Raw genomic sequence first — 57,671 nt, forward strand, 5'->3', positions numbered from 1 at the left:
GTTCGCGTTTGAGCCGCAAACGGCTCACACACCATGACGCGGGGTGGAGCAGCCCGGTAGCTCGTCAGGCTCATAACCTGAAGGTCACAGGTTCAAATCCTGTCCCCGCAACCAACACAAAAAAGCCCTCCAGCGCGACCCGCGCGGAGGGCTTTTGGCATTTGGAGCACGCCCCAACAAAACTCCACACGCCGTCCCTGCCCTGCGCCCGCAAGAATCAATCCCGCCACGCAAGAGAAAAACCGAGGCCGCAAGACGCAGATCAGGACGCCAAAGACAAAGGCCGCATCGGACACGGGAGCAGGAAGCCCCGGCGGAACGGGCCACTGGCCTCAAGAGGTTGGCTGATGCATGAGCGCTCCGGTCAGTCGCGTCGACCGGCGCTGCGAAATCGGCTGAGAGATATCACTGGACGATCGACGCCAAACCTTGGAAGCGCTGATTGGATGCGCGAACCGGGGGCGGAACCGTCCGATCATCTCCTGATCAGTAAGGGGATGATCGCTCAGATGCGGTGTCTAGCGGCGTCCTCCTCCGCGGCCTCCGAACCCGCCGCCACGAGATCCTCCTCCCCCTCCAAAGCCTGCCGGCGGCCTGACGCTGCGCTGCGCTGAGAACGATGACTGGTGGCGCGAGAACTGCGGTGACGTGGGTCCAGCCAACTGTCGACTTGCGATCTGCCGTTGGTTTCCAAGGTTCCGTGCCTCGACGTCCCGCATCAGGTTCGAGGGCAGCGGCTGGCCGCCGGCCGGGCGCGATGCCGTCGGGCGCGGCTGCGCCACCTGACGCTCCTTCGTCGCCGGGCGTTGTTGAGCTGGTCGCTGTTGGGCTATGGCCCGTTCCTGCCCCGGCGACCGGGATGGAACCGAAGGGCGCTGTTGCGTGGGCGTGGGTCGTTGCGCCTGACGATCTCCGGGCGGGCGTTGCGCCGTCCGCTCCCGCCCTGCGCCGCCACCGGTGAGGTCCCGGCGGGTCTGCCCGCCCTCGCCTGCCAGCCGCTGACCGAGAGCCGCACCCGCCGCACCGGCGGCGCCCGCTCCCGCGATTTCACCAAGCCGTCCCGCACTCCGCTCTTGCAGTCGCTCACGGCCTTCCGGCGAGAGGCCCTCTCGTCCTTCGCCGCGGCCGAGAAGCGCGCCGCTTTTCGGCTGTGCCACATCCTGCCAGCCGCCGTCAAAGCGCTGCCAGCCTTCACCTGTGTTGCGGTAGACGTTGCCGTCGCGGCCCGCGTAAATGTCGCCGCGCCGGCCCTCGCGGATGAAGCCCTGACCATTCGAGGTATTCCAGCGCAGCGCCGAGCCGCCCGTGGTGGTATCCCGCGCCGTCACCCGCGCCCATTCGGCCCCTCGCTTGACCCCGGCGGACTTCCACGCCCCGTATACGTTGCGCCCACCCGCAAAGTAGCCGCCTGCATCCGTGCGCGGATTGTAGGCACCGACGAAACCGGCGGATCCCCGCGGCCCCCAAGCAGCACCCGCGCGGCCATAAGCGCCTGTCGCCGGATTCCAAGTCCGTGCTCCGGCAATGCCGCGATACGGCCCGTACGCGTAGCCATAGCGGCCGTACATCCCGCGAATCGGATTGTAGTAAGCGCCGATCCCCCACGTAGCCGGTCGCGGGTAGTAGATCGGGTAAGCATAGCCGGGCCAGCTGTACCAGTACGGCGGATACGCCCAGCCCGTGCCGTAGACATAGGTGCCCCAGGCCAGGAAGCCGGAGAGATAACCCATGGTGTAGCCGTACCAGACTGCATCGGGCTCCGTCCCATACACGCGAACGTAGGTAGCGTTGTAGACCGGTGAGGATGGCGGAATCGCGTAGATGGCGTCTGGAACCTCGCGGGCGAGTTGCCAGGGGCCATTCGGATTGTCAGACGCGAACCAAACTCCGTCCTGAAGCAGAAAGTATCGCTGCCCGACCTGGATCACTGTGTCGGTGGTGTTGGTCGCGTGGGACAGATCCGTTGTCTCGATGGGCGCGAACTGGGCGTCGCCCGCATAAGCCACCGTCGGCGTGATCGAGCCTGCCTCGACACGGGCGGTCGTGGGAATGCTGGCTTTCAAACGTGCCTCGGCGGCTTCCGACGTTCCGGGCACCGACGCCCGCACTGCGTAGTACGGTGCATCCTCGGGAAGGTTGCGGAAGTCGGCCGGAAGGTCGAGGGTCGCGAACGCCCATGGCCCGTCCAGGGTCGCGGCCCGGAACCAGCGGCCCGACAGGAGCACGTACCACTGCTTCCCGCTCTTATCGAAGAAGACGTCCGACTCGGTATTGGAGGCCCATTGCAGCGAGGTCTTCGGCACATTCTCGAGCTTGGGCGCACCATTGAACAGGATCATCTCGGCCGGTGTATCGGTGGTGACCACTTTAGGTACGTTGCCGTCTTGATACGGCTCCGGCGGAATGGCACCACGCGCATCGGCCCAGTTGCTGTCATCGGGCAGGTCGGTCAGCAGCGCAGGGAGTTCGCTGACAGGAGCCCATGGACCATTGATTGAGGCGGCGGTCAGCCAGTGGGTGTCATCGCGCAGGTAGAGAGCGCCACCCTCGTCAATCCGGAACAGATCCCAGTTCGTGTTGACCACGAAGGACAGACCCGTCTTGCCCTTCACGGGTGCGAAGGCGGCCTCACCGTCGCTCTGAACCAGGATCGACGGTGTATTCGACGTGAGGATCCGCGGCGGATCCGCCTTGAGGCCCGTCACGTCCGTCATGCGCTTCTGCTCGGCAAGACTCGCCGTCACCCGTGTCTCCGAGACCGTAATGGGGCCCGTCGGCAGGATCTTGCCGACTTCGACCGAGAGCGCCGTCAGGTCGGCGCGATCAAGTCCGGAGAAGTTGAGTTGAGTGACGGTCAGATCGCTGATGACGATCTCGCCGGCATCCTCGTCGTGAGAGGTCGCTCCTTTAAGCCCGATGACGCCGAAGACCGGATTGGCGTTGGGTGCCTTCACATACTCGGCCGCCACCAGAGCCTCAATGGTCGTGAAGTCGGTCCACTCGGTGACTTGCGGCTGGAAGAGCACCATCCGCCCCTGGCCGACCTCATAGCTACGAGGCCATCCCTCCGGATCCTTGCTTTCCTCCAGATAACGTCCGCTGACGAAACCACGCTGCCCTTTCAAGGTGACGGCGCACCAACTGCCGGATTCCTGACAATCGCCAATGTCGACAGCTGTGTTGGCCGGGAGCGTCCGAATCGAGGAGAAGTTTGTTCCGGGCCCTGAGCGGAAATTGACGCTGACGGTCGTCACGCCCGGAGCAGCGAGTGCCGGCATTGTTGCGATGACCGGGACGAATGCGAGTGTGATGATCTTGTGCATCAGAACTCACCCTCACTCGGACCCGCTGCCGATCCCAGTCCCATATCTTGGTCCGTTAGGCCGGGCGATAATCCCAATCGAGCGTCGATGTCGTCAGGAACAAGAGCACTCATCGTTGGAGCGTAAGGTGCCAAGAAAAGCTTGCTCATCATGATCCGCCCTCTTCGATGGGTGCACGATATGGGTCGGCACAGGCTAGACTTTTGATCCTTTTCAGTGGGTGTGCTTGATCGTCTGGGACAATCGCTTGGCATTTTGCGACGGACGACCAAGCGATATCCTTCATATCGCTAAGGCCCTCGTCGGAGAAAGCTGAGTCTTGGAGTTTCAGCGCGGACCAGGTAGGTGGCGTCGAAGATGGCTCATAAGCCATTCAAGCCTTTGAGCCATTTTGGCCCTTTCGATAGCGTGGGCTCACGAACCGCCTATTGGTCGCTCTGAACGCGGGTAGGATATGACGGTATGTCCTACAACACTGAGACAGGCTGAACGGGCTCGGGACGTCAGAGAGAAACACGTCTGGGTGTTCAGCAGGACTTCTAATAGAGACGCCCTTATACTCTACGCATAGAGCTTGGCTGACCTTGCTGCAGAATGATACGCAGGACCGCGCATATGTTTCAAAGTTAACTCGTACATCAAGCGTAACTATTTGGGACTATTCCCTTTATAAGCCGCATCCTTTGTCCCAAAAAGTCAAGCTAATGTCCTAACCGATCAAGCGCCAAAACTCTCGCTGCGTAGCATTGCACAGAACATCCTGCCCCCGTATCCGGGTCAGGATGGGGAGGTTGGCGATGTCAAAAACAGCCCACGAGCGCATTGACGCATTCTTCATTCTCCATGCTGGGAGGGCGGATAGCTGGAGGAACGTGGAGAACATTGCGTCTCGTTGGCAGGCCGGCAAAAGCTGTCCTGAGGAGTTGAAGGCGGCTCTCGCTGACCTTGCGGTTTTGGAAGAATTTCATGCAAGCCCTGGCCCTAAGATCATGAGGCTGTTGCATGAGCATATGAAGAACGATGATGTGAAAGGAACGCATGGGCTCATACGGCGCATATCCGAAGCGGTGTTGATGAATCGTGACCTTACGGAATCAACAGATGAATCCGGTGCCGGTGAAACAGATTTTGCGGAATTATTGCCGAACGCCTTTGGCTTTGGCGAGCACAAACGTCCCTCCTTCGAAACATTGTTCGTCACGGCACAACCACAAGAACGTTGGCCCGCTCTTTGTGATGAGATCCGACATATGCGACGCCGCGAAGACGAGTTCATCTATGAACCCGTCTTCGTCAGCTCTTTTGAGGATGCCTTCTGCGCCGCCATCGTAAATCCAAGAATCGCCGCTGTCGTCACCACTGACGACATGACATATCGATCTCGCCATGACGCGCCGGTCTTGCGCGAACTCCTCGATCCAATCCTCCATTATCGGAGCGACGAAGGATCGGGCATTGATCTCGCAAGGATTCTGAAAACCATCAGGCCGGAACTCGATATCTATCTGCTATCGGATCGTAATGTCGAAGCTATCGCGGGTGATCCGAAGGCTGATTGCATTCGCCGCATCTTCTACGCAGTCGAAGAGCCGTTGGAACTGCACCTCTCCATTCTGGAGGGGATTGCAGCGCGCTACGAGACCCCGTTCTTCGACAATCTAAAGAAATATGCTCAGCGTCCTATCGGAACTTTCCATGCTTTGCCTATCGCTCGCGGCAAGTCCGTCTTCAAGTCGGAATGGATCCGCGACATGGGCGAATTCTACGGAATCAATCTCTTCCTAGCGGAGAGCAGCGCCACGACCGGCGGCCTCGACAGCCTCCTGGAACCGACAGGGAATATCAAGAAGGCGCAGGAATATGCCGCCCGCGCTTTTGGAGCGCAGCGCGTCTTCTTCGTCACAAATGGTACTTCCACCAGCAACAAGATGGTTGTGCAGGCGCTGATGAAACCTGGCGACATCGCTATCGTCGACCGCAACTGCCATAAATCGCATCATTACGGCATGGTGCTCAGCGGCGGGCAGCCTCTCTATGTGGAGGCATTTCCGTTGACCCGGTACTCGATGTACGGCGCGGTCCCGCTTCAAGCGATCAAGAAGGCCATGCTCGACCTCAAGGCGGAAGGGAGGCTCGATAAGCTCCGTCTGCTCGATCTGACGAACTGCACCTTCGATGGTCACATGTACAACACCCGCCGGGTCATGGAGGAATGCCTCGCCATCAAGCCTGACCTGATCTTTCTGTGGGACGAGGCCTGGTCTGGTTTCGCGCACTGGTCACCCTTCTTGCGTCCGCGCACGGCCATGGGCGCGGCTCACGTCCTCGAAGAATGGATGCGAAGCCCCGAAGCCATCCATTCCTACGAGCGGCAGCAGGCAGAGATCGGCAAGAGCCCTTCAGAAGATGTTCTGCTCAAGACCCGTCTTGTCCCTGATCCACGGAAGATACGATTGCGGGTCTATCAGACGAACTCTACGCATAAGTCGATGTCGGCTATCAGGCAGGGCTCGATGGTCCTCGTCCACGACGTGGACTTCGCCCATGTGGAGAGCCAGTTCCATGAAGCGGTCTTCACGCATGCATCGACGAGCCCCAATCAGCAACTGATCGCAAGCCTCGATGTGGCGCGTCGCCAGATGGAGCTGGAGGGATACGGACTGGTGATGAATGCAATCTCCATCGCCCTCAAGATCCGCGAAGCCGTCAATAAGCACCCCCTCATCTCGAAGTACTTCCGGATCCTCGGTGCCGACGAGATGATCCCGGATGAATATCGGTCATCCGGATTCGTTGATTTTCTCAAGCCCGGAACGAACTGGGGCGATATCGTCAAGGCCATGCGCCAGGACGAATTCTACCTCGACCCGACGCGCATGACACTGGTGTGCGGCACGGCAGGTTTCGACGGCACCCAGTTCAAGGGGCTCCTGGCGAGCAAGTTCAACATTCAATTGAACAAGACTTCGCGCAACTCGGTTCTGCTGCAGTCCAATATCAACAATACGCGCAGCGACGTCGCTCATCTCGTTCGCGTTCTCGTTGAGATCTCCCGCGAAATCGAGGATCGGCTTCAAGCCGGCGGCGAGACCGTTCAGACGAGTTTCAATGCTCGCGTCAAGTCGCTGATGGAGGATGTGCCCGACCTTCCAAACTTCAGCTGCTTCCACGAAGCCTTCCGCAACGACGCCGGCAAGAGGACCGTCGAGGGGGACATCCGGACTGCCTTCTTCGGGGCCTATGTGGAAGAGGACTGCGAATACCTTCCGCTGTCCAGCCCAGAGGTCGACAAGCGTCTGAAAGAAGGGCCTGAGCTTGTCTCAGCCAATTTCGTGATCCCCTACCCGCCGGGTTTTCCGATCATGGTGCCTGGACAGGTCATCACCTTTGAGACAATCGACTTCATGCGCAAGCTCGATGTGAAGGAAATCCACGGCTACGAATCTGCGAAGGGGCTCAAGCTTCTGCGCGCCGACAAGCTCCGCGGCAAGGCAAGCTAGGCATTAGGCAAGCGGGCAGCGAAAAGTAGGATGATGCGTCATGTCGAGCTTCTTTCATTTTCTTGCATCCAACCCTTACATCTTGCTCTTTCTCACCGTCGGGCTCGCCGTCTGGATCGGTCGGCAGAGCATCGGCGGATATGGTCTTGGCATGGTGGCTGCGGCGATCATCGTTGGATGTGGCCTCTCCGTATGGGCCTCGTCCTATGGCGTGACGCTCGCACTCGATAACTTCACCAAGTCCATGTTCTACTACCTGTTCATGTACGGCGTGGGCCTGCGCGTCGGGCCATCCTTCATGAACAGTCTTGGACGCGATGGATTGAAGTTCACCCTGCTCGCCTTCGTCAGTTGCATCCTCGGTCTTGGGCTTGTGGTCGCAGGGGCCAGGCTGTTCGACCTGCCGCCCGGGGCGGCCGGCGGCATGCTGGCTGGCTCCCAGACCATGTCGGCTGCCATCGGCTCTGCGGAAGAGGCAATCAATGCCGGTGTGGTAACCTTGCCCGCAGGCACGACACCCGAACAGGCCACCTCGATGATTGCGCTTGCCTATGGCATCACCTATATCTGGGGCACGGTCGGCATCATCCTGATTACGAAATACCTGCCGGCCTGGTGGGGTGTGGATGCGAAAGCAGCGGCCCGCCAGTATGAGGTCGAGCATGGCGTCGCCAGTGGTGACACGCCTCCTCTCACAGGATGGACCCCCGGTGCGATCCGCGCCTATCGGCTCGATAACAAAGTTTGGGATGGCGCGACGGTCGGAACGCTTCTGTCCCAGAACCCGGAATACCGCGTTGTCAACGTCGTGCGAGACGGTACGCCGCAGCACGTGACCGACGCCCTCGCCCTCAAACTCGGCGATGTGATTGCCCTTGGCGGACGGCGCGAAGTCATGACCGAGAAGATGGGGCTTATCGGCCCAGAGGTCTCGGACCGTACGGCTTTGGACATTCCGCTCGATACTGCCGACATTCTCGTCACAAACGCGAAAATTCTGAAGCTGACCCATAAGGAATTGCGGGAACTTCCGGATGCCAATCAGGTGCAGGTGACAAAACTCGAACGGTCCGGCGTGCCCATTCCCATCGGCAAGGACACCAAGCTGCAACGAATGGACGTGGTGACGGTCGTCGGCCTGAAGGATGCCGTATCCCGTGTCGGAGCGATGTTCGGACGCGTCGTCAGGCCGAGCACGGCAACCGATCTCCTGACCCTGGCCATCGGCATGATCCTTGGGTTCCTGATCGGCGCGATCCAGTTTCCGGCCTTCGGCGCTTCCGTCGGCCTCGGCAATGCGGGCGGATTGCTGGTGTCGGGTGTGATCGTGTCCTCCATCGCCTCCCGCCTGCGGTTCTTCGGCAACACGCCGAACGCGGCGCGCAACATTCTGGAAGACCTCGGACTTGTGGTCTTCGTCGCTATCGTCGGCATCAATGCGGGCAACTCACTGCTGACGCAGCTGACCGGCACAATCGCCCTCAAGATTTTCATCGTCGGCTTCGTCGCCTGTTCGATCCCACCCGTTATCGTGTGGATGATCGGGTACTATATCTTCAAGATGAATCCCGCCGTACTCATGGGCGGCGTCGCAGGCGCTCGCAGCCACTCGGGACCATGCCGCGAGGCCGCGGTGGAAATCCAGAGCAACGTGCCCTGGATCGGCTTCCCTGTGGCCTATGCCGTCTCGGGCGTGCTGCTGACCGTCTTCGGGTACTTCGCCATGGTGCTCGCGCAGTAGTGAAGCCATCGCACTCGAAAGGAAGACAAAGGCCAAGGACCGCGAGAAACATCGGGTATCCGGGAGGAGAACATGGAATATATCGTTTCAGCTCTTCGCAACAATCCGGAACTCGCGATCTTCCTGACGATTGCCGTGGGCTTTCTGATCGGCCGATTGAAGTTCGGCAGCTTCAGCCTCGGGATTGTTGTCGGTTGTCTCCTGGCCGGCGTTCTCATTGGCCAGCTCGACATCAAGGTTTCCCCGCTCGTGAAGACGATCTTCTTCGATCTCTTTCTCTTCACGACAGGCTACAAGGTCGGGCCGCAATTCTTTCGCGGACTGAAGAGCGACGCGATCCCACAGATGGCGTTGACTGTCGTCGTGTGCGTTTCCTGCCTGCTGACAGCCTTCCTGCTGTCGAGGCTCCTGGGCTATGACGTCGGCACCGCAGCGGGATTGCTGGCCGGTGCCTTCTCGGAATCGACTGTCATCGGCACTGCCGGCGAAGCCATCCAGCGTCTTTCGTTGCCGGAAGCAGAGCGGACCGCTCTCGTCAACAACATCCCCGTTGCCTATGCCGTGACCTACCTTGTCGGAACGGCTGCGCTCGTCTGGTACATCCCGACCATCGGCCCCAAGCTCATGGGGATCAGCCTCAAGAAGGAAGCAGAGCGGATGCGAGCCGAATCCGGCACAGTCAGCGAAACTGCGGAAGGCGTTATGTCAGCGGCCCGCTCTTACGACATTCGCGCCTATCGGGTGGCCAACCCGCAACTCTTCGACAAGACGATTTCCGAAATCGAAAAGCTTCCTAAAGAGGCTCGCGTCTTTATCCTTCGCGTTCGTCGCGGCGATGAGATCCTAGAATCCGCTCCGGATCTCGTCATCTGCGAAGGCGATGTGATTGCCATCATCGGCAGACAGGAAATTCATGCCCTACGTGGAGATGTCATCGGCCCCGAGGTCAGCGACATGGCTTTGCTCGACATTCCCGTCGAGGCCCTGGACGTAGTCGTTACCAATCGCAATCTGGATGGCAAGACGCTGGGTGACCTGGCGCGCCGCGAATATTCGCGCGGTGTCTATCTCTCCAAGTTCACACGATCCGGTGTCGAGATGCCGATTTCACCAGACAGCCTGATCGACCGGGGCGACGTGATGCGCCTGATCGGCCCCCTGCCCGAGGTCGAACGTGCAGCGAAGGAGCTGGGCTATCCCGACAGGCATACCTCGGCAACCGATATGATCTTCGTCGGAATCGGCATCTTCCTCGGCGGCCTGATCGGCATTTACTCGGTTGTCGTCTGGGGCGTCCCTCTTACGCTCACCGCTAGCGGCGGCGCCTTGATCATGGGCCTCGTGTTCGGCTGGCTCCGCTCGGTCTATCCAATCTTCGGCCGCATTCCCGAGCCTGCCATCTGGATCTTCGACACGGTCGGGCTTTGCATGTTTATTGGTATCGTGGGTTTGAGCGCAGGCCCCAGCTTCATTTCAGGTTTGCAGAGAACAGGGTTGAGCCTCGCCCTCGTCGGCCTCGTATCGGCCCTGCTGCCCCACACCCTCGGCATCCTTTTTGGTCGTTATATCCTGAAGATGAACCCACTCATCGTTCTCGGCGCATGTGCCGGTGCCGGCACCATTACGGCAGCTCTGCGCACCGTTCAGGACGAGGCGCAAAGCAGCATCCCGGCGCTCGGCTACACGGTCCCCTACGCTATCGGAAACATACTCCTGACGGCGTGGGGGCCTGTCATCGTCGCCATGATGGCTCTCTGAGAGGGAAAAGACCCGGTGCCGGAGGGATTCCGGATGCCCCTGGATGCAACGATCGGTGTTCCTGTTGCGATCGCCTTGAGCGAGCTGATGTTCGCGACCGGGAACGGCGCAAAGCTCGCCGATATTACTCCGCAATTCGCGATTTGCGGTTGATCGAAAAGGCCTGTCTTGTCAATTATGTTGCAGTCCCGGCCGCCGCTATCGCTCTCGTTCTGCTCTATTAATCCCGGGCCGATGCTGGCAGCAGTCTTTCTGTTCCTAGCCGTTTGTCCCTGGACGCCCTACAGGCCGCCTCTGACGGCTCTTGTTGGCGTCCGCCGTGACCCAGATCCGCTTCCAGTCCCAAGTAATCGGGTATGAGCTATATGAACGGGCATCCTACACCTGACGCGGATAGAATCCGTCCTGAAGGCGATAGGGTCTAAAAGCGATCATTCCTTGAGGCCGGCTCCGCCATTCAAGGACTTCGTGCAGATGGTCATCAGTTTGCCCATCTCAGCATTGTAGTCGCGCAGGGTTTCCTCCATCCAGCGTGACTGGATTGCCGCGATGTCCGCGATGTTCTTGCAACCCATGATCTCGCGGGTTGTCGCGGCGTCCTTCTAAAGGCGCATTGAGACGAAGCCGATCATCTCGCGTTGACATTCGGCGGTTGCCGTAAACCAGGTTTCAGTGGCCTTTGCCTGCGCCTGATTGTTACCACTCAACAGGGCAATTTCCTGTGCGCTGCGCAATGTGTCAGACATTGTTCTTTTCGCTGCCGTGGCCATGTTTCATCCTCGCTGGTTTAGATCATTTCTCAGAATGAGAGGGTTGTTCTCACTTGCTCCAGGCGACTGAGGGCAAAATCCGCCTCCCTGCGGGCTTTGTCGTCGCGCATGCCCTCGCGCATGGTTTCCAGGCGGAGGATCTCCTCGTTGAGGCTCTCGCGGGTGAGCTCTTCAGGAGGCAGAGCTCGCTCGACCAAAAGTGTGACGCTGTCGCCAGTGATCTGGGCGAACCCGCCACGGACAAAAGCGCGGTGCCCGTGTCCCTGAACGTCAGTGATCGCAACGATGCCTGGGTTAAGCATCACCATGGTCGGCACATGCCCGGGCATGACCGTCATGTCGCCCTCGGTTGCAGGGAGCATCACCGCCCGCACCTCACCGGAGAACAAGATCCGCTCCGGCGAAATCAGCTCGAATAGGATAGCGGCCATAGCATTCCTCCCTGCTGTTGATGTCAGTGTCCGCCACCGAGCACGAGCGTCTGGATCGGGTATAGCAGCGCCTGGATGCGCAGGATCATGGCATGCACGAGACCAACACCGTCCACCACATGGAGAACGACCCGCCGCATCGTGCTGGTCTCGGGGGCAATGATTTCTTCGTGATTGCTGGTATAGGCATTGACGATGCAGCTGCTGCCAGGGGTGACGCCTTCGAACCCGCCCTCGTAGAGGGGTTCAAGGAAAACAAAGATGGTTCCCGGCCGCGTCACCTGCTGCGGGTCGACCAACTGTTCGCCGCTGCGGAACTGGCCCGCTGCGATAAAATCCTGCACACCGGTGACAACCATCGGGATCACCGTCCAGGGCTTCGACGCGCAGGCGGCCTCGGCCACCATGCCGACTTTCATGACCTGGGCTTCGACTTGCCCGAAACCGGCCTGCAGGCGGCCCTGCCCGGCACCCTCCGGAATCAGGACCCCCGCCGGACGCATGAGCGGGTTGACGATGTCGCCCACTCGCAGCGTGAACTGCTCAACCCGACCGCTCACACCGGCACGGATGACGGTCTTCGACAGATCCACCTCGGCCTGAGACAGCTCGGCCTCGGCGCTGGCCTTCTGAGCAGGGAGAAACGTGGAGAGTTGCGCCTCGGCCTGCTGTTTAGCGGCGGTGGCCGCGTCGATGCTGCCTTGGCGGCCCTGCACGGCAACCTGCAGCCGTTCGATATCCCGCGTGGCCACGGCGCCCGGGTTGCGCCGATAGATCTCCTGCTTGGTCTCAAGCTCATCGACAGCCTGCTGATAGGCGCTCCTGGCTTCCTGGAGCTTTCCCTCGGCCGCCTGGATGTCAGCCTGAGCGACCACCATGGCGGCGTCGGTCTCGGCAATCTTGCGACGGGCCGTCTCAGCAGCCGCCTCCTGTTTCGAGCTGTCCAGACGGAAGATCGGTGCACCCTGTTTGACCGGGCCGCTCACGCCGTCGACGTAGATTTCAGCCACACGCCCGTTGGTCTCGGGCAGGATCGGGATGGTGCGGAAGAACGCCGTGGCGTTCGTTGTCGCCGGGTGGTTGTAGAAGACGGTCGTGATCAGCCCGATGGTGAGCATCAGGCATAAGACGATTCCCCACCTCAATTCGAACCACACTGAGTAGAGCGTAATCTCCTTGCCAAGCCGCTTGCCCTGGCCATAACGGCGGTAGAGATAGTCCGGCAGGATCGTCAGCATCGAGCAGAGTAAAAGCTCAAGCATGGGACTGCTCCTTCGCTGTGCGGGGCAAGGCGATGGTCTTGGGCACTTCGACGGTGCCCTCGCCCCGCGAGACGGAGGCAATGCTGTCGTCCGGGGCCTCGTCTGCACCCTTGCCTGGCGGGACGCCGGCGATCCTCTCAAGAGATCCGGCCATCCTGTTGAGCGTGCCTCCAAAGTCAGGGATATCGATCAGCGCGAGCAGCAGCCCGATCACCCAGAAGATATGCATGTGGGTGAACAGAGCCAGAAGGCCCAGCACAGCGACGATTTCGAACTGGAGCTTGTGGCCCCTATGGGCGATCCGCTCGGGCAGCGTATGCAACCGCAGGAATAGCAACCCGACCGCCAGCACGGAGAGCACCAGAAACACCGCCATGATCACCATAAGAACATCGGTCCCGCCAGGTGCGGGGATAAAGATCGGCAGATTGTGGGGTGCGGCAGCGTTGAGCGATGCGGTCATATGGCCTCTCCCGTGGACGGTGTTTCGACGGCTCCGGACGCAGCCATCGAGGTTATTGACTTGGACAGTTCAGGGGATATCGTGAGTTCGGCCTCCGTCGCGGCGACGACCTCCTCGACCGTGACGCCATTCTGTGTCTCCAGAAGTGTGGCCCTGCCATCCGGGAAGCCGATCACCGCGAGTTCCGTGACGACAAGATCCACCGGCCGGTCCGACGTGAGCGGCAACGAGCATTCTCGGACGATCTTCGAACGGCCCTTCGCAGTGTGGTGCATGGCCACGATAACGCGCTTTGCCCCGGCTACAAGGTCCATGGCGCCGCCCATGCCAGGCACCATCTTGCCTGGCACCATCCAATTGGCGAGGCGTCCGTGCTGGTCGACCTGCAGACCGCCGAGCACCGTCAGGTCGAGATGTCCGCCCCGGATCAGGCCGAAGGACATCGCGCTGTCGAAGGTGGACGCGCCAGGCAGAGCGGTGACAGGTTTTCCGCCGGCGTCGGTCAACCACGGGAGTGCCATGCCGGGCTCAGGCACGGGGCCTGTGCCGATGAGGCCGTTCTCCGACTGGAAGAAGACGTGAGTGTTCTTGGGAACGAAATTGGCAACGAGCGTCGGAACGCCGATGCCGAGATTGACCAGCATTCCGTTCCGCAGCTCCTGCGCGATCCGTTTGGCAATGAGGGATTGCGCATCCATGGCGTCAGCCTTTCGCAATGAGGTAATCGACGACTGGAGCCGGAGTCATGACATGGTCCGGCGAGACCACCCCGATAGGCACGATGTTCTCCGCCTGAACAATGACGATGTCCGCAGCCATAGCCATCAGCGGATTGAAGTTACGCGCCGTGAGGACGTAAGAAAGATTGCCCAGGTAATCGGCGATAAAGGCATGGACGAGCGCGAAGTCGGCCCGCAGCGCGGGCTCCAACAGATAGTCGCGGCCATCGACCGCAATCTTCTGCTTGCCCTCCTCAGCGACCGTGCCGATGCCGGTCGCAGTCAGAATGCCACCAAGGCCGAAGCCTCCAGCGCGAATGCGCTCGGCGAGCGTGCCTTGTGGAACGAGATCCACCTGTAAACTGCCCGCGAGCATCTGCTGCTGCGTCTCGGGATTGAGACCGATGTGGCTCACGATCACCCGTCGCAGGAGTTTGGCCGTGATCAGCTTGCCAATGCCGGTGCCCGGTGCTGCGGTGTCGTTGGCGATGACCGTCAAATCACCTTTCTGCTGCCGCACGAGCTCGTCGACCAGCGGCTCCGGCGTCCCGACGCCCATGAATCCGCCGACCATCAGGGTGGCTCCGGCCGGGATCATCGAAACAGCATCCTGCAGGTCGATCGTTCTCATCGCGCGCTCCTCATCGTGCGGTATCGCCGGCGCGACCCCAGTCCTGGAACAGGGTGTAGGCGACCGCGAGCAGGACTGGGCCAAGGAAGACGCCAATGATTCCGAAGGTCAGGAGGCCGCCGAGCACGCCGAGCAAGATCAGGACCATCGGCATTCGAATGCCGCGGCTGATCAGGTACGGTCGCAGGACGTTGTCGAGGTTCCCAACGAAAAGCCCGTTCCACACCATCACGAACACGGCCCAGCCCGTATGACCGCCGGACATCAGCCACAGGCCCGCCGGCAGCCAGAGCAATAGGAGCCCCATGGGCACGAGGGTCAGGATCACACCCAGGGCGCCAAGCACGATGGCGCCGGGAACGCCTGCCAGCCAGAAGCTGAAACCGAGCAGGATGCCCTGGACCAGCGCGGTGCCGAGGACCCCGTTGACCACGCTCTTGATCGTGGCTCCCGCCGCCTTGAGCACGTGCCGGGCCCGCCAGCCGCCCAGACGTGCCATCGCCCATTCGAGCCGCCGCTCCACGTAGGCGCCGTCGCGGTAAAGGAAAAAGGCCAACATGATGGCGAAGGCGACCTGAAGCGTCCCGGAAAGGAGCGTCCCGCCCTGGCGGAGAGCCCATTCCCGTACCGGCCCCACGTAGGGTGCCAGTGCCGGCCCGAGCCCATGGCCCTGTTGCGACGCCTCGAGCCAGACCCGTTGCGCCTCTTGGCCGACCAAGGGCACGCGTCCCAGCCAAGCGGGCGGCGGCAGCCCCTGATCGACGGTGGATCGGATGACCGCGGCGAGCCGGGCGACATCATCCGCCAGATTTGCGCCCAAGGCCAGCAGCGGGAGCACGAGCAGACCAGCGGTCATCAATGTCATGAGCAGAGCCGCGGCGGTCGGTCGCCGGCCCAGCCGCTTATCGGCCTTCTGAAACAGGGACCACGTGGACACGCACAGAGTGACGGCGAGAAAGATGGCGTTGAGGAACGGCGTCAAGACATAGATGCAGCCGACGGCCAGCATCAGAAGAAGCACGAGCCCGAGCGCCTTCTCCACGTACGATGCCTCGGGAGAATCCGTCCGTTGCCGACTTTTTATTGCGTCGCGTGAATCCACTGAACGCACGGCTCTTTCCTCTCCGTAGATGCTCCCGTATGAAGGCTTCTCAAGCCATGATGCTGAGCCCGCCGTCGACATAGGTAGTCGTCCCGGTGAGCCGGCGGGCGAACGGCGTCGTCAGATAAGCGGCCGTGAGACCCACATCGTCGATGTCGACCAGCTCGCCGATGGGGGCCCGTTCGATGGCCTCGGTAAGAAGGACGTCAAAGTCCGTAAGACCGGAGGCCGCCCGGGTCTTCAAAGGGCCCGGCGAAACGGCGTGCACCCGGATATGTTTGTCGCCTAATTCGTAAGCGAGGTAGCGGACGGCGCTTTCCAATGCCGCCTTCACGGGGCCCATAAGGTTGTAGTTCGGAACCACCTTGTTGGCACCGTGATAGCTCATCGCCAGGAGCGTCCCGCCTTCGGGCATCAGAGGTTCGGCGAGCCGCGCCATGCGGATGAACGAGTGGCACGAGATGTCCATCGCCACCTTGAACCCTTCAGAGGAGCTGTCGATGAGACGCCCTTGCAGGTCCTGCTTCGGCGCGAACGCGATGGAATGGAGCGCGATGTCGAGGCTGCCCCAGCTCTCGCGGATCTGCGAGAAGACCGCTTCGAGCTCGCCGTCCAGCCCCACGTCGCATGGTGCGAAGATCGAGGCTCCAAGCTCATTGGCGAGTGGCTCGACATAGGGCCGGGCCTTTTCGTTGAGGTAAGTAACGACAAGGTCTGCTCCGAGCTGGCGGAAGACCCTGGCGCACCCATAGGCAATCGAATGCTCGTTGGCGATGCCAAGGATGAGAGCCCGTTTTCCTCTTAGGATCTTCGATTGGATGGCTGCTTTGAGGAATTCCGTCGGTTGATCGCTCATGATCTTGCCCTCGTGCGCCGGTTGTCGCGTGCGTGACGTGCAGATCCATGCTTGGCCACCCTTCCGGGACGGTTTTCCACCTCACGCTCCACGAGCGTCACCGTAATCGGATCGACATTCGTTTTGTCTGCAGTCTCGTCTTCGGCGAGAAGACGCCTAATCTCGTCCATCACGGCAAGCTGCTTGGGATTGGCCTCGATCCGGCCCTCCAAGTGGTCGAGCATATCAAGCAGCCTGCGCCGGTCGGCGGAGGTTCGCAGGAGCTTGGGAAGAGCTACAAGCGCCTTCACCGGCTCGAAATCGACGATGAACGACTGATCGCGGATGATCTCGCGAGCGGCCTCTGCCGGCATGTCGAGAATGCCGAGGTCCCGACTGACGAGTTCGCGGGCCCGTTTCATGGTCGAGAGCCGCCGCCGGCCAGTGCCTGCCTTCATCAGCAGCAACGCCGTGCGAACCATGGCCTTCGTTCCGTCACCCTCCTTGATATGCCTCAGCGCCTCCTTGACGAGGGGAGAATTCCGCACGTCGGCGGGTTCATCTGTAGCGCCTTCCTTGTCCTCCACAGCCATGCCGAGGCTGACCGGACTGTAGGTGCGGAAGAACGCATTCTCGACAGAGGCATCGCGCAGGTCGCGATACAGATCCAACGAAGCGGAGGTCATGGCCGCCGTCCAGCGTTCCATCATGGCCGTTGCGCCGTCGTTGTCGCGGGGAGCCCGATTCGCCCTCGCCATGTCGGCCATCCCCTTGAGCGGCCACAGGAAGGGATTGAGGTCCGAGATGGCCCAGCGTTGCGCGCGCTGGGGATTCAAAGCTCTTGCAGCTTTTGCGGCAGCGGGCGAGACCATTGCCGCTATGAACGGATGCGCGAGGGTCTCGTAAGCGGATGCAAGCGTCTCGGAGACTGTCTCAACGGCTTGAAACGGGATCTCATCCTTGCGCCCGTATTTCTGGAGGACGTGCAGATCCTCGACCCGCCGCTCAGTCAGCATCACATCATAGCGTACGTTTCCGTTGGTTCTCTGCTCCTCGACCTCCATGGCATAGAGCCCAGGCGGCAGATGCTCGATGTACTCAATCAGGTCGACAATCTGCGTATGCTCGCGTTTGGCGACAGCGCCGGAAACGAAAATTCCGAGATGTCCGACGCTCTTGTGCATCAGGCCCACGATGACCTGCCCGTTTGCCTTGAGGGCCTCGGTGGTCGGGTAGAGATCGGCCACCCAGTTGAACGCCTGTTGCGGCGGCGTGATGTTGTCACCAAGGGATGCGAACAGGATAATCGGAGACTTGATTGCGCGCAGGTCGAAGGCGCGGCCCTCCGACCATTCGGCGTCGCCTGCAGCCAGATTGTTGCCGACGAACAAGTTCTCGACGATCCATTTGATTTCCTGCCGGCCCATCAGGAAGAAGCCGCCCCACCAACGCTCGAACTCAAGGAAGCGCTCCGGCTCGGTGTCGATCTTGGAGAAGAGCGTGTAGTACTTGTCGAAGTATGTGTTGGCTGGGTTGAGATACTCGAAGTTGTCGACGAGGTAAGCGCCGTCGAACGTGCCAGCGCCAAGATCGCTGGCCATAAGCGCTGGCCAAGTTCCACCGAGGATGCCGCCGGCATAGCGCATCGGGTTTTCGCCGTCGTTCCCGGCCCAGTACGACATCGGCGCCCCATTGATGACGAGAGGCCCTACAAGGTCTGGCTCGATGGCGCCGACGAGCATGGAGGCCCAACCACCCTGACAGTTGCCGACAATAACGGGTTTCTGGGTTCTCGAATGACGCTCGCCGACGATGCGGAGAAACTCGGCCTCGGCACGCGAGACGTCCGCGAGGGTCTGTCCGGGAATCGGCTCAGGGAAGAAGATCACGAAATAGACCGGATGCCCCGCCTTGAGTGCGACGCCGACCTGGGAGTCCTGCTTGAAGCCACCGATGCCGGGCCCGTGACCGGCGCGTGGATCGATGATGACGAAGGGGCGCCGCTCAGGATCCGTCTTCGTGCCCTCCGGCGGAAGGATGCGCACGAGGGCATAGTTCACCGGATGCTCAAAGGTGCGGGCATCCGCAATGGTCTCCCACTCGAAATCCAGCAGCGGTGGCTTGCCGGCCTTCTCGTGCTCGACCCAGTTGTTGCCTCGCTGGCGCAGCGTGTCCCAGAACAGGACGGAGCGCTGGGTGAAGTCCAGCCAGTAGGCGCCAGCATCCCTCCAGAACTCCAGGGGCGTCGTCTGATGGTCCTTTCTGTGGTTCAACGGGTCACTCGCGGCCTTCACAGCGTCCAAGTAGCGCTGGATCGCAGTTGAGCATCGTTCCTGGTAGACTTCAGCGAACTTTGCCTGCGTACGGGCGAGTTCCGGCACTCCTGCCGGAACGGGAGCGTCATTCTTCTCAATTCTAGGCTCAGCTTTGTGCATCGCTGTCATCCAATGGAGGTGTATACCCGAAGGCTGTCATTTTTTGGCTTCGCCCCACTTGAGGAAGAAGCCGACATCGCCCGGCAATCCGCCCGGCCACTCAATGATCAGCGCGCTCAATCTGAAGCCGGCTGACCTGAGCTGATCACGCCACAATTCGTAGGCTTGGCGCGGGCGACCGGTAAGGGTCTCAGGCCAATCCGGATCCGAGTTGTTGATCGCGCGACCGTGATCAGTGCAAAGCGCATTGGGGAACCGCATGACCATCAACTCGGTCTGGCCGCGCTCCGCCGCAGCCTTCAGCTTCGACTTCAGCGGTTGCAGAACGTCCTTCAGACGCTCGGGCGTCATGTCGATGGGCTCGGCCAGCCGCTTGATCAGTTCCTCGCGGGCCTTGCCGGCCTTGTCCATTCCATCGACCGACTTCATGGCTTTCGCCATCTGCATATCGGTCATGTATTTCCGCAGGTCGGCAGCAGACATGAACGTCTCGTCGCCGAGTTCCTGGCTGACCTTATCCTCGTCCGATTTCGTCTTCACGCTGTCCATGGCATCAATCTCCGTCTTCAGGATGCGAGTTTGGCCTGCCTCGCGCCGAGCGCGCTGCACGATTGTCGGGCGATCACGAGTTCTTCATTAGTGGGAATGACCCACGCCGTGGGGCCGGGTCCGGAGGAGATCCGAGGTCCGCCGGCGCGGTTGGCAGCTTCGTCGAGCGTGAAGCCTGCCCATGCAAGCCTGGCGATCACCTCGGATCGGGTTGCCACGTCGTTTTCGCCGATGCCGCCGGTGAAGACGAGCCCGTCTATCCCACCAAGCGCCGCCACTAGCGAACCGATCTCGCGCGTGATGCGGTAGACGAAGAGATCGATGGCACGCCTGGCGTCGGCATTAGCCGCGGCATTGGCCCGCAGCACACGCATGTCATTCGAAAGGCCGGACACACCGAGAAGACCGGACTTGGTGTAGAGCACGCGCTCGGCCTCCTCTGGACTGAGCTTCATTTCCCGGAGCATGTAAAAGACCACCCCCGCATCGACGGCGCCGCAGCGGGTGCCCATCGGAAGACCATCGAGGGCTGAAAAGCCCATCGTCGTGGCGATGCTCGCCCCATTGTCGAGAGCACACAGGCTCGCGCCATTTCCAAGGTGAGCGGCGATGACCCGACCCTCGGCGAGGTGTGGATCGTAGTCCCGCAGCACGGACGCAATGTAGTTGTAGGACAGCCCATGGAAGCCGTAGCGCCGCACGCCGCGTTCGCGCATCTCACGAGGCAGAGCAAACAGGCTTGCAATGTCCGACTGCGTCTGGTGGAACGCGGTGTCGAAGCAGGCGACCTGCGGCATTCCTGACAGGCGTCGGCGCACGATTTTGATCGGCTCTAGGTTGTGGGGCTGGTGCAAGGGTGCGAGCGGCACCAGCGTTTCAAGCTTCTGAATCACGGCTTCGTCGACGAGAACCGGGGAGGAGTAGGCCTCGCCGCCGTGAACGACCCGGTGCCCGATAGCCGCGAGACTGCGTCCCTCCTGATGCTGCCGCAGCCATGACACGAGGTGCATCAGTGCATCTTCATGCCCGAACTCCTCTCCTGGAGCCCACGACTTCTCGTCGAGGTCTACTCCTCCGGCATGCCTCACGACGAAGTGCGCCGCGCCTCCTAAGCCTTCATAAAAGCCCTTCCAGACGAGCCGCGGCTCCGTTCCGTCGGGCATGTCATAGACTTGGAACTTGACGCTCGACGAGCCCGCGTTGAGGACGATGAGGACGGGGATCATGACTCAGACCTCCTGGACGGTGAGTTGCCTGCGCTGCGCGTCGGCCACGAGCGAAGCCACGGCGCAGGAGGCGAGCCGCGTGACGGTCGAGTCGGCCCGGCTGGTGAGGATGATCGGCACGCGGGCCCCGAGCACGATGCCGGCGGCATCGGCATCGGCCAGGAAGGTCAGGCTCTTGGCGAGCATGTTGCCCGCCTCAAGATCTGGGACGACGAGCACGTTCGCCTGCCCGGCAACGGGCGACTGGATCTTCTTGATCTTCGCCGCGCCGAGGTCGATCGCATTGTCGAGCGCAAGAGGACCATCCACGATCCCGCCGGTGATCTGCCCTCGGTCTGCCATTTTGCACAACGCCGCGGCCTCGATGGTCGAGGGGACCTTCGGGTTGACCGTTTCCATGGCTGAAAGGATCGCGACCCGCACCGGATCGACCCTCATGGCTCGTGCAAGATCGATGGCGTTCTGGACGATGTGGACCTTATCCTCCAACGTGGGCGCGATGTTCACCGCCGCGTCGGTAATGATGAGCGGCGTCTCATGACCGGGGACATCCATCACGAAGCAGTGGCTGATCCGGCGAGCCGTGCGCAGACCACCCTCGCGGCGGACCACAGCGCCCATGAGCTCATCCGTGTGCAGGCTGCCTTTCATCAGGGCCTCGGCTTGGCCGGATCGCACAAGATTGACGGCTTCCTCCGCCGATGCATGGCTGTGAGAGGCCTCAGCGATACGCATCTGTGAGATATCCTTGCCCAGCTTCTCCGCGGCAGCCTTGATCTTGATTGGAGGCCCGACCAGGATTGGATCGATCAGGCCGAGTTCGGTTGCCTCGATCACGGCACCCAGCGACGCCTCATCGCACGGGTGCGCCACGGCAACTTTCAACTTCGGCAGAGACTGGGCGGCCGCGACGAGCCGTTCATACTTGTCGTGCCGCCGGCCGTGCTGAGAGAGATTCTGAGCTGGACCAGCAACGGTCATGACGGCCTCCACGTTACGGTTCCGGCATGGATGTCTTGAAGAGCCTCCGAGATGCCGCCGGATGTCTCACGGACTCGCGGGGGCGAGGTTCAAGCCATGCCCGTCTTGCTTTCAAAGCAAGTATGGTCCTTCTCCGCTTCGATGCTTGACCCGTTGAGCCATCATGTTGACAGTTTGGGACACCCTTGTGGAAGGGTCAGTTCATGGCCGGCTCTGCTTTGGACGCAGGCATGTCCGAACATGGAGGTGGCAGTCACGCCAAGCGGAAGTGTACGGCTCCACCCGTTTCGGACCGTGCAGGCGAAGGCGCTTGCCCTGGGGTAGCCCAACGTGTCCTGCCTGATCTGGCTCGGCGGCACCTCGTTATCCTCGCGTGACTGACGATTCTTTCGTCCCTCGTTCGTCTCTCTGTCCCATCCGGTCAAAAACCTGTCCCAAATCATCAAGCGGGAGCGGGCTTTCAGCGCATGATGGTCACGCTTGTATAGGACAGACAGTGACATGATTGAGCCTAGACCGGCCGATTGGCCCACTCGTCAACGTCGCGCTAGTTGAGGTGATGTTTGCCACCCGTTACGGGCCAGCTCGTGGACGTGATCCGCGTCATGCGCGATGGGCGATGAGCCTCCTAACGGTCTCTTCTAACTGATCGGATCGCTCGTCTTGGCCCTGCGGTGTCAGCGATCTCCTCGGTCGCGAGCGTCAGATATGGCCGACACGCGGGAAGTCTCGAACAGCAGTCTGTCCCAACCGCGGAAGCCATTCCGAAGGAGTCTGAAATGAGCAAGCAAGACGTCATGAAAAGAAAGCAGGTCGCGGCTGAGGCTGACAAGCGGCCTGCGCCCATGAAACGGAAGGACTTCGAAAGCGAACTTCGAAAGCTCCAGGTCGAACTGGTGCACCTGCAAACCTGGGTCAAGGCTACAGGCGCGAGAATCGTCGTGGTGTTCGAGGGTCGCGACACGGCCGGAAAAGGAGGCGTGATCAGCCGGATCACCCAGCGGGTCAGCCCACGCGTATTCCGGCACATCGCCCTTCCTGCGCCGACTGAACGCGAGAAGAGTCAGCTCTACATCCAGCGGTACATAGCTCATTTTCCGTCTGCCGGAGAAGTCGTGCTGTTCGACAGATCCTGGTACAACCGAGCCGGTGTCGAGCGGGTGATGGGGTTCTGTACCGATGACGATTACGAGCGCTTCATGCGCCTCGTGCCGCCATTCGAGCAGGAGATCGTCGAGAATGGCATTATCCTGCTCAAGTATTTCCTCGATGTCAGCCAGGACGAACAGCGCCGCCGGTTCGCCGACCGGATCGACGATCCGGTCAAGCACTGGAAACTCAGCCCCATGGATACCGAGTCGGTACGGCGCTGGTGGGATTACACTCTCGCCTATCAGGACATGCTGCGCGGCACCGACACCCCGGTCGCTCCCTGGTACATCGTTCCATCCGATGACAAGCGCCGGGCGCGACTCAACCTGATCGCACACATGCTCAGCCAGATCCCCTATGAGAAGGTCAGGATCGATCTGCCGAGGATACCCAAGCCCGAGCCGAGGACGAAGGGAGCCAAAGACGGGCTGCCCGCGACGAACATTGTACCGGCACGCTACTGACCGCGCTGTCTCCGAATGAACCTCCATCGCTAATCCGCAAATGGAGGCAGGCCAGCATGTATCAGACCATTGCCGCGCTTTTTGCCGAGCAACCGGGCACAAATTGGCAGCCAGGAATCAATCCCGGCGAGCAAGGTGCAATCAACCGCTTCCAGGGAGGTGCCTCAATCGTCAATATTCCGGAACAAGACGCCCCTCGACGAGGGGAATATCCATGCGGCAGGACAATCCCTCGCGGTCATAGGCGATGTCGATCGCTGCGCGGCACTGATGGGTCAGCACCCGATGGAGCAACGTGGAGCCGAAGCCTTTTCGACTGGGTTGCGCCACCGGCGGCCCACCACGTTCCACCCACTTGATGGAAAGACGACGCTCGGCCTCCAGCTCCTGAACCCTCCAGACCACGGTGATCTGCCCACCTGGAACCGAGAGCGCTCCGTGCTTGGCGGCGTTCGTCGTCAGCTCATGCACGGCCATGCCGATCGGCACGGCGAGATCGGCAGAAAGCTCGACGGGCGGCCCGTCAAGAGTGATCCGCCGTTGTGCGCCGTCGTCATAATGAGCCAGCTCGTTCCTGAACATCTCGATCAGGGGTGCCGTCTGCCAGTAATCCTCCGTGAGGAGATTGTGCGTATTCGACAGGGAAACGATCCGGTCCGCGAAGGAGCTGTAGAATTCTTCGACGGAGCGCGTCGAGCGCGCCGTAGCCCCGAGCAGTCCCTGTACGGTTGCAAGCGTATTCTTAACCCGGTGGTGTAGTTCGCGGATGAGCAGAGCCTGGCGCTCATGCGTTCGCTGCCGCTCGCCGAGATGGGCCTCGACTTCCCTCTGCCGCTGACGCGCCCGCAGAGCCGAGCGTACGGCACTCACCAGGACGGCCGGATGAAATGGACGCTCCAACACCGTCACATTCCCGAGCAGCCCAGTCAGGTGTTCGGCCGGTGAGCCACCCCGATGGGTCAGCAGGATGAAGGGGAAGTCGGACCAAGGCGGCTGCAACCTGACCCAATCGGCGAGATCCCGCCGATCGGCGCTCAGAAGGGCCTCCTCCGTGATGACCGCGCAAGCCGATCCGTCCAGTTCCGGTACAAGCGTCTCGAAACTGGGGCAAATCTTAGCCTTGATCCCGACTTCGCCAAGAATGGCCGTTGCCACCGTGCCGTCTCGCCCTTGCGGGGTGAGGATCAGCACGGATACCTCATCGGCCTGAATCATTATCGGTCTCACGCTCCCCAAGAAGCGAGGCGCGTTGGCCGCCGAAGGTTGGCACGCCCGTCAACACGCCCCGGAATTGCTCCAGCGGCGGACCAACGCGCAACCCCTGGCTATCGATCCGGAACTCGCGGATCGTGTCCTCATGCGCACCGGTGCGCCGCTTCACCACCGACAAGGCGCGCCGGATACGCCCGTCGGCCTCAAAGAAGCGCAGCAGCACCACGGCATCGCTCAGATAGGTCAGGTCGATCGGTGAGATCATTGGGCCGACCATCCCGTGCTGCGCCAGGATCAGGATCGTCACCACGCCTTGCTGGTTCAGATAGGTGAGCAGCTCGTGCATCTGGAGCACGATGAAGGGCTGCTCCGGCATGGCGTTCAGGTAGCCGGTCAAGCTGTCGATCAGGACGACCTTCGCCTCACCCTGCTCGACGGCGTCCCGAACCCGTCCTGCGAATTCACCGGGTGAGACGTCCGCCGGGTCGATCTGCTCGATGTGCAGCCGCCCGGCTTCCACATGAGGCATCAGGTCGAAGCCGACGCCCTTCGCCCTCTGCATGAGAATACCGGTGGTCTCGTCGAAGCTGATCATCAGGCCGGGTTCGCCCCGTTCGAGGGCGGCCCAGAGATAGCCGAGGGCCAATGTGGACTTGCCCGCGCCCGAAGGGCCGACGACAAGGGTGCTCGTCCCGCGGCTCAAGCCTCCGCCAAGGATGGTGTCGAGTTCGTCGATGCCGCTCGGTATCGCCTCGAAGGCGAAGGAGCTGTGATGATCGGCCGCCACCAGGCGGGGGAAGATCCGAAGGCCGCCGCGCTGGATAACGAAATCGTGATACCCGCCCCGGAATGCCGTGCCTCGCATCTTCGTCACCGTGAGACGGCGCCGCTCCGCCCCGTAGGCTGGAACGACCTGCTCGAGACGGATGACCGCATGACTGATCGAGTGCAGATTGAGGTCATCCTGCTCTGAGGTCAGGTCGTCGAGCATCAGGACGGTCGCGTCGTTGAGCAGAAAGTAGCTCTTCAAGGCCAGAACCTGCCGCCGGTAGCGCAGCGAGCCTTGGGACAGAAGCCGGATTTCCGAGAGCGAGTCGAACACGACCCGGCTTGGCCTGACCCGCTCGATCTCCGCCAGCGCCATGCGGACCGTCTCTCCGAGTTCCAGATCGGAAGAGTGGACAAGGCTCTGCTGCTGGTGCGGGTCTAGGCTCAGTTCCGGCGGCACCAGCTCGAAAATCTCGACACCGTCGAGAGACCAACCGTGGCGTGACGCTACGGACAGAAGCTCTCGCCTGCTCTCGGACAAGGTAATGTAGAGGCAACGCTCCCCCTGCTTCGCGCCATCGAGGAGAAATTGCATCCCCAGGGTCGTCTTGCCGGAGCCCGGCCGCCCTTCGATCAGGTGAGCACGGTTGGCGGCGTAGCCGCCGGCCAGGATGCCATCGAGGCCGGGAACGCCGGTCGGGACCGGTGCGGCGTCGGTATGCGACGGAATCGTCATGCAAGGTCTCAAAAGCTAAGCGGTTTCGGATGAGCCGGCGTCGGCGCTCAACTCTCATCGCATGACCGGCGCCGACGCCCAGGCCATGGATCTGGTGTATCCCTCATGTAGGGGAATGTGTGTGACCTTGTAGTCAGGAACGGCGAGCCTGTCTGTCCACATGTGAACACTTGAACGCGGTTACGTTCACAAATGAACGTAAGCTGCCCTGAGGCGTTGGATGGGGCATAAGGAGGGAAAATCGCCCGATGCAGCCCACAATCATCTCGCCGCGCCTCAGGGAACGCATTGCCAGCAACAATCTCCTGAGCGCTCTCAAGCCTGAAGACCTGGCAATCGTGGCGCCTTCGCTTCAAGAATGGGAAGGCGACGCCGGAGCCAGGCTCTACCAGCCCGGGGACGAGGTCAGGTTCGTTTACTTTCCCTGCGGGCCCAGTCTGGTCTCGTTCGTGGTTGAGCTCGAGGATGGCCTCACCGTTGAGACGGCCCTGATCGGGCGAGAGGGAGCGGTTGGCGGGATCGTGAGCCAGGGACGCCTTCCGGCCTTTGCCCGCTCCGAAGTCCAGTTCCCGGGTCCATTCCTGCGCCTCTCCACCGCCGATCTGGAAGAATTTGAAACCAGATCGCCGAGCCTGCGGCACCTGTTTGCCCGCTATGCGGATTGCATGCTGGCACAGGTGTTTCAGTCGGTGGCGTGCAATGCGGTCCACACGATCGAGCAGAGAACGGTGAAATGGCTGCTGGCGGCCATCGATCGGACCGGGGATCATGACGTCCCTCTGACCCAGGAGCAATTGGCCGCCATGATGGGCGTCGGCCGGAGCTATGTCAGCCGGGTCATCCAGACCCTGAAGCGCCGGCATCTGCTGGAGACGCGCAGAGGTGGGGTTCGGGTGCGCGATCTGGACCGGTTGGAAGCCTTGTCATGCGGCTGCAACGATGCCCTGCGCCGGCATTTCGATCAGGTGCTGGCGGGCGTGTATCCTACCCTCGAAGAGAGTTCGGCTCAAAAGGCGGAGGCAGGCGGCAAGCGCCCCGGATCCAGGATGAAGGCCTGAGACCCGCGCGGACTGACACAGAGCAATCCGAGTAACTGCCCTCCGAATGATCCAAGCCCATCCTTGAGACGTAGTAGTGCTCGGCTGTCAGTTCTTGAGGAATGGGGCTCATGATCCGGATCGGACAATTTGGCCTGTTGGGCTTGGTCGTGTGGGCGATGCTTGGGGTGTCATCGGCTGTTGCGGGCGAATTCTCATTGGAGCGCTACTTCGTCGGCAAGACCTCGGCCGTTGGCAGCTTCAGCGCCATCAATGGCTTCAAACGCTCATTCACCGTCAGTCTCCGAGGCAAGTGGAACGGTAAGACCCTGACGCTGGTGGAGGACTTCGTGTTCGACGATGGAGAACGCGATCGAAAGACGTGGCGTTTCGAGAAGATCGCAAAAGACACGTACATTGGGAAACGCGAGGACGTGATCGGCGAAACGACAGTGACGATCAGCGGCAATACGGCCCACTTCAACTATCTCGTGGACCTCGACGCCAAAAACAAAAGCAACCGCGTACGCTTCTATGACACCATGACGTTGCAGGACGACGGAACGGTGCTGAATACGGCACTTGTGACCAAGTATGGGTTTCCCGTGGCAACGTCGCGGGTTGAGTTCCGTCGCCCATAACGAGGTGGCGTCCATCCGTCGAGCCTCAGGTCTTGATCGGGACGAACTGTCTCAAAAGAGATGACGTGAACGGTTCGCGGGTGATGCGTTCCGGCAGAAAAAGTCGCTACGGCTCGAGGAGCATCGGTTTGATTCAGGTTACGACTTTTGGCGCCGCAAAACGTCCGGTGTCGTGGCAGCGGCTCGATGACAGACTCTAAAAGCCGCCTCTCCGGGCAGACCATGCAGCTCCTGTGCTATGCGCTGCCAGCCGTCCCGCTGGCGGCGCTGGCCTTGCCCCTCTATGTCATCGTTCCGACCTTTTATGTGCAGAATGTCGGTCTTCCCATCGCAATCGTCGGAACGGTTCTTCTGCTCATTCGGTTGATCGATGCGGCAAGCGATCCGCTCCTGGGCTGGCTCAGCGATCGCGTCTTCGTAAAGTCAGGTCGTCGACGCACGTTCTTCCTGGTGTTTCTGCCGGTTGTGGCCGTTTCCGCCTTCATGGTCTTCTGGCCGCCGCCAGATGCCGGCATCGGCTATCTTGCCTTTTGGGGAACGTTTCTTTCGCTCGGCTACACAGGAATGCTGCTCCCTTATACGGCCTGGGGCGCAGAACTGCGGACTGACTATCGAGGGCGTTCGCTGGTTTCGGCATTCCGTGAAGGAGCAACCCTTGTCGGAACGGTGATCGCGGTTGTCTTGCCCTTCGCTGTGGGGCTCGACAAGACAGATGGTTTTCATGGCCTGGCCGCAATTGCCGTTCTGACAATCGTGCTTTTGCCTTTGACCGGCGTGCTGACCGTCACGACCGTACCGGAGCCGGTCAATCGCTCGACGACCCGGTTGAGCTTGACGAGCAGCCTTCGCTTCTTGGGACGAAATAAGCCCTTCATCCGTCTCCTTCTTGCATTCCTGTTCAACAGCTTTGCCAACGCAGTACCGGCAACGCTATTCCTTTATTTTGTCTCGGAGAGACTTGGCGCAGCCGAACTTCGCGGTCCGTTGCTCCTTCTCTATTTCCTGTGTGGAATCCTTGGTGTGCCTCTGGCCGTTTGGCTCGCGGGGAAAACAGGAAAGCACCGGACCTGGTGCGCGGCGATGACCATCGCGAGCATCGTGTTCGCCTTCTCGGGATTCCTTGGTGCAGGCGACACTGTTCCGTTCGCGATCGTTTGCGCGGTGACGGGGTTTCTTCTCGGCTTCGATGTTGCTCTGCCGCCGGCCATACAGGCCGATGCTATCGATTACGATACCGCACAATCCGGAGATCAGCGCTCGGGATTGTATTTCGCCGCTTGGGGTTTGGCGACCAAACTGTCGCTCGCCCTGGGAGTCGGAGTCGTCTTTCCGATCCTTGCCTGGTCCGGCTTCGACACCTCGGGCGGACAAGCCATACCCGAGAGCGCTCTCGAGACGTTGTCCGTTCTCTATGCCTGGTTTCCCATCCCGGCCAAGGCGGTCGCCATCGCCTTGATGTGGAACTTCCCTTTGGGAGAGGATGCGCAACGGGCTTTGCGAGCGCGTATCGACAGCGCTGCTGCGACAGACGCGCATCAAGGGAATTAGGCGATCAGGCGCCGACGTGTGTTCTGAGCACTTCTGTAAGCAGCCCATTTGGAAATCGTCGCGCCAGCGTGACCGCCAGGAAGGTCTCGTGCAACCCGTCGAGCGCGGCGGCTTCCGTGAGCACGCCGGAGTCCAGTTCGTCGCGCACGACAATCGGCGGAATGACGGCGAGACCCGCGTCCCGGCGCGTCAGAAGTCGCAGCATCGCCATGTCGTCAGCCTCGGCGGCAATGACGGGCGAAATGCCGAGTCGGGTCGTCAACGCGTCGAATGACGCCCTTAGGGCTGTATTCGCCGCAGGCAGGATGAGCGGCTCCGTCTGCATCAACTCGGCAAGCGGACGCCTGCGGCTGCCCACGCGCTCCCGCGTTCCGATCAGGCTGACCGGCTGCTCCGCGAGGCGGTGGACGAGCCAGGGACTCGCGCTGTCGCGTGCGGGCGGGAGGTTCGTCAGCACGACGTCGAGAGAGAGGGCTTCAAGGCCCCTGAGCAGTTCGGCCTGGGAACCGGAGCTGAGCACCAGCTCGACATCCGGTCGGCCGATGACCGGCTCCAGAAACTGAATCTGAAAATTTCTCGACAACGTTGCCAGGGCGCCCACGCGCAAGGCCCGCCGGGACCGACCGACATCCTTGAGGGTTGCCGTCAGGTCTTCGGCTGTCCGGAAAATGGCTTCTGCGTGATCGAGAGCAATCCGTCCGGCTTCGGTGAGGATCAGACCGCGCCCGCGCCGTTCGAAGAGATCGTGGCCGAGCGTCTCCTCGAGCGTCCGGATCTGGGTGGAAAGGGCCGATTGCGACAGGTTCAGGCGTCTGGCCGCACCCGTCAAAGTTCCCTCGACGGCAACCGCGCGAAAAAGACGGAGGTGGTGAAGATTGAGCATCAATGTGTTCTATATAATAGAATGAAATTATGTAAAATATGTATTTTTATAGAATGTAAGCAAGTTCTATCTCCGGGGCAGCGTCACATGCTCCGGAGCTCACCCGATGTTGTTCGGCATTCCGATAGGCCTCGCAGGCCCCGTCATCCTTGCGTTGGTATCCACGCTCGCGCTTGCCCATCCAGGGCGCCGCCCCGGTCGTCTGCCGCTCCTCGCCGAGATGGCGGCCCTGGCGGCTCTCGTTGCCGCCATAGCCGGCATCGCCCAGTTCGTCGTGGTCGGCCCGGTCACTGCTGGCATTGGCGAAGGCCCGTGGCTGCTGTCGGCACGGCTCGACACGATGAGTGCCACGATGATGGCGCTGGTGGCTTTCGTCGGCTGGGTGGTCATCAGGTATTCGCGCAGCTATCTCGACGGAGATGCCCGCGAAGGGGCGTTCCATGGGCTGATGCTCGCCACCCTTGCCGCCGTCCTCCTCCTCGTGCAGGCGGGCAGCCTCCTTGTTCTCCTCGCCGCGTTCGTGGCGGTCGGGCTCGGTCTGCGGCAACTCTTGCTGTTCTATCGCGAGCGCGCGGAAGCTCGGCGGGCCGCCGCCAAGTTCACCTTCGTCTGGACATTGGGCGATGTCGCGCTCCTTGCCGCAGGCCTGCTCCTCTGGGCGATATTCGGCACGGCCGACCTCGCTGGGTTGAAAGCGGCGGCTGCCGGGGGGCTGCCGGCGGCCGGCCATGCGGCCGTGGCCCTGCTGGTTGTCGCGGCCGCCCTGAAGACCGCTTCCTTCCCGCTGCACGGATGGCTCACCGAGGTGATGGAGGCGCCGACACCCGTTTCGGCCCTTCTGCATGCCGGCATCATTAACGCCGGCGGCTTCCTGATGATCCGGCTGGCCGATCTCGTGCAGGCGAGTCCCGGCGCGATGGCAGCGCTCGTCATGCTCGGCGGATTCACGGCACTTTTCGGCGCGACGGTGATGCTGACGCAAAGCGCGGTCAAGACCGCGCTCGCCTGGTCGACCGTAGCGCAGATGGGGTTCATGCTGCTGCAATGCGGCCTCGGGCTGTGGTCGCTCGCGCTGCTGCACATCGTCGCCCATTCGCTTTACAAGGCGCATGCCTTCCTCGCATCCGGCGGCGCCATCGAAGCCGTCGCAGGCATCCGCCGGCCTGGCCCGGTGGCTGTGCCAGGCCTTGGCGCCGTCGCACGCGCCTTCCTGATCGCCATCGCTCTGTACGGGGCAATTGCTGCGATGTTCGGATGGTTCATCGAACCGAAGTCGCCTCAGACGCTCGCCCTAGGGGCGATCCTCGTCTTCGGCGTTGCCTATCTGGTCGCGCAGGGCCTTGCCGATGCCGCCCCCAGCACACTGACGAAACGCACCACGGCGACTGCCGCCGCCGCAGCTTTGGCCTATTTCAGCTTCCACCTGCTCGCCGATGCCACATGGGGTCCGTCGCTTCCGGCCGCGCCGATCCCTGGCCCGCTCGAATGGGCGCTCATCGTCCTGGCCCTCCTGTCCTTCGGGCTGGTGGCGGTGGCCCAGGCGCTGTTCCCGCTCTGGGCGCATCACCCGGCGGCGGCAGGGCTGCGCGTCCACCTGGCCAACGGCCTTTACCTCAACGCCGTTCTGGATCGCCTCATAGGCGGCTTCCGGGCTGCGAAACCCCTCTGACATCCGGTGGCTCAAATGTTCGAAAAGCACACACACATCGCCCCGAGCCAGGCCTTGGGGCTGCTCAAGGCTGCGGAGGCGGCCGCGCGCGCGATCCCGCCGGCTTTTCCCCTTACGTCGACCGTAGCGGTCAACCCCTTCCTCGGCCAGACAGGGGAAGATCTCGCGACCGCCTCGGCGAGGCTGGCCCGCGTCGCCGGCATCCGGCTGACCCGGCCGCGGGCCGAGTATGCCGCCCTGCTGAAGGCAGGCGCGATCGGCGAAGCCGATCTAAGCGCTGCGCTCGCCGCATCCTCTTCGTCGAGGAAGCCGACCGATCTTGCCAGCCTAAAGGCATTGCTCGATCAGGAGGGCCCTGAGCCGTGCGCGTTGCCGACCGTCGCGCACCTTGCCGCCGCGGCGTCGGGTATCGACTGGTCGGCTGTGATCATGCGTTCATTCGGCCTCTGGGCGGCCGGCCATTTCGACCGTGGACAGGCCCTATGGTCGCCCAATCCGGGCCAGAAGGCCTATGCCGCCTGGCGAGAGTGGGCGACGCATGACCTGACGCCCGAAATCGCCGGCCTTGCCGGCTTCTGCGCCCATGTCGCTGCGGCGCCCGACACGCCCGAGCGCGCCATTCTGCGGGCAGCGCAGCGGCTGGGCCTCAGCGAGGCGGCAGCCGAAACCGCCTTCCATCGGTTGCTGGTGGACCTCGGCGGCTGGGCCCAGCACGCCCGCTGGCTGCTTTGGCAGGCGGAACTCGGCAAGGGGTCGGACGAGACCATCACCGATCTCCTCGCGATCCGCCTGATCTGGGAGGAGGCGCTGCTGGCCTACGCGCCGGGGATCGCCGTCGCCTGGGCGCAAACGGTCGCCGCCCACGCGGCTCCGATCGAGGCCTCCGCCGATCAGGTGGTGGACGCGGTCCTGCAGGAGGCGGCCGAGCGCGCCCACCAGCGCCGCCTGGGCAGTCTGCTGACGGGCCCGAAGGCGTCTGCCGGCCGGCCGGCTCTCCAGGCCGCGTTCTGCATCGATGTCCGCTCCGAGGTCTACCAGCGGGCGCTCGAAAGCCTCGACCAATCGATCGAGACGATCGGTTTCGCCGGGTTCTTCGGCCTGCCGCTCGCCCATCGCTCCCACGGGACCGACGAGGTGCAGGCGCATTTGCCCGTTCTGCTCACCCCCCGCCTGTTCACATGCAGCCATGTCGAGCCGGATGCCGAGCAAGCGGTGCGCATCGCCGCCCGCTCGAAGCGGGCCTGGGGCCGGTTCCGCCAGGCTGCTGTGTCGTCCTTCGCCTTCGTTGAAGCGGCAGGGCTTGCTTATTGCTGGAAGCTCGTCCGCGATGCCCTCGGCCTCGCATCGAACAAGTCTGCTCCCGAGCCGAAGCCGCGGATCGAGGGCGGTCTGTCGGCGGAGACGAAGTCTGCCACCGCCGCCGCCGTGCTGAAGGCGATGAGCCTCATGAAGGGTCATGCGCGACTCGTTCTTCTCATCGGCCATGGGGCGCGGGCCAACAACAACCCACACCGAAGCGCCTATCATTGCGGCGCCTGCGGCGGCCAGACCGGCGAGATCTCCGCCCGCGTGCTTGCGCAGCTCCTCAATGATCCCGAGACGCGCGCCGGCCTTCCGGCCCACGGCATCGCGCTTGCGGAGGACACCATCTTCGTCGCCGGTCTCCACGAAACGACGACCGACGAGGTGACGCTCTATCTCGACGAGCCGATGCCGGAACATGGAGCCGATATCGCGCAGGCGCAGGAGTGGCTCTCACGGGCGACGAAGCTCACGCGGATTGAACGCGCGTTGCGGCTTCCAGGCGCAACGGCCGAAAAGGTGCCGGCGCGGGCGACGAACTGGGCGGAAATTCGCCCCGAATGGGGGCTCGCCGGCTGCGCGTCCTTCATCGCCGCGCCGCGTGCGGTCACGACCGGACTCGATCTGCAGGGGCGCGCCTTCCTCCATAACTACGACTGGAAGGGCGACAAGGGCTTTGCGACGCTGGAGCTCATCCTCACGGCTCCTGTCGTGGTCGCAAGTTGGATCAGCCTGCAGTACTACGGCTCGTCATTGGCACCGGCAGCTTTCGGCGGGGGCAACAAGCTGATCCACAACGTGGTCGGCGGCATCGGCGTGGTGCAGGGCAATGGCGGCATGCTCAGGCCCGGCCTGCCCTGGCAAACGATCCATGACGGAGAGCGCCTGGTGCACGAGCCCTTGCGCCTGTCGGTTCTGATCGAGGCGCCGCGCGAGGCCGTCGCCGAAATCCTGCTCCGTCACGCCGCTGTCAGGGAGCTCTTCGACAACGGCTGGCTTCATCTCCTCATCCTCGAAAATGGCCGGATTGCCGCACGCTATCGGTCCGGGATCGCATGGGAGGAGTTGGACGATCTGAGGTGCGCGGCATGACCCTGTCGCGGCTAAAGGCCCTCGTGACTATGCACGGCAAGGCGGCAGTTGCGACGCAATGCGGAAATCTGTTCCTCACGGTGCCGTCACGACGATGGCTGAGCAGGGCGTGGATTTACCGCAGCGGTAGCTGTGCGGTGCTCCGGAGTCGAAATAGATCGCATCGCCCTCGTCGAGCGCAAATTCGGTACCGGCGATGCTGAGGGCGAGCTGTCCCTTGAGCACGTAGATCAGTTCAGCGCCACTATGCTGGTGCGGCTTCGACTCCTTCGACGAGGCAGGAAACTCCGCGTAGAACGCCTGCAGCTTGCGGTCGGTGACGGGAAAGTCGAGGCTCTCGAAGAAATAGGATGGCTCGCCCTCCCCCGGTCGGTCTGGCAGACGCAGCCGCTCCGACTTACGGACAACCGCGATCTTGGGCCGGTCAGGCGTCTCGGCGAAGAAATGATCTAGCCCGACGCCGAACACCAGGGCAATGCGCAGCAGGGTCGGCAGGGTCGGGATCAGCTGTCCGCGCTCGATCTTGGAGAGCATCGCAGGCGACAAGCCGGTGTGCTCGCCGAGTTGCACGAGCCCGAGCTTCTTCTGTTGCCGCAATGCCCGAATCTTGGCGCCTATCTCGTATTGCCCCAGCCCAGCAGCAAGCGTCTCTGACAGCATTTCACGCCTCGGTTTTCCCCTGACTCAATTAAGTCGGCAGATGTTTTACTATAGAGAAAATCAATGTTCATGTCACGACAAAGTGAGTGTGATGAAAATGAGTTTTCATCATAGTAGATCTCCAGAGGCCAGCATGATGGTTCTCGACGGTCGCCTGCGGCGACCGATACACCCCGTGCAAGGAGCATGAACGATGCAATTCAACATCAGGAATTTGGCGATCGCAGCGGTTGCAGCCCTCGGCATCGTGGCCAGCGCCGCAAGCGTTCGCGCAGCCGATCAGGACATCGTTGAAACGGCCGCCGCAGCTGGCCAGTTCAAGACCCTCGCGAGTGCATTGAAGGAAGCAGGTCTTGTCTCCACCCTCAAGGGCCCTGGCCCCTTCACGGTCTTTGCCCCCACCGATGCGGCCTTCGCTAAGCTGCCCGCCGGAACGGTCGAGAACCTGCTGAAGCCTGAGAACAAGGACAAGCTCACCGCCATCCTGACCTACCACGTCGTCCCGGGACGTGTGACGGCGGCCGACGTCACCAAGCTCAAGGAAGCGAAGACGGTGAACGGGAAGATGCTGAACGTCAGTGTGAAAGGCTCCGGCGTCATGATCAACGACGCCAACGTTACGCAGGCCGATATCACGGCCTCGAACGGCGTCATCCATGTCGTCGATACCGTGATCCTTCCGCCGAACAACTGATCCTGCGGCCTGGAGCGCCCCGCCCGGCGTTCCAGGCTTCTTCACCGGCACTCCGGTGCCGTTCCGACCGGGCAAGATACGCTGTCAGGCTGCGAATAGTTCAACCATAAGATCATGCTCGTAAAGAGCGGATAATCACGACTTTTCCAGACGCTTAGGGGCCTTTGAACTTCAAGAATCCCGAACGGCCGGGTCGGTTCTTTGTTATCGGCGCATCCGCCGGTATCGGATCCACGCCACAGACATTCTCGAATCCGAAGAATTCGAGATGCTCATGCACTTTCCGCTCAGGAGAAGACCGTGCTTCATTGGTGTCCGGATGGGGCACTGAGAAAAGCGAACATCAGCGCCGCCGCCGGACAGCGCGCTAAAGCGTTCGCCTGCGCTTCATCCTGGCGGCACAGGGTAGTTTCCGATCAAAATAGACAATGACGAAGCCGCTCAAAGGCTAATCCGCGCATTGCCGCCATTCAAGCTGCTCCCAAGAGCTATAGCGTAGCTTATGCCGTCTTAAATCTGGTTCTTTCGATGTAGACAATCATACATCGAAAGAACCTGAAAGCGATGCTTGCTTCGCCAATATCTTGAATGTTTCATCAAAGAACGCTGCGTGAATGGTTATGCCGTTCCTGAGAGGATAATTGAACTTGCGCACACTGGCGCCTCAACAGACGGGATCCATGTATGGCTTTGGTTTCTGAGCTGGAGTCCGGGACCATGAGGCCGGTTCTCGAGAATGACGGTTGGGAGGTCCTGGCCTTCGGACTCGATGCGCAGCCCAGCCGCATTGAAGACATCTCCGCCTGCCTGTCCGAGGACGAACGTCGACGTTCCCGGAATCTCACCTTGGAGCGGGATCGCCGCAGGTTCATCATGGCACGCGCCCAGTTGCGCCATCTCCTCGCCTCCAGGATAGGAATCGCGCCGTCCGAGGTCGAATTGGAATACGGCCCGCAAGGCAAGCCTCGCCTCTCGCGGCGCATGCCCGGTCGCGAATTGCATTTCGGGGCCTCCCGATCCGAGGATCTCGCCGTCATCGCCCTCTCAGTCAAACACGAGGTCGGCGTGGATATCGAGGCGGTGCGCCCCGTGCCTGAAGCCGACGATATCGCGGCGCTCTGCTTTTCCGTTCCCGAATATGAATCCTATCGCGCCCTCGATGCAGAGGACAAGCCGGAGGGCTTCCTCCGTCGATGGACCCGGTTGGAAGCTCTCGCCAAGGCCTTGGGATGCGGCTTGGGGTGTTCTTTTTCTGCGGATGAGCAGGATTGGACAGTTCATTCCTTCGTGCCGAAGCCAGGGTATATCGGGACCGTGGCAGTCCTGAATTGATCTGTCTGCGATGCGTTCCTTCGTTTGCAAAGCGCTATGATGAACAAGAAATTCAACTCCCTCTCGTCCGGTCTCGATGACCTTGTTCCAGCCGCCCTCACCTTCCATGGGTTGCGGCCGAACAAACAGCGCTCTCCAGTCCCCGATACTTGCCATGAGCATGAAGAAGACGATGAGCGTGTATCCGCACCGGGTTCATCGTCAACCATGACAAAAGTGATCGGAGCGGTTCCATGAAGTCGGACACGTTGAAGATCCCTGAGATTCTCGCGGGGCTTGCCAGCAAGGATATCAAGGTCTGGGTGGAAGGTAGCCGCCTGCGGTGCAATGCGCCGGCAGGCGCGCTGACGGCGGAATTCCGAGACCAGTTGCGCGACCGAAAAGATGAGATCATCGGGTTCCTCAACATGGCCGCTGCGGCGACCCGACAACAGCCTGCTATCGTGCCGCTCCAGTCCAATGGTACGAAAACGCCTATCTATGCCGTGCCCGGGCATGTCGGAGTCCCCTTTTCCTTCTCCGATTTTTCAAAGCAGCTGGGTGACGATCAACCGTTCTACGCATTGCAGCCTCCCGGCCTGGATGGGAAGAGCAAGCCCCTGGAGCGCGTCGAAGACATTGCTGAGTACTTTGCCGGCCAGATCCTCGAATTCCAACCCAGCGGACCGTACATCATCGCCGGCTATTGCTCCGGCGCTGCGACGGCCATCGAACTGGCCAAGATCCTGGAGCAACGCGGAGCGGAGATCACGTGCGTGGCTCTCTTCGGTCCTTTCCATCCCATCACGTATCAGAAATTTCACCGGTTACTGCTCCTTCATGCCAAGCCGCGAGCCGGTTCGATCAGTCGCCATATGCGTGAGATAGCAAAACTACCATCCCTGGATGCGCGCCGCCGCTATCTCGTCGACCGTCTCCATGATCTCAATGAGCGTCTTCGCGCATTTGTCGCCGATCTGCATCAAAGCCAGGAGACGGCCGAAGATGACCCGGTGCTGGCGCGCAGAGCGCGTCTGAAAGCCTCGGCGATCAGGGCGATAAAGCGATATACTCCCACTCCATATGCGGGCCGCGTCTGCATGTTCATTCCGAACAAGGCTTGGGTCAATGAAGGATCCGAGCCGCTCCGCTGGCTTCGAACGATGCCCCGTGCCGAGGTCTATTACGGCCCCGATGACTGTTACGGCCCTCTCATGCTCGAGGATCCGAACGCGCCGGCCATCGCAGAGCTGTATCGTGAAGCAATCTGGCGAAGGTGAATGAACTTAATGAAATGATCCTCATGTTTTCGATGGAGAGCCTATCTCATGAACGTTTTCCAGCCTTCTTTAACAGAAAGTGTCGCGCTCCCAACTCTGAGCGAACAAGAGCGTCAGTCCCTGGTTGTCGATTACAATGCCACAGAGGCTCCCTATCCATCGGACAAGACGATCATCGACCTTTTCCACGAACAAGCGGAGCGTGTTCCCGATAGCGAAGCAATCCGCTTCGAGACTTCAAGTCTCAGCTACAAACACTTGAATGCGCTCTCGAACCGCATGGCCGCTCACTTGCGCTCTCTGGGCGTCGGGCCGGGACAGATTGTCGTCGTCTTCATGGAGCATTCCATCGAGGTTGTCGTTGCGATCCTGGGCATCATGAAATCTGGCGCGGCTTATGTCCCGGTGGATGCGGCAACGCCGAAGGGGCGTCTCACAACGATCCTGACGGACATTGCCAGTGGGGCTGGCGGTGCGCTTCCGGTCGTGATCGCACATGAACGCCTCCGGTCCGCCGTCTCGCGCGAGCACGCCAATGTGGTCGTGCTTGATGCCGGCTTCGAGGCGATCTCGTCTCAACCCGAAACCGATGTTCCATCTGCCGCCGTTCCAGATGGGCTCGCCTATATCATCTACACTTCCGGTTCGACGGGCACCCCCAAAGGCGTCATGATCGAACATAGAAGCCTGGTGAACTATATCTGGTGGTCCGCGAGGGTGTATGCATCCGGCGAAAGCCTCTCATGGCCCCTGTTTTCCTCACTGGCCTTCGACCTGACCGTCACGACGCTCTTTACGCCGCTCATCACGGGCGGTCGCATCGTGGTGTATCGTGGCGATCCCGGTCTGGAGAGCATGGTCGTGCTCAAGGTCATCGACGACAATGCCGTCGACATCATGAAGCTGACGCCGTCGCACCTCGCGATAATCCGTGACCGCGACCTTCGGCACACACGATTGCGCAAGTTCATCGTCGGGGGAGAAGAATTCAAGACAGAAATCGCGCGAGACATCACCAAAGCGATTGCCCACCCGATTGAGATCTACAACGAGTATGGCCCTACCGAAGCGACGGTGGGCTGCATGATTCATCGGTTCGACATCCACCGGGATCAATCCCCGTCCGTTCCCATCGGCATTCCGGCGGCAAATTCCGGGATCTATGTCCTCGACGAGCGGTATCGGCCGGTCCCTCCTGGCATCATCGGCGAGATGTTCATCGCCGGAGATGGCCTCGCAAGAGGCTATTTCAACCGCCCCGATCTGACCGACGAGCGGTTCTTGACGATTGCCGATCCTCGGGATCCGGCTTCGAAACTGCGTGTCTACAAGACAGGCGATCTGGCCCGCTGGAACTCCGAAGGGCGCATGGATTTCCTGGGACGGGCCGACCACCAGGTCAAGGTTGGAGGAACCCGGGTGGAACTGGGCGAGATCGAAGCCCGCCTCCTGAAACATCCGGACATCCACGAATGCGCGGTCGCTGCCGTCACCGTTCTGGCGAAACCTCATCGGACGGAAGTACGATATTGCGAACGCTGCGGCCTCGAGTCGAACATGCCCGGCACGACATTTGACGAGGCCGGTATCTGCAACCTGTGCCGTGCGTTCGACACCTATGTCGATAAGGCCCAGACCTACTTCAAGACTCCTGAAGATCTGGAGGCTCTCATCGCCGAGATGCAGGCGAACCGGAAAGGGCCCTATGATTGCATCGTCCTTCTGAGCGGCGGCAAGGACAGCAGCTTCATGCTGTGCAAGCTCGCAGCGATGGGGGTCAAGCCGCTCGTCTTTACCCTGGACAACGGGTTCATCTCGGAAGAGGCCAAGACGAATATCAGGCGGCTCGTGAATACGCTCGGCGTGGATCTTCACTGGGGAAGCACCCCCCACATGAACGAGATCTTCGTCGACAGCCTCAAGCGCTTTGCGAATGTCTGCAACGGTTGTTTCAAGACGATCTATACTCTGGCCACGAACCTTGCCCGCGAGAGGGGGATCCAGTACATCGTGACAGGCTTGTCGCGGGGACAGTTCTTCGAAACGCGTCTGACCGAAGAAGTCTTCAAGCGGGACGATTATGACCCGGCCCGTCTGGATGCGCTCGTCATCGAAGCTCGCAAAGAGTATCACCGTCGCGAAGACGCTGTTTCCCGTTACCTCGATGTCGATGTTTTCCGCAGCGACTCGCTGTTCGAGGAAGTAAAATTCATCGATTTCTATCGCTACTGGAGCGTTCCTCTTGAGGATATGCTCCAATTCCTCAAGACACAGGTGGGATGGAACCGACCGTCTGACACCGGGCGATCCACAAACTGCCTCATCAACGATGTCGGGATCTACATCCACAAGAAGCAGAGAGGCTATCACAACTATGCCCTGCCCTACAGCTGGGACGTGCGGCTAGGGCAGAAAACACGTGACGAAGCCATCGACGAGCTGAACGATGAACTCGATGTGCACCGCATCCAGGATGTCATGGCCCAGATCGGCTACATCGAACCGGCCGCAGCCGAGAATGGCATCGCACGTCTTGCGGCCTATTACGTCTCTTCAAAGAACGTGGATGTGGCGGAGCTGCGCGCCCATCTCGCGGAAGAACTGCCTGAGGCGATGATTCCGACACACTTCATCCGCCTCGAGCGGATGCCGCTTACCACGAATGGGAAGATTGATCGCGCCGCCCTTCCCGAGCCGACGACGGACAATATCCAATCCGCGCACAACTTCATTGCACCGTCCACGGAAACTGAGAAAACACTCGCCGCCCTGTGGTGCGATCTCCTGAAAGTGGATTCCATCGGACGCAACGACAACTTCTTCGAGCTGGGCGGACACTCTCTGCTGGTGATGCGGGCCGTATCGCGTCTGCGCGATATCTTCGGCGTAGATGTGCAGCTGCGCAACCTCTTCGAGCGTCCGACAGTGGCCGGACTGGCGGAAGTGATCGATGGCATGCTCTGGATGGCGGAAGCGAACACTGCGTCCCAGTCTCAGGGACCACGGGAGGAAATCGAGCTCTAGCGTAGGCTGCGGACCCGGGGGCCGCGTCGAACCATATCTTACAAGAGAAACATTCGCAAAGGAATGACGCGGGTTCGCAAGTAATTGACGGCGATGGGCGTTTGTGTCGGGCGATAGAGCAGGTGGGGATCATGGATGGAGCGGCAGTGCAGGCACGAGGACAAGGATTACCCTGGGAAAGAGGAGATTATGAGCTTCTGAGGCACCAGGTGCGCCGCTTCGTCGATGAGGAGATCAAACCGCAGGCGGATCGCTGGGAGGAGGACGGATTCATTCCCCGCCCTGTCCTGCGTCGCATGGGCGAACTCGGCTTTCTGGGAATCCGCTATCCGGCCGAATATGGCGGATCTGCAATGGACGCTGTCGCGTCCGCAGTCTTCGCGGAAGAGCTCGGACGTTCAAGCTATGGCGGCGTCGCCATCGCGACGTTGGTGCATACCGACATGGCCTCGGTTCATATCTTCCACGATGGAACCCGGGCACAGCGGGCGCGCTGGATGCCGGGCATCGTCGCAGGCGAGGTCATCACCGCGGTTGCCGTTACAGAGCCCGATGCTGGCTCCGACGTGAAGAGCATCCGTACCCGGGCACGCCGGAACGGGGATGCCTACATTATCGACGGCGCGAAGGTTTTCATCACGAACGGCGTCCATGCAGACCTCTTCTGCGTGGCCGCCAAGACCGATCCGTCGGCCGGAAGCCGTGGGATCTCGATGTTTCTCGTCGAGAAGGGCACGCCTGGCTTCAGCGTTGCCCGTGCGCTCGACAAGCACGGCTGGCGTTCTTCCGATACGGCGGAACTTGTCTTCGACGGCTGCCGTATCCCAGCCGAGAACATCCTCGGCATGGAAGGTCAAGGCTTCTACTCGATCATGCGCAACTTCGACAACGAGCGCCTCGTCCTGGGCGCCATGGCGATAGGAGCGGCCCAGGCGGCCATCGAGATGACGCTAGACTGGGTGAAGACCCGTCGCGCTTTCGGGGGTGTCCTATGGGACATGCAAGCGATCCGGCAACGCCTCGCTATGTTGTCGACGAAGGTGGAGGCTGCACGCCAGTTCGTCTATGCCACCGCATGGCGCATGGCGGCCGGCGAGGATTGCACGCGCGAGGTTTCCATGGTGAAGGCCTTCTGCGGGGAGCTCGTCAACGAAGTCATGTATGCCTGCGTGCAGTTTCACGGAGGCATGGGCTTCATGCGGGAGAGCCCGATCGAGCGCATGGCCCGCGACGCCCGCGTCCTGTCGATCGGCGGTGGGGCAACGGAGGTGATGCTGGATCTGGTCGCGTCGATGTCCTGACAAGTTGCAGAATGAAAATGGCGAGGCCGCTTTCCCTGCCTGTTCGAGGTCAGGACGAGAATACGCCCTGCCCTCCTTGGCGAGCAAAGATCTCAAAACCGCCAGACGAAGTTTGCCTTGAGTGCGTGGTCCTGTGCGCGCTTGCCGATCTGGCCCTCATAGGCCACGCCTAGGCTGATCGCCGGGTTCACATGCCAATCGAGTCCAGCTTCCGCCACCAGCGCATCCCGGTCCACCGGCACGCCGGCTACCGAGAACGCCGCCGTGCCAGCGGCAAAGGTCATCAGCGCCGCTGGCGCAAAATCGCCATAAGCATGACGCCAGCCGAGCAATCCACGCAGGAACAGCGGTACGTTCTCGACGACCTGCGACTCTGCGCGAAGACCGAGCGTCGTTGTGGCCAAGCCATAATCCCGAGCAAGACCGTTCAGGGCCGCAATTCCGCCGTTCTCGGCAAATGCGTCCGTGTGAACACGCATGACGGCGGCGCCGACGAAGGGCTCGAGATGGATGTTCCCCACACCGAGGCGATAACCGATCTCTCCGAACGCCTGCAGGGTCGAGCCGTCATAGGATGACGTCGCCTGATCCTGAAAGCCGACAAAGGTGATCCGGCGGGACATGTCGATATCGTGCCCGGCATAGGATGTGCCGAGGCGGACATTGACTGCCCCCCAGCGGGCGGAGCCATAAAGCGCGCCGAAGACGCTTGCGTTGGAGCCGGAAGACAGCCGGGAATCCACGTCGATATCAGTGCTCGTGAAGCCGCCTGCGACACCGATCCTGTAGCCCTGCTCGAGGGTCGCATCCGCGCCCAGAATGAAGCCTCCTCTTGAGGCGCTCAACGATCCGGCGTTGCTGTCAGAACGGATCCTGCTCCATGAGCCGAACCCTTCTCCCCAAAGGGAGAAGACCCGGGAATCGAGAGTCGGATATTGGATGACATCGAGTTGCCGGGCAGGCCCGTCGACAGCATGCGCCACTTGAACGGTGTTCGCCGGAGTTGCCGACAGGGGCTGGCGCAAACGGGCCAGCAGCGCGCTGCTGACAAGTTCGGCATCCCCGTAAGCACTCGTCACGACGGAAGCATGAGCATCGCCCGACAGCATGTCCAAGGCTCCGGGCGTGGACGCGAGGCTGTTCTGGAGCAGCGCATCGTAGACCGAATGTCCGATCCCGGACCGTTCGGCGGCAAATGCGACGGAAGCCTGGTTGGCGGTCTGGGCTGCATCCGCCACGGATCTGCCGTTATAGCGGAACAGCACCGACAGCTCATCGCCCCAATACGCGATCTCCGGAACGAGATAGGCGGATACGCTATTCGTGCGGAAGGCGCCGAACCGTCCCAGAGCGCCTCCGTCGGACGAGAGAATGGTCATGCGTTTGTTGACGGGGGCGGAGCGATCCATGAGGGATAGTTCCAAGGCTCCACCCGCGAGGAGGGTCCGGCCCGAGACATCCAGCTTGTCATGCTGCCCTTTCCCATTCGCATCGACGCGATAGGTCGATCCCTTTCGCAGATCGACATCGCCCTTCACCGTAAGGGTGCCGATCGAGTTCTCCGAGACGCCGCCAGGTTCGATGACGCCGGCCACCGATAAGGGAGCGTCGATCCGACCGAACCCTCGAAGGGCAGCGTTGGCGTGAACCGCCAGACGCGACCTCACGGACCCGTTGAGGGTGAGGATGCCGCCCAGCACATCGGTTCCGCCCGCATAGGTATTCTCGCCCGTCAGGAGGAGATTGCCCGCCCCCCGCTTGATCAGGCGGCCCGTACCGCGGATGTCGTTGGACCAAGTGGAGTCATGGCCCTTGGTGTTCACATCGAACACCTGAGCGAAGCCTTCCGCGCCGAGCTCGTAAGGTCCCCTTACGGCTCGCCCGAGATTGAACATGCCGCGGCCATAGATCTCCGGCGAGCCCATGGGAGTGGCCGTGGTCAGGATCACTTCGATGATCTGGCGAGCCGTCATATAGGGGAAGGCCTGCCGAAGGATAGCAGCGCCTCCCGAGACGACAGGGGCGGCCATGGATGTACCGGCCTTGAGGCCATAGTCGCTGTAAGGCACGGTCGACAATATCAGCGCCTCCTCCGGAGACTGACCCGTGCTCGGACGGTCCCCGCCGGGCGCCGCGATGCACCAGAGGGCGGTGACGCCACACCGGTTGCTGTAGCTGGCGATCTTCCCTCTATTGTTCGTTGCGACAACCGCAATGAGCGTGCCGTACAGGTCCGACATGTCGACCTCATCGAGATCGGGATCGTTCATGTCGGCGAGCTTGTAGGTTTTCGGGTTCGTGTAATCCGAGGCATCCAAGAGGAAGCTGTATATGCCCTTCCTGTGATTTTCCGGCCGGATGTAGGGAAACATCGAGATGCCGGAAGGATGCGATGCACCGATAGGCTGCTCCTCGTATTCGTTTCCTGCTGCGAATACCATGACCACGTCATGCTTCGCGGCCGTCTTAACCGCGTTGTATTCGGCTTCGAGACCGCGCAGATCGACGATCTGGTTGGGCCAAACCACCCAGTTGGGATTATCGACCCGCTGGCCCCGATCGTTCGTGATCTGCTTTGGAGGAAAAGCATTGGGGCCATAACTGCCGTTGACGACCTGAGCCCCGTTTCGGGCGGCATGGATCAGCCCGAGATTGGGCGGATACTTGCCCCACGCATTCAGAACGTAGTTGGTTCTCAGGACCATGAGCGTCGAGTCCGGCGCGACGCCCATGATGCCCTTGCCGTCATGGGCGGCCCCGATAATGCCCGAAACATGAGTGCCGTGGCTGATGACCTTCCCATCGGGGCCCGTGTCGCTCAGGTCATGAGGATCCGTTCCGACGGCATAGGAGTATGAAAGCGGGGAGATGCGGCCTGCGAATTCCGGGTGCTCGAAATCGATGCCGGAATCGACAACGGCCACGGTGATTCCCTTGCCCGTATAGCCCATGGCAAATGCGTCGGAGGCATGGATGCCGTCCAGAAACCAGGAGCGACGGTATTCATCCGTCTCGGCGAAGGATGTGCTTGAGGCTGGTGTGAGGGATCCTGCCCTCGTCGAGACATCGCTGGCGAGAACCTTCGATGTCGGCTGCCACGGAAATTGATGACCGGAAAAGCCGAAGCGGCTGCTCACGAATGTCGGAACCTCGTTCGCCGCGACGCTCGCCGCGCTCCAGCAAAGAGAGGCCAAAGCGGTGCCGGCCAGGAGAGAGAGCCGGACGATCTGTCTGCGAACCGGACCGGTTTGTTGCGCTGGCGCGCGATATCGTTTCGCGGAAGTCATCCTGGTTGCCCCCATCAGCATCGGGCCATCGCATCGGCCCTTCGTCGTCGGGAGCCACACTAAGAAAAGATTCACCTGCGTCCAGGCAGAAAGGCTAAGATCAGCGCGCGATTTAGCTTGTGTTACTTTACGGCAACGGCGGCTTTTGACTGTACCGCAACGATTCAGATTTTGCCTCCAGACACTTGCCGCAAAATACGACGTCAGGCTGAACGGATCTCCGCCAGGAGCCATCTGTGGAAGACCTGCAGCCCCGCACGCATCGGCCAATCCTCGGGGGTCGTGAACCAGTAGGCATGGCGGCTTTTGAAACCAAGACCTGCCGGGTTCAAAAGACGCCCGGTCTCGAGTTCTTCCTGAACAAGCCGCCGAGGAACGAGAGCAAGTCCCTGCCCGGAGATCGCGGCCCTGATGACCAGAGAGTAGAAACCGAACCGCACCGTGCGGAACGGGGTCAGGTCGTCGAGGCCATGCGCGGCGGCAAACTCGCTCCATCGCAACGGGGTCTGGAAATGATCCAGCACTGTATATCGTCTCACATCCTGCGCCGTCTGAATGCCTCCCAGCCGCGAGAGAAGCGAGGGCGCGCCCACGAGGGCGACATTCCGTCCGAAGAGATAGTCAGCCCTGTATCCTGGCCAATACCCCTCCCCGAAGCGGAAAATGCCGTCGGTTGCCTCGGTGGTGTCGGCGGTCACGAAACTCGTGAACTGGACGTCGATGCCAGGGTGAAGTTCCGTAAACCTGGAAAAGCGCGGCACGAGCCATCGGTCTCCAACGATCGGAAGCACATGGAGGCGAACCGACCAAGGCGATTCCTTCAACGCAGAAATCTGCGCGCCTGCGCTTTCGAGCTCCGCAAGAGCGAGACGGGCGTGCCTGATGTAAATCCTTCCGGCCTCGGTCTGGGTCAGGCCGCGGTTTCCGCGTGTGAATAGCGCTGCGCCGAGCGTCTCCTCCAGTGCCCGCAGGTGCTTGCTGACCGCGCTCTGAGTCAGGTTGACAGCTTCTGCCGCCCCTGAGGCCGTGCCATGCTCGGCGATGGCGAGAAGCACTCTGAGAGACGTCAGAGAACTGGGGAGACGATGAATGCTCATAGGAGGCGGGTTTCGCTGAGCCGGATTGGAACAGAAAGCCTTGACTGATTTCTTAAAGAAAAAATATGCCCGGATCGGAGAGATATGGGCATCTTCACTCGAAATCAGGCGGAGAACCGGATGACAACGGCTCTCCGCCTATGTTTTTCAGCGGGAATTGTGCCCTTCGGTTCGCGCCGGAGCCGTTAGCCCCGACAAGTCGTCCCAGACATAAGCGAAATTCTCTGAGCGCCATACGGGACCTGGATCGGTATAGCACCCTATTCTGCGCCCGTTCACGAATTCATAGAATGCAATGCCGGATCGTTTCCGAGGACAACGCCTATACCCAGTCCGGTTGAACCAGAGTTCATGATGGAACGTGCTAGCGTCGTCAGTAATTTTCGTCCGATCCCCATTCGCTTGAACGCGCCGTCGACATAGAGGAACTTCACCTCGGATCGATCCTTAAAAATATCGTGGGACGGCGCCCCGGCAACACCGAAACCTGCCAATTGTCCATTCGCTTCGGCAAGCAATATCGTCAGGTTGTGCTTCTCAGGGACGAGAATGTCCTGCCAGCGTGACAGACGTACCGCTTCCGTCAGCACATTGTAGGCTTCCTCCGGAGCGAGACTACGATAGGTTTCGCGCCATATGCGGTAATGCAGTCGAGCGATGGCCTGCACATCGGCTCTTTCTGCGCGACGGATGCTGATTGCCATCCCGCACCTTCCAGGTTTGAGTCACTTGACGAGAACTTTTCGATATCAAGGTTCTTCCTGTCCTGCACGTAACTTTGCTAAGAACCCGTGCGGATCCATCAGCCGCTTTGTTGCAAGTTCGATTCCTGCGCCGAGAGCGATACCGAGGAGCGCCCCGACAGCCTTGATGAGGCCATCGGGGACACGGCCATGCCGTCCTGGGGTTAGATACTGGAGACCTTCCAACACCATAGCCACTCCCAGCAGGAGCACGGCACTCTGCAGGCGATGCTGGGGGTAACCTATGCAAAAGAGCCCGCCTATGACCAGAAAGGCGGCAAACCGCTCCCAATCCGCAGGTGCCGCTGTAACCGGCCTGAATTCGATAGGCGCGAGAGTGAAGATGGCGATGGAAAAGACAAGAAGCCAGGCAAGCCACCGGGAAACCGATCGAATGCTCATAACGTGCCCCTTCAATGTTGAAGCGAATCAACATGGCAAGTTCGCCAATGCCTTTCCCTTCGCTCATCCTGCTACAGAGCTGCGCAGACCCTCGTCCTCATAAAGGATAGCATAAATGTCTTTGGCTTTAGAGGCGATCGCTCGAAAGAGCTGAGAGGCCTCGTCCGTCACTGTCGAGACATTGCTTCCTGTTGGCTGGGTATTGTTTAAAAAAAAGCGGCCCCGGGTTGCCGGGGCCGCTTGTCTGCTCTTACGTGCGCTCGCGATCAGATGACGAGGAAGTCGGCTGCCGTGAGCTTGGCATGGTTCTCGATCACGGCGAACTTCACCGCCGCCGTCGAGCCCGTGCCGTCGGCATCGTAATACAGGGCGCCCGACTTGCTGTCGTAGATGATGCGGTCGTTGGCATCCAAAGCCTTGGTGCCGGTGACGAAGGCGCTCGCCGCGAGGCTGCCCCACTTGAGCTTGGTGAAGACCGAGTCGTTGAGACGGATCGTGTCGTCGGCCGGGTTGAAGTCGACGATGAAATCCACATTCGAGAAGCCCAACTTGGTGTCGAAGGTGAAGGCATCCTTGCCCGCACCGCCGATCAGCACGTCGCTGCCGCCCTTGCCCCAGATCTTGTCGTTGCCGCTCTTGGCGTCGATCAGGTCGTTGCCGGAACTGCCAGTCAGGCTGTTGGCCGCGCTCGTGCCGGTCACCGTCTTGGTGGTCGCAGGACGTCCTGAGGTCGAGGGCGGCGTCGTGGTGCCCGTTTCAGCCACGTCCGCAACCTGGAAAGTCACGACACCGGTATCGGAATCGCCGTCGGCGTCCTTGACGGTGTAGGTGAAGCTGTCCGAGCCGAAGAAGTTGCTCTTGGGGGTGTAGACGAAGGAGCCGTCGGCACTAAGCTTCACGCTGCCGCCCTGGGCGGTGGCGAAGGTGCCGGCGACAGCGGCCTTGCCGCCATCGGCGGCGACGTCGTTGGCGAGCACGCCCTTGGAGGCGCTCACCGTCAGCACCGTGTCCTCCGTCGCGGCGTAGCCGTCGTCCATGGCGGTCACGGGATGGTCCTGCGCGTCCGGCGTCGGAGTGGGCGTGGGCGTTGACGTTGTCGGCCTGGTGACAGGATTACTGGACACCGTGTTAGGCGCGATCGTGGAATTAATCAGGCCGGTATTGGCACCATAGGTGCTGTAGTGAACGGTTCCAACGCCGCCCAGGACGTTGTTGGTGATGACAAGTCCGGAAGACGGCAACTGCCGATCACCGAATTCGTTGGCAATCTCAATGCCTGTGGCAGGCTTCCCGTTACGGTAAAAGTTGGTGTCGTAAGTGTGAGACACCATATTGTACTGCACGACGGCGTCTTGAGCGTTGTCGAGGTAGATACCGACGCTGTAGCTGTCATAAACGGTGTTGCCGCTGATCTTTGCGCCTTTGGTGAACATGGCGCCAATGCCTTCACCGTAATTGTCGTAGACATTGTTGTTGCGGATGATGCTGCCGTCCGACTTGTCCAAGCTGATGCCCTGGGCCCAACCGCCGGACCAGGTACGGCTGCTGTTCTCAAGAACGTTGTGCCAAACCTCGTTGCCTTCGATCAGGTTGTTATAGGAATTTCCGACCGCAGATCCGCCAGCCCAAATGGCAGCCCGGAAGCTGTCGTGAACATTGTTGTCCAGGACTTTGGTGTCATGCGTATCCCAGAGGGTGATGCCGGCGCGCTTCGCGTTGCGCACTTCAAAACCCTGGAACGTCACGTAATCGCCGGTGATCGTGACAAGGTTGGAGCCGGATGCGGTCTGGCTGCCATCGATGATCACATGCTCACCCGAAACAGGCTTGAAGGTGATCGGAGCAGATGCCGTGCCATTCTTACTGATATTGACGGTGCCGTTGTAAACACCACCATGCACCAATACCGTGTCACCAGGCTGGGCGAGCTGCGCCGCCTTCGTGATGGTTTTCACCGGACTGGTAGACGTACCGGCATTGGAATCGCTACCGGTGGTCGAGACATAAAAAATCGCCATGTGCTTTCTCGTTTTTCAATCGCTCAAAGGTTTCGAAAATTGGATGGTGAGATACGACTGCGTTTGCCTTCCGAAATTAGGAAAACTGGCTTTTCGCAGTGCGTTGATCGCTCTCAACGGAGGACGAAAATGTTTATCAATGCTTTCATTAACTGCCCCTTGTTCTGGAATTGTTTTGAAAGGTTTTTCAACGATTTACGCTACAAAATCTGTAAAATAAATTTCATAATCACTGCATGAAATATTTTTCTCATACAAAATAAAAACGACATGAATTGAATCTAATAATTATCAACGATCACGATTATGCAATAATTCCGCTAGCCTCTCAAAGCGACACACTGAATAGCTAGTTCATATAAGAGACTAAGAAAAAATATCCTGAGAGAGAATTATTTCTCCAGAATCGCAATCCCGAAACGAGATTCAACCAGCAAAATAAGATGATAATTTTCTAAAGAAGACAGTGGAAATTCAAAGGGGGCGCTAACGGCCCGAGAGTCTATCTTCATGTCTTGCCCCTAATGACTATTGAGTAAATCTTCTTATTACTTCAATGTGCATTGATGTATACGCTCGAATGTGACCTCAATATGGCAACGCTCGATATCCGTTTTTCACCAATCCTATCCTCATATAGCTCCTAGCTATGCGTTCTAAAGCGCTAGGATACCCGCAATCCATCGCTCGCTAAGCGCTGGCTAGAAGCGCGATAGGATTTCGCCGTTTCGAGCACATTCATATGTGCGAGTGCATTCCTCAGCGCACTCGCTATTTTATTTTCAAAGCGCCGTCGCATGCTTTTGATCCCACCTCCCTAAAAGAGCATCGTCAGGAAGACTGAGAAATTTTCGGCTGTTAGGCGCGATCTTGTTTTTCTAGATCCAGTTTCATGAAAGAACGCGGCCTGATGCAGGCTCGGAATACAGCATCGAAGAACAACAGTTCTTACGAGCTTAACGCGTTGCTCAGATGCGCCTTTCTGACAAGGGGTATATCCAATAAATGCTCCATGCTTTGTGAATTTACCGATAGTGGTACAGGCCAAGCACTATATTGAGGTAGGGATAGTACCCTATTAAGAGATATTTTTTTCTCACCGGATTTCGTCAATATAAATTCTTATGTTGCATCTCTTAGGCTGGGCCTTCGCCTTTGCTCAAGATCGTGCATCAGCGTTTATACTTCAGCCGGATAGACATTCGGCCCATATTGAGGTGGCACCATGCAGTATCTTCAATGGATTGGCACACTCGGTTCGAGCCCTTGGGGCGATCTCGGCAGTCCGGGGGATCGGCCAACGGAAAAAGCAGGGGGACAAGTAACCGGTATTATGAATTTTGCTGTCTGGGGTGATGGCCTTGATGTTTATACTATTTTTGGAACATCAGATGCCGATGTTGTCTTCCTTGATATTAGAGGCCTGGAAGATAAACGTCTCATCAACGTCAAGCAAATCAACGGCGGTGACGGGAACGATCTAATCGACATGACTTCCACACGCTTTAAGTATGGCGCAGTGACCCTCAATGGAGGCAATGGAAATGATGCACTTCTCGGCAATGCAGGAAGTGATATTCTTCTTGGCGGCGCAGGACGCGATCAACTAAAAGGTTATGGAGGCAACGATTATCTGAGCGGCGGGAATAACAACGACCGATTGCTGGGGGGGCGTGGGGACGACAGGTTAGTCGGAGGTTCGGGCAACGATTATCTAGTAGGTCAATTCGGCAAGGATACTCTCACTGGAGGGAGTGGCCAAGATAGGTTTGCTTTTGAAGTCTCCCCCATCAAGGCAAACATTGATAGAATTACCGATTTTTCCGTGAAAGATGACAGCGTCTATTTGGCCCGTTCCATATTCACCAAAGCAGGGCCCAAGGGGACGCTTAAGTCAAAAGCCTTTTGGAACGGGTCAGAAGCTCATGATGCGGATGATCGCATCATCTATAATAAGAAAACTGGCTATCTTTATTATGATCCCGATGGGACAGGCGATGCCTCCCAGCACGCGATAGCGAAGGTTTCGAAAAACCTTGCAATGACCCATAAGGATTTTCTCATTTTCTAAGGACAGTCGCTATCCTCGCGATGATAACGTTTTATGTCCAGATGTCCCTATGACTGCAGTCGAGGTGATCGACGATCTGTCCAGGCTTGAAGCCATTGAGAAGGAATGGCATGCGCTTGCACGCGATATCCCTTGGCCTATGGCCCAATTTGAATGGATTATCTCGGCTGCTCGAACTTACAGCAGAGAACGGCTTTATCTTGTCACCATCAGGGAGGCAGGCGCTCTTCAAGCGGCTGCCCCCCTCATTCTTCAGAATTACGGTCTTACGCATCGCCTGGAATGCCTGGATCGCGATCTTTCGGAGCCTCAGGGCTTGATCGCCCGAAGCTGTCATTATCGCAAACTGTTATTTAAAGCCTTGCGTAATCTGCACTACCCTTTCATCCTTCGTGGTGTTCCGGCTGAGTGCGAGGAAGTTGAATGCTTCGATTCCGCTCCAGGGTTTGGGCTAAACTTAGTAACAGCAAGCTGCTGCAAGGACTCGTTCGTTCCATTCGATGATCCAGGGCGCGATGTTGAGCAGCGCATGTCCCAAAGTCGCCGCACTACCTTAAGGCGTAAGCGAAGGGCAGCTGAAAAGCACGGGCTTGTTCGGTTTAGCATCCTCCATCCAGATCCCAACGACTTTCCCAGAATGTTCGACGAATTCTTGCGGGTCGAGTCCTCAGGTTGGAAGGGAAAGGCTGCGACTGGCCTTCGTCATGATCATAAGCGAGCTTCCTTTTTTAGGACCTACTGCGCTCAAATGGCTGGTGAAGGAGCCCTTCGCTTCGGCTTCATGACAATCGGCGATGCAACGGCAGCCGTCCGCATCGATGTGATATGGGGCAAGAAGTCATGGGAGCTTAAGATCGGATATGATGAAACTTTTGCCAAATACTCACCCGGATTGCTGTTGAGCCATGAAGCTCTCAAAAGCGGACAAGCGAACGGTCTTCTTGGGCATCATTTTCTGGGAACGGCGGAACCTTGGCACGATACATGGGCAGCCGAGAAGACTCACAGGGTCGTTCTCCGGCATTATCCGGCTACGATGGCCGGTGGAATGGCTTTTATGCAGGATGCCTGCACCCATCTCGGTCACGGCATGTCCAAATTGTTTCAAAAGCATCTGACAGTGAGGGCTTCTAGCGATCACCATCCGTTCTCCGCTGTCATCAAGAAATGAAATCATTCATTTAAATTCATGACTTGCTTAGCTTTAAATGATTCTATGAAAATTTCTGTTGTTCTGTCCCATAAAATCGTATGAAGAATTGACCCCTTTTTGGCATATCTGATTGCAGATCTAGAAATTGCAACGCATAAAGCTCTTTTGTTCTAGATGATCGCGCACTCAAATCTTATTCGTATTAGACTTCGCTTAGAAAGTCGGCTTGCAAATAAAAACACAGGGTATGCGAAGACATTGAGATTTAGCTTACCTATTTTGCGCTGTTTCCTGTCACACATACGGGAACTACATTCTCAAATAAGGGTTGAAATTAGCGATCGAGATTGTCGATGGAAATCAGCGTTGTTTCCGCAACCAACCTCTCCCAAGAGCAGGTTCTCTCATGGGCTCGCATTCAACAGCATAATCCTGGCCTGTTCAGTCCCTTCTTCCGTCCGGAGTTTACGCAAGCTGTCGCCAGCATCCGAGACGACGTCTATGTTGCCGTCGTTGATGACGGAGCGGTCTTCTTTCCTTATCAGCGCAACTTCTTCGGCATGGGACGGCCGGTTGGAGGAGCCGTATCTGATTATCACGGCTTGATAGCTGCACCCGACTATAGGCTGGACCCAGCGACGCTGTTGAGGGCTTGCGGCTTAACGAGCTGGCGGTTTGATCATGTTCCGGCAGAGCAAACCATGTTTTCTTCCTGGCAGATGATCGAGACCGGATCTCCTGTTGTCGATCTCACGCCTGGTGATCTTCCTGGATCTACAGCATTGCATGCGGACCATCGGCGAAAGAGACGGCGGCTTGAACGTGATTTTGGGCCAGTAGACGTCGATTTGGATATGACTGACCAATCCATGCTCGAACTTTGCATGACATGGAAGTCAGCCCAGTATCGCCGGATGAAACAGCCCGATCTCTTTGCCAAGCCTTGGGCCCGTGCGTTGCTCAAAGAGATTGCTACTCATCACACTGTGGAGTTCTCCGGTATTCTATCAGTGCTACGTGCCGGAGGACGACCTATCGCAGCGCATTTTGGTATGCGCTCAGGCAATGTCTGGCACTACTGGTTCCCAACTTACGATCCTGACTTTCACCGCTACTCTCCCGGCATCCTGCTGCTACTGGAAATGATGGCGCAGGCTCCCAAATTCGGCATCAGCACGATCGACTTCGGAAGAGGAGATAATGACTATAAGATGCGAATTTCAAACCGAACCGTCCCATTGCAAGAAGGGATCGTGGTAACGAATAGACTCTCCAGCCAAATGCTCGGCTTGAAACGCAATCTCTTCTCATTCGTCAAAAAGCATCCAACGATCAAGAATGTCTTGAACCCGGCTCATCAGCTTCTTCAGGATGCTTACCGAAGAGCGAGGTTGCGAATGTATTGGTTTGTTCCACTGATGTTCGTTCAATTGGTGAGCGAGTTGACACGCGTATGTGCTTAACAGTTCATTTCAACAAAAAATCGTTCAATTATTATGTCTGTGACGCAATATGCATGATCGCGATGTATGATGTATGAAACAGAACTCAGGTAATTCACGTTTTTTAAAAAAGCACGCTTACATGAGAAGAGCATTTCTCGACATCGCAAATCCGGTTTTCCGTGAGTAAAAAGCAGTTTATACGAGAAGACTTATGCTCCCATGCAAAAATGGAACGCGTTCATAGTCAATCCATTCGCAATGCAATTTCGATAACATCGCCAGGCATCAGCTCAGTATCCTCATTGGATGTGATCCGCTCGTAGCGATCGGTCACTTTTCTCGTAATGAAAATTTCGGGGCGATTGCTGAAATCGCGCGACGATTGCAGCCGAGAATTTCCGCTAAACGCCAAGAGCTTTTGTTGAAGCGCAGTCAAGCGCGGGCGAATCGAAGATAACTGGATTGTTGCATTCTGGAGCTCCTGCAGAAGATTATCTCGTCTCTCTTCCCCGACTTTATCCAAGCTTCGCGCAACCTCTTCACGATCCTTACGCGATTGCTCCAGTTGCGCCATTGTCTGAAGAAGTCGCGATGCGGACACGAGACTTGCTCGTTTTGCATCCATCACGCGAGTAATTGGAACGGTTCCACGATCATGAAACTCTTTCAGGCTTTTCAAGTCATCGAGATCACTTTGCATGGCCTCCTTCTCTTTTTGCTGCTGCTCTGACAGAATCCCGATCTGCGTGTCGGACTGAACGATCCTACGCCTGATATAGTCGGTCTCCTTCTTGAGGCTTTCCGTTCTGTTGTTATATCGATCATCCTCGACCGCGGATATCTGAGCCAAAAGATCCTCGGAAATTCCTATTCTCTCGAGTTCGTTTTTGCTGGTTTCGGAATCCTCCCCCAGTTCTGTCTTTAGCCGTTTGATCTGCAGCAAGACCTGTGCATGCTGCGCCTGGAGCGCTTCATACTCGCTTTTCCAGTCCATCATCTGTGTCAATGGATTTTCAAGCCTGATACGCATCGCATCGTATCCGCCTGCGACTGCAAGTGCATGGCGTACCGTCATCCCTGGACGGAACGCTTGTTCGCCGGCTCTCGATACGTCACCACTGATATATATGGGCCGATACTCGGCTATATTGACGGTAACTTCATCCGGCAGAAGCGTGAAAATCAATTCGCGACCTTCTGCGGTTCTCTGGCGGATCATTCTTTTCGGAATCTCCGCTTTGACTTTGGAGCGAAGCTCTGAAAGTGTCAGCCCTGCTGCCTTGATCTCACCCAAGACAGGAAGCGACACCGTGCCATCCAGGCCGAGCACGGCTCTTTGCTGGGATTGCGTTGTGCTAGCGATCGCAAGCTCGATGGTATCGCCAGAGGCAAGGCGATACTCGGCGGCAAGACTGCTTTGAGTGCACGTGACGAAAGTTGCTAAGACAGCGGTCCATATCATTGTCGATGTGTTCAGTCGGTTCTTCATCCGGTGCATGGCCATCGCTCATCCTCGACTTATAAAAATGGATCGCAAGACAATCTCATTACGGAGGCCTGGTTCGTGGGTTTTAAGGACGCATTTAAGAGGCTCTTGATAGCTCGGTCGCTTTCATCTCGATTCCTTTTGACGTCTTTGGACAAGACTCATTCAAGGATTCCAGATGTGCTTTCCACTTGGCCTCTGCCTGTTTCACGCCGAATGTAACCGTTGCCCAGCGCAAGGCGTTTTCCGCAATTCTATCCAGTGTTGAGTCGGTACCCTGGATCCGCCTGAGAAGCGCGGCAAGTTCCTGTGGGGAATACCATGTGAGGACATTGATATCGCGCTCCAAACCCATTCCTTCTATCGCCGAGTCGTGAGCAAGCACGACGACGCCATTCAGCGCAGCATGCACAATCTTTGTCTTGATGCCGCCTTGCAGCAATTCTGGAACCAGCATTGCTTTGTATTTCTGCAACTCGTGATCCAAGTCTTCGACGTAGCCCACAAAGCGAACGTTGGGGGAGAATTCACGCCTTATACTCTCCTCGCCTTCGCCGATCACATCCAAGGTGATGTCATGAATGCCTGAAGATCGAAGCTGTCCTAATATCTGTTTATCGAACATCTGGACGGCATTGCGATTAGGCTGATAGCTCATGCCTCCGAGGAAGACCAAGTGTCGAACCCGAGTCTTGAGAGGCGCAATATGATCGGGACCTTGCACACAGAACGGCGTCGCTGAGACTGGCCGAAGCGAAGCCTTTGAAAGAGCCATGGCTTCTGCTGAGCTCACCGTTAAGGTTACGTTTGCCTGTCGAGCGACGGTGATTTCACGCCGCTCAAGAATCGTCGCTTCCTTATCCAGGATAATGCGTGCTGCCGGGCGAATGAACCAACTCAGAGCACGCAGGACGGGAGCCTTATGATAGCCGAGAAGCCCATCGAGACCTCGACGCTCTTTAGCGATCCGTCTGTATCGCAGGGAAAGAAGATCATCGAGGTCAGCTATCCATGGCAGGTTCAGGAGCTCACCATAGCCAACGGTTCGTATCATGTCCGTGATAACGATCTCGACATTCTCAGCATGAACAATTCTACGTAAGGCCTTCTCGGCTCTCTTGCTTGCATAGAGGCATTCGTTCAGAGACTTTCGCCCCGGCAGGAACTCAAGAACGAATTGACGCACAAGCTCCCAAGGGCGAGGCCCCATCAAACTGAAGTATTGAATTCGAGAATTTAGGTTCGCTTCTTCATCGCGGATATTATGTTGAGCGTCTCCGAAATGCGCGACAAGAACACGATGACCCAAGCCGACTAAGCTATCGGAAGTCGTGCGAAGGACCGCCTTACGCCCTGTCATCCGGCCACGCAAATCCCGGGTCGCGATCATGAGAATTGTTTTTCTTTCGATCGGGGGCGCGCTATCTGAAGTCATGAGTTGTGCTTCCATCGGCGTCTTCAAAATAGAC

At 59.5% G+C, this 57,671-nt stretch carries 43 protein-coding genes and 1 tRNA gene (1 of these 44 running past the window's edge); 18 read left to right on the forward strand and 26 right to left on the reverse strand.

Features of this window, described 5'->3' with window-relative positions; genetic code table 11:
- Positions 1 to 37: 37 nt before the first annotated feature.
- Positions 38 to 114: transfer RNA gene (locus L879_RS0115110), tRNA-Met, on the forward strand.
- A gap of 404 nt (positions 115 to 518) precedes the next feature.
- On the opposite strand, the gene L879_RS0115115 is transcribed toward L879_RS0115110, so the two are convergent.
- The gene (locus L879_RS0115115) at positions 519 to 3,278 is read right to left on the reverse strand and encodes an SH3 domain-containing protein (protein WP_245265242.1); all 2,760 of its coding nucleotides are present in this window, start codon (positions 3,276 to 3,278) and stop codon (positions 519 to 521) included.
- A gap of 842 nt (positions 3,279 to 4,120) precedes the next feature.
- Here L879_RS0115115 and L879_RS0115125 point away from each other — a divergent pair.
- The 3 genes from L879_RS0115125 to aspT all read left to right on the forward strand — a co-directional run bounded on the left by L879_RS0115125 (position 4,121) and on the right by aspT (position 10,322).
- The gene (locus L879_RS0115125) at positions 4,121 to 6,823 is read left to right on the forward strand and encodes an aminotransferase class I/II-fold pyridoxal phosphate-dependent enzyme (protein WP_027316850.1); all 2,703 of its coding nucleotides are present in this window, start codon (positions 4,121 to 4,123) and stop codon (positions 6,821 to 6,823) included.
- A 40-nt stretch (positions 6,824 to 6,863) separates the two neighbouring features.
- Positions 6,864 to 8,564 carry an aspartate:alanine exchanger family transporter gene (locus tag L879_RS0115130; RefSeq protein WP_027316851.1) on the forward strand — a complete coding sequence of 567 codons (1,701 nt, stop codon included), beginning with the start codon at positions 6,864 to 6,866 and terminating at the stop codon, positions 8,562 to 8,564.
- Between the two features lie 72 nt (positions 8,565 to 8,636).
- Positions 8,637 to 10,322 (forward strand): aspartate-alanine antiporter, encoded by a 1,686-nt coding sequence (gene aspT / locus L879_RS0115135; RefSeq protein WP_027316852.1) that lies wholly within the window; start codon positions 8,637 to 8,639, stop codon positions 10,320 to 10,322.
- Between the two features lie 431 nt (positions 10,323 to 10,753).
- Here aspT and L879_RS24350 read toward each other — a convergent pair whose 3' ends face one another.
- The 13 genes from L879_RS24350 to L879_RS0115200 all read right to left on the reverse strand — a co-directional run bounded on the left by L879_RS24350 (position 10,754) and on the right by L879_RS0115200 (position 21,726).
- Positions 10,754 to 10,897, reverse strand: coding sequence for a hypothetical protein (locus L879_RS24350; protein WP_245265243.1), 144 nt, complete (start codon positions 10,895 to 10,897; stop codon positions 10,754 to 10,756).
- A 27-nt stretch (positions 10,898 to 10,924) separates the two neighbouring features.
- Entirely contained in the window at positions 10,925 to 11,092 is a 168-nt protein-coding gene (locus L879_RS24355) for a hypothetical protein (protein WP_245265244.1), read from the reverse strand.
- A 29-nt stretch (positions 11,093 to 11,121) separates the two neighbouring features.
- Positions 11,122 to 11,523: an ATP synthase F1 subunit epsilon gene (gene atpC, locus L879_RS0115150; RefSeq protein WP_027316853.1), complete on the reverse strand. Its 402-nt coding sequence runs from the start codon at positions 11,521 to 11,523 to the stop codon at positions 11,122 to 11,124.
- A gap of 23 nt (positions 11,524 to 11,546) precedes the next feature.
- Entirely contained in the window at positions 11,547 to 12,785 is a 1,239-nt protein-coding gene (locus L879_RS0115155; protein ID WP_027316854.1) for an HlyD family secretion protein, read from the reverse strand.
- Positions 12,778 to 13,248, reverse strand: a complete 471-nt coding sequence (locus tag L879_RS0115160) for a hypothetical protein (RefSeq protein WP_027316855.1) — start codon at positions 13,246 to 13,248, stop codon at positions 12,778 to 12,780. The genes L879_RS0115155 and L879_RS0115160 overlap by 8 nt, the downstream gene beginning before the upstream one ends.
- Positions 13,245 to 13,946: a 3-oxoacid CoA-transferase subunit B gene (locus L879_RS0115165; RefSeq protein WP_027316856.1), complete on the reverse strand. Its 702-nt coding sequence runs from the start codon at positions 13,944 to 13,946 to the stop codon at positions 13,245 to 13,247. Before L879_RS0115165 ends, L879_RS0115160 begins: the two co-directional genes overlap by 4 nt.
- Positions 13,947 to 13,950: 4 nt before the next feature.
- The gene (locus L879_RS0115170) at positions 13,951 to 14,598 is read right to left on the reverse strand and encodes a CoA transferase subunit A (RefSeq protein ID WP_027316857.1); all 648 of its coding nucleotides are present in this window, start codon (positions 14,596 to 14,598) and stop codon (positions 13,951 to 13,953) included.
- A gap of 10 nt (positions 14,599 to 14,608) precedes the next feature.
- Entirely contained in the window at positions 14,609 to 15,640 is a 1,032-nt protein-coding gene (locus L879_RS0115175; RefSeq protein WP_027316858.1) for an AI-2E family transporter, read from the reverse strand.
- 109 nt (positions 15,641 to 15,749) lie between these two features.
- The gene (gene fabI, locus L879_RS0115180; protein WP_051435342.1) at positions 15,750 to 16,556 is read right to left on the reverse strand and encodes an enoyl-ACP reductase FabI; all 807 of its coding nucleotides are present in this window, start codon (positions 16,554 to 16,556) and stop codon (positions 15,750 to 15,752) included.
- Entirely contained in the window at positions 16,553 to 18,970 is a 2,418-nt protein-coding gene (locus L879_RS0115185; RefSeq protein WP_027316860.1) for a DUF3141 domain-containing protein, read from the reverse strand. Before L879_RS0115185 ends, fabI begins: the two co-directional genes overlap by 4 nt.
- Positions 18,971 to 19,006: 36 nt before the next feature.
- Positions 19,007 to 19,519, reverse strand: a complete 513-nt coding sequence (locus L879_RS0115190) for a hypothetical protein (RefSeq protein ID WP_027316861.1) — start codon at positions 19,517 to 19,519, stop codon at positions 19,007 to 19,009.
- 17 nt (positions 19,520 to 19,536) lie between these two features.
- A complete protein-coding gene (locus tag L879_RS0115195; protein ID WP_027316862.1) occupies positions 19,537 to 20,745 on the reverse strand; it encodes an acetate/propionate family kinase in 1,209 nt (402 codons plus the stop codon).
- Positions 20,746 to 20,748: 3 nt separating this feature from the next.
- Positions 20,749 to 21,726 (reverse strand): phosphate acetyltransferase, encoded by a 978-nt coding sequence (locus L879_RS0115200; RefSeq protein ID WP_027316863.1) that lies wholly within the window; start codon positions 21,724 to 21,726, stop codon positions 20,749 to 20,751.
- Between the two features lie 845 nt (positions 21,727 to 22,571).
- Between L879_RS0115200 and ppk2 the strand changes: the two genes are divergently transcribed.
- Positions 22,572 to 23,342: a polyphosphate kinase 2 gene (gene ppk2, locus L879_RS0115205; protein ID WP_438268122.1), complete on the forward strand. Its 771-nt coding sequence runs from the start codon at positions 22,572 to 22,574 to the stop codon at positions 23,340 to 23,342.
- 171 nt (positions 23,343 to 23,513) lie between these two features.
- Here ppk2 and L879_RS0115210 read toward each other — a convergent pair whose 3' ends face one another.
- Entirely contained in the window at positions 23,514 to 24,557 is a 1,044-nt protein-coding gene (locus tag L879_RS0115210) for a sensor histidine kinase (RefSeq protein ID WP_027316865.1), read from the reverse strand.
- Positions 24,541 to 26,058: an ATPase domain-containing protein gene (locus L879_RS0115215; protein WP_027316866.1), complete on the reverse strand. Its 1,518-nt coding sequence runs from the start codon at positions 26,056 to 26,058 to the stop codon at positions 24,541 to 24,543. Before L879_RS0115215 ends, L879_RS0115210 begins: the two co-directional genes overlap by 17 nt.
- 248 nt (positions 26,059 to 26,306) lie before the next feature.
- Between L879_RS0115215 and L879_RS0115220 the strand changes: the two genes are divergently transcribed.
- The 3 genes from L879_RS0115220 (at position 26,307) to L879_RS0115230 (ending at position 29,284) form a co-directional block, all read left to right on the forward strand.
- Positions 26,307 to 27,116 (forward strand): Crp/Fnr family transcriptional regulator, encoded by an 810-nt coding sequence (locus L879_RS0115220; protein WP_027316867.1) that lies wholly within the window; start codon positions 26,307 to 26,309, stop codon positions 27,114 to 27,116.
- A 110-nt stretch (positions 27,117 to 27,226) separates the two neighbouring features.
- Positions 27,227 to 27,736: a DUF3833 family protein gene (locus L879_RS0115225; RefSeq protein WP_027316868.1), complete on the forward strand. Its 510-nt coding sequence runs from the start codon at positions 27,227 to 27,229 to the stop codon at positions 27,734 to 27,736.
- 186 nt (positions 27,737 to 27,922) lie between these two features.
- The gene (locus L879_RS0115230) at positions 27,923 to 29,284 is read left to right on the forward strand and encodes an MFS transporter (protein WP_051435343.1); all 1,362 of its coding nucleotides are present in this window, start codon (positions 27,923 to 27,925) and stop codon (positions 29,282 to 29,284) included.
- Between the two features lie 4 nt (positions 29,285 to 29,288).
- On the opposite strand, the gene L879_RS0115235 is transcribed toward L879_RS0115230, so the two are convergent.
- The gene (locus L879_RS0115235) at positions 29,289 to 30,167 is read right to left on the reverse strand and encodes a LysR family transcriptional regulator (protein ID WP_027316870.1); all 879 of its coding nucleotides are present in this window, start codon (positions 30,165 to 30,167) and stop codon (positions 29,289 to 29,291) included.
- 106 nt (positions 30,168 to 30,273) lie between these two features.
- Here L879_RS0115235 and L879_RS0115240 point away from each other — a divergent pair, with 106 nt between their 5' ends.
- Both L879_RS0115240 and L879_RS0115245 read left to right on the forward strand, forming a co-directional pair.
- Positions 30,274 to 31,836 (forward strand): proton-conducting transporter transmembrane domain-containing protein, encoded by a 1,563-nt coding sequence (locus tag L879_RS0115240; RefSeq protein ID WP_027316871.1) that lies wholly within the window; start codon positions 30,274 to 30,276, stop codon positions 31,834 to 31,836.
- Between the two features lie 15 nt (positions 31,837 to 31,851).
- Positions 31,852 to 34,230, forward strand: a complete 2,379-nt coding sequence (locus tag L879_RS0115245; RefSeq protein ID WP_027316872.1) for a YbcC family protein — start codon at positions 31,852 to 31,854, stop codon at positions 34,228 to 34,230.
- Between the two features lie 75 nt (positions 34,231 to 34,305).
- Here the strand turns inward: L879_RS0115245 and L879_RS0115250 are convergent, their stop codons facing one another.
- The gene (locus L879_RS0115250; protein ID WP_027316873.1) at positions 34,306 to 34,890 is read right to left on the reverse strand and encodes a helix-turn-helix domain-containing protein; all 585 of its coding nucleotides are present in this window, start codon (positions 34,888 to 34,890) and stop codon (positions 34,306 to 34,308) included.
- 193 nt (positions 34,891 to 35,083) lie between these two features.
- On the opposite strand from L879_RS0115250, the gene L879_RS0115255 reads away from it, so the two are divergent.
- The 5 genes from L879_RS0115255 to L879_RS0115275 all read left to right on the forward strand — a co-directional run bounded on the left by L879_RS0115255 (position 35,084) and on the right by L879_RS0115275 (position 42,500).
- Positions 35,084 to 35,584: a fasciclin domain-containing protein gene (locus tag L879_RS0115255; protein ID WP_027316874.1), complete on the forward strand. Its 501-nt coding sequence runs from the start codon at positions 35,084 to 35,086 to the stop codon at positions 35,582 to 35,584.
- Positions 35,585 to 36,301: 717 nt separating this feature from the next.
- Positions 36,302 to 36,916, forward strand: coding sequence for a 4'-phosphopantetheinyl transferase family protein (locus L879_RS21820; protein ID WP_035459794.1), 615 nt, complete (start codon positions 36,302 to 36,304; stop codon positions 36,914 to 36,916).
- Between the two features lie 233 nt (positions 36,917 to 37,149).
- Positions 37,150 to 38,175, forward strand: a complete 1,026-nt coding sequence (locus L879_RS0115265; protein ID WP_027316875.1) for an alpha/beta fold hydrolase — start codon at positions 37,150 to 37,152, stop codon at positions 38,173 to 38,175.
- 48 nt (positions 38,176 to 38,223) lie between these two features.
- Positions 38,224 to 41,199, forward strand: a complete 2,976-nt coding sequence (locus tag L879_RS24360; RefSeq protein WP_084021052.1) for an amino acid adenylation domain-containing protein — start codon at positions 38,224 to 38,226, stop codon at positions 41,197 to 41,199.
- Positions 41,200 to 41,330: 131 nt separating this feature from the next.
- A complete protein-coding gene (locus L879_RS0115275; protein ID WP_051435344.1) occupies positions 41,331 to 42,500 on the forward strand; it encodes an acyl-CoA dehydrogenase family protein in 1,170 nt (389 codons plus the stop codon).
- 92 nt (positions 42,501 to 42,592) lie between these two features.
- Here the strand turns inward: L879_RS0115275 and L879_RS0115280 are convergent, their stop codons facing one another.
- The 5 genes from L879_RS0115280 to L879_RS22895 all read right to left on the reverse strand — a co-directional run bounded on the left by L879_RS0115280 (position 42,593) and on the right by L879_RS22895 (position 50,047).
- Entirely contained in the window at positions 42,593 to 45,637 is a 3,045-nt protein-coding gene (locus tag L879_RS0115280; RefSeq protein ID WP_035459797.1) for an autotransporter domain-containing protein, read from the reverse strand.
- A 353-nt stretch (positions 45,638 to 45,990) separates the two neighbouring features.
- Positions 45,991 to 46,884, reverse strand: coding sequence for a LysR substrate-binding domain-containing protein (locus L879_RS0115285; RefSeq protein ID WP_027316878.1), 894 nt, complete (start codon positions 46,882 to 46,884; stop codon positions 45,991 to 45,993).
- Positions 46,885 to 47,159: 275 nt separating this feature from the next.
- Entirely contained in the window at positions 47,160 to 47,588 is a 429-nt protein-coding gene (locus L879_RS21830) for a GNAT family N-acetyltransferase (RefSeq protein ID WP_245265246.1), read from the reverse strand.
- Between the two features lie 45 nt (positions 47,589 to 47,633).
- On the reverse strand, positions 47,634 to 48,029 hold the full coding sequence (locus L879_RS21835; RefSeq protein WP_084021056.1) for a VanZ family protein: 396 nt from the start codon (positions 48,027 to 48,029) through the stop codon (positions 47,634 to 47,636).
- Positions 48,030 to 48,295: 266 nt separating this feature from the next.
- A complete protein-coding gene (locus L879_RS22895; protein WP_027316879.1) occupies positions 48,296 to 50,047 on the reverse strand; it encodes a right-handed parallel beta-helix repeat-containing protein in 1,752 nt (583 codons plus the stop codon).
- Between the two features lie 1,225 nt (positions 50,048 to 51,272).
- On the opposite strand from L879_RS22895, the gene L879_RS23300 reads away from it, so the two are divergent.
- The 3 genes from L879_RS23300 to L879_RS21850 all read left to right on the forward strand — a co-directional run bounded on the left by L879_RS23300 (position 51,273) and on the right by L879_RS21850 (position 54,734).
- Positions 51,273 to 52,118, forward strand: coding sequence for a calcium-binding protein (locus L879_RS23300; protein WP_084021058.1), 846 nt, complete (start codon positions 51,273 to 51,275; stop codon positions 52,116 to 52,118).
- A gap of 49 nt (positions 52,119 to 52,167) precedes the next feature.
- The gene (locus L879_RS23305; protein WP_084021060.1) at positions 52,168 to 53,289 is read left to right on the forward strand and encodes a GNAT family N-acetyltransferase; all 1,122 of its coding nucleotides are present in this window, start codon (positions 52,168 to 52,170) and stop codon (positions 53,287 to 53,289) included.
- Between the two features lie 335 nt (positions 53,290 to 53,624).
- Positions 53,625 to 54,734 (forward strand): GNAT family N-acetyltransferase, encoded by a 1,110-nt coding sequence (locus tag L879_RS21850; RefSeq protein ID WP_051435345.1) that lies wholly within the window; start codon positions 53,625 to 53,627, stop codon positions 54,732 to 54,734.
- Positions 54,735 to 54,960: 226 nt separating this feature from the next.
- On the opposite strand, the gene L879_RS0115325 is transcribed toward L879_RS21850, so the two are convergent.
- The 3 genes from L879_RS0115325 to L879_RS23315 all read right to left on the reverse strand — a co-directional run.
- Positions 54,961 to 56,220, reverse strand: coding sequence for a polysaccharide biosynthesis/export family protein (locus L879_RS0115325; protein ID WP_027316882.1), 1,260 nt, complete (start codon positions 56,218 to 56,220; stop codon positions 54,961 to 54,963).
- 79 nt (positions 56,221 to 56,299) lie between these two features.
- Positions 56,300 to 57,652: a glycosyltransferase gene (locus L879_RS23310; RefSeq protein WP_161634674.1), complete on the reverse strand. Its 1,353-nt coding sequence runs from the start codon at positions 57,650 to 57,652 to the stop codon at positions 56,300 to 56,302.
- A protein-coding gene (locus L879_RS23315; RefSeq protein WP_084021064.1) for a glycosyltransferase crosses the window boundary here: on the reverse strand, positions 57,624 to 57,671 show its final stretch. It continues 1,149 nt past the right edge of the window; only the last 48 of its 1,197 coding nucleotides appear in the window; its start codon lies off the right edge, out of view — the gene reads right to left on this strand; its stop codon occupies positions 57,624 to 57,626. Before L879_RS23315 ends, L879_RS23310 begins: the two co-directional genes overlap by 29 nt.

Source organism: Microvirga flocculans ATCC BAA-817 (assembly GCF_000518665.1).
In the GTDB taxonomy this organism is placed as follows: domain Bacteria; phylum Pseudomonadota; class Alphaproteobacteria; order Rhizobiales; family Beijerinckiaceae; genus Microvirga; species Microvirga flocculans.

Excerpts from the sequence above, each read along its gene's own strand:
- L879_RS0115115 (WP_245265242.1), bottom strand. The coding sequence starts at position 3,278 with ATGCCGGCACTCGCTGCTCCGGGCGTGACGACCGTCAGCGTCAATTTC.
- L879_RS0115125 (WP_027316850.1), top strand. The coding sequence starts at position 4,121 with ATGTCAAAAACAGCCCACGAGCGCATTGACGCATTCTTCATTCTCCAT.
- L879_RS0115130 (WP_027316851.1), top strand. The coding sequence starts at position 6,864 with ATGTCGAGCTTCTTTCATTTTCTTGCATCCAACCCTTACATCTTGCTC.
- aspT (WP_027316852.1), top strand. The coding sequence starts at position 8,637 with ATGGAATATATCGTTTCAGCTCTTCGCAACAATCCGGAACTCGCGATC.
- L879_RS24350 (WP_245265243.1), bottom strand. The coding sequence starts at position 10,897 with ATGGGTTGCAAGAACATCGCGGACATCGCGGCAATCCAGTCACGCTGG.
- L879_RS24355 (WP_245265244.1), bottom strand. The coding sequence starts at position 11,092 with ATGGCCACGGCAGCGAAAAGAACAATGTCTGACACATTGCGCAGCGCA.
- atpC (WP_027316853.1), bottom strand. The coding sequence starts at position 11,523 with ATGGCCGCTATCCTATTCGAGCTGATTTCGCCGGAGCGGATCTTGTTC.
- L879_RS0115155 (WP_027316854.1), bottom strand. The coding sequence starts at position 12,785 with ATGCTTGAGCTTTTACTCTGCTCGATGCTGACGATCCTGCCGGACTAT.
- L879_RS0115160 (WP_027316855.1), bottom strand. The coding sequence starts at position 13,248 with ATGACCGCATCGCTCAACGCTGCCGCACCCCACAATCTGCCGATCTTT.
- L879_RS0115165 (WP_027316856.1), bottom strand. The coding sequence starts at position 13,946 with ATGGATGCGCAATCCCTCATTGCCAAACGGATCGCGCAGGAGCTGCGG.
- L879_RS0115170 (WP_027316857.1), bottom strand. The coding sequence starts at position 14,598 with ATGAGAACGATCGACCTGCAGGATGCTGTTTCGATGATCCCGGCCGGA.
- fabI (WP_051435342.1), bottom strand. The coding sequence starts at position 16,556 with ATGAGCGATCAACCGACGGAATTCCTCAAAGCAGCCATCCAATCGAAG.
- L879_RS0115185 (WP_027316860.1), bottom strand. The coding sequence starts at position 18,970 with ATGCACAAAGCTGAGCCTAGAATTGAGAAGAATGACGCTCCCGTTCCG.
- L879_RS0115190 (WP_027316861.1), bottom strand. The coding sequence starts at position 19,519 with ATGGACAGCGTGAAGACGAAATCGGACGAGGATAAGGTCAGCCAGGAA.
- L879_RS0115195 (WP_027316862.1), bottom strand. The coding sequence starts at position 20,745 with ATGATCCCCGTCCTCATCGTCCTCAACGCGGGCTCGTCGAGCGTCAAG.
- L879_RS0115200 (WP_027316863.1), bottom strand. The coding sequence starts at position 21,726 with ATGACCGTTGCTGGTCCAGCTCAGAATCTCTCTCAGCACGGCCGGCGG.
- ppk2 (WP_438268122.1), top strand. The coding sequence starts at position 22,572 with ATGAAACGGAAGGACTTCGAAAGCGAACTTCGAAAGCTCCAGGTCGAA.
- L879_RS0115210 (WP_027316865.1), bottom strand. The coding sequence starts at position 24,557 with ATGATTCAGGCCGATGAGGTATCCGTGCTGATCCTCACCCCGCAAGGG.
- L879_RS0115215 (WP_027316866.1), bottom strand. The coding sequence starts at position 26,058 with ATGACGATTCCGTCGCATACCGACGCCGCACCGGTCCCGACCGGCGTT.
- L879_RS0115220 (WP_027316867.1), top strand. The coding sequence starts at position 26,307 with ATGCAGCCCACAATCATCTCGCCGCGCCTCAGGGAACGCATTGCCAGC.
- L879_RS0115225 (WP_027316868.1), top strand. The coding sequence starts at position 27,227 with ATGATCCGGATCGGACAATTTGGCCTGTTGGGCTTGGTCGTGTGGGCG.
- L879_RS0115230 (WP_051435343.1), top strand. The coding sequence starts at position 27,923 with ATGACAGACTCTAAAAGCCGCCTCTCCGGGCAGACCATGCAGCTCCTG.
- L879_RS0115235 (WP_027316870.1), bottom strand. The coding sequence starts at position 30,167 with ATGCTCAATCTTCACCACCTCCGTCTTTTTCGCGCGGTTGCCGTCGAG.
- L879_RS0115240 (WP_027316871.1), top strand. The coding sequence starts at position 30,274 with ATGTTGTTCGGCATTCCGATAGGCCTCGCAGGCCCCGTCATCCTTGCG.
- L879_RS0115245 (WP_027316872.1), top strand. The coding sequence starts at position 31,852 with ATGTTCGAAAAGCACACACACATCGCCCCGAGCCAGGCCTTGGGGCTG.
- L879_RS0115250 (WP_027316873.1), bottom strand. The coding sequence starts at position 34,890 with ATGCTGTCAGAGACGCTTGCTGCTGGGCTGGGGCAATACGAGATAGGC.
- L879_RS0115255 (WP_027316874.1), top strand. The coding sequence starts at position 35,084 with ATGCAATTCAACATCAGGAATTTGGCGATCGCAGCGGTTGCAGCCCTC.
- L879_RS21820 (WP_035459794.1), top strand. The coding sequence starts at position 36,302 with ATGAGGCCGGTTCTCGAGAATGACGGTTGGGAGGTCCTGGCCTTCGGA.
- L879_RS0115265 (WP_027316875.1), top strand. The coding sequence starts at position 37,150 with ATGAAGTCGGACACGTTGAAGATCCCTGAGATTCTCGCGGGGCTTGCC.
- L879_RS24360 (WP_084021052.1), top strand. The coding sequence starts at position 38,224 with ATGAACGTTTTCCAGCCTTCTTTAACAGAAAGTGTCGCGCTCCCAACT.
- L879_RS0115275 (WP_051435344.1), top strand. The coding sequence starts at position 41,331 with ATGGATGGAGCGGCAGTGCAGGCACGAGGACAAGGATTACCCTGGGAA.
- L879_RS0115285 (WP_027316878.1), bottom strand. The coding sequence starts at position 46,884 with ATGAGCATTCATCGTCTCCCCAGTTCTCTGACGTCTCTCAGAGTGCTT.
- L879_RS21830 (WP_245265246.1), bottom strand. The coding sequence starts at position 47,588 with ATGGCAATCAGCATCCGTCGCGCAGAAAGAGCCGATGTGCAGGCCATC.
- L879_RS21835 (WP_084021056.1), bottom strand. The coding sequence starts at position 48,029 with ATGAGCATTCGATCGGTTTCCCGGTGGCTTGCCTGGCTTCTTGTCTTT.
- L879_RS22895 (WP_027316879.1), bottom strand. The coding sequence starts at position 50,047 with ATGGCGATTTTTTATGTCTCGACCACCGGTAGCGATTCCAATGCCGGT.
- L879_RS23300 (WP_084021058.1), top strand. The coding sequence starts at position 51,273 with ATGCAGTATCTTCAATGGATTGGCACACTCGGTTCGAGCCCTTGGGGC.
- L879_RS23305 (WP_084021060.1), top strand. The coding sequence starts at position 52,168 with ATGACTGCAGTCGAGGTGATCGACGATCTGTCCAGGCTTGAAGCCATT.
- L879_RS21850 (WP_051435345.1), top strand. The coding sequence starts at position 53,625 with ATGGAAATCAGCGTTGTTTCCGCAACCAACCTCTCCCAAGAGCAGGTT.
- L879_RS0115325 (WP_027316882.1), bottom strand. The coding sequence starts at position 56,220 with ATGGCCATGCACCGGATGAAGAACCGACTGAACACATCGACAATGATA.
- L879_RS23310 (WP_161634674.1), bottom strand. The coding sequence starts at position 57,652 with ATGGAAGCACAACTCATGACTTCAGATAGCGCGCCCCCGATCGAAAGA.